51 protein-coding genes and 2 tRNA genes (1 of these 53 cut by a window edge) are annotated in these 56,116 nt (G+C 67.5%); 21 read left to right on the forward strand and 32 right to left on the reverse strand.

The window, feature by feature from the left end; translation table 11 throughout:
* The 3 genes from V7Q48_RS08480 to V7Q48_RS08490 all read left to right on the forward strand — a co-directional run.
* Positions 1-899: double zinc ribbon domain-containing protein (locus tag V7Q48_RS08480; protein ID WP_442947111.1), on the forward strand; the 899-nt coding region annotated here is incomplete at its 5' end.
* A 412-nt stretch (positions 900-1,311) separates the two neighbouring features.
* Positions 1,312-1,695, forward strand: a complete 384-nt coding sequence (hisI, locus tag V7Q48_RS08485; protein ID WP_333837518.1) for a phosphoribosyl-AMP cyclohydrolase — start codon at positions 1,312-1,314, stop codon at positions 1,693-1,695.
* Between the two features lie 33 nt (positions 1,696-1,728).
* Positions 1,729-2,178 carry a MerR family transcriptional regulator gene (locus tag V7Q48_RS08490; protein WP_333837519.1) on the forward strand — a complete coding sequence of 150 codons (450 nt, stop codon included), beginning with the start codon at positions 1,729-1,731 and terminating at the stop codon, positions 2,176-2,178.
* 56 nt (positions 2,179-2,234) lie between these two features.
* On the opposite strand, the gene V7Q48_RS08495 is transcribed toward V7Q48_RS08490, so the two are convergent.
* From V7Q48_RS08495 to tyrS, 5 genes are all read right to left on the reverse strand, one after another.
* Positions 2,235-2,876, reverse strand: coding sequence for a dienelactone hydrolase family protein (locus V7Q48_RS08495; protein WP_333837520.1), 642 nt, complete (start codon positions 2,874-2,876; stop codon positions 2,235-2,237).
* Positions 2,876-3,793, reverse strand: coding sequence for a cysteine synthase A (gene cysK / locus V7Q48_RS08500; protein WP_333837521.1), 918 nt, complete (start codon positions 3,791-3,793; stop codon positions 2,876-2,878). Before cysK ends, V7Q48_RS08495 begins: the two co-directional genes overlap by 1 nt.
* Positions 3,794-3,822: 29 nt before the next feature.
* A complete protein-coding gene (locus V7Q48_RS08505; RefSeq protein ID WP_333837522.1) occupies positions 3,823-5,118 on the reverse strand; it encodes an MFS transporter in 1,296 nt (431 codons plus the stop codon).
* Between the two features lie 110 nt (positions 5,119-5,228).
* Entirely contained in the window at positions 5,229-5,567 is a 339-nt protein-coding gene (locus V7Q48_RS08510; protein WP_333837523.1) for a PilZ domain-containing protein, read from the reverse strand.
* Positions 5,568-5,676: 109 nt separating this feature from the next.
* Positions 5,677-6,903 (reverse strand): tyrosine--tRNA ligase, encoded by a 1,227-nt coding sequence (gene tyrS / locus V7Q48_RS08515; protein WP_333837665.1) that lies wholly within the window; start codon positions 6,901-6,903, stop codon positions 5,677-5,679.
* 46 nt (positions 6,904-6,949) lie between these two features.
* Here tyrS and V7Q48_RS08520 point away from each other — a divergent pair, with 46 nt between their 5' ends.
* Together V7Q48_RS08520 and V7Q48_RS08525 are read left to right on the forward strand one after the other, a co-directional pair.
* Entirely contained in the window at positions 6,950-7,495 is a 546-nt protein-coding gene (locus V7Q48_RS08520) for a DOMON-like domain-containing protein (RefSeq protein ID WP_333837524.1), read from the forward strand.
* The gene (locus tag V7Q48_RS08525; protein ID WP_333837525.1) at positions 7,492-8,694 is read left to right on the forward strand and encodes an exo-beta-N-acetylmuramidase NamZ family protein; all 1,203 of its coding nucleotides are present in this window, start codon (positions 7,492-7,494) and stop codon (positions 8,692-8,694) included. Before V7Q48_RS08520 ends, V7Q48_RS08525 begins: the two co-directional genes overlap by 4 nt.
* A gap of 213 nt (positions 8,695-8,907) precedes the next feature.
* Here the strand turns inward: V7Q48_RS08525 and V7Q48_RS08530 are convergent, their stop codons facing one another.
* Positions 8,908-9,339 carry a GFA family protein gene (locus V7Q48_RS08530; RefSeq protein WP_333837526.1) on the reverse strand — a complete coding sequence of 144 codons (432 nt, stop codon included), beginning with the start codon at positions 9,337-9,339 and terminating at the stop codon, positions 8,908-8,910.
* Positions 9,340-9,419: 80 nt separating this feature from the next.
* Between V7Q48_RS08530 and V7Q48_RS08535 the strand changes: the two genes are divergently transcribed.
* Together V7Q48_RS08535 and V7Q48_RS08540 are read left to right on the forward strand one after the other, a co-directional pair.
* The gene (locus tag V7Q48_RS08535) at positions 9,420-10,160 is read left to right on the forward strand and encodes a glutathione S-transferase family protein (protein WP_333837527.1); all 741 of its coding nucleotides are present in this window, start codon (positions 9,420-9,422) and stop codon (positions 10,158-10,160) included.
* A 125-nt stretch (positions 10,161-10,285) separates the two neighbouring features.
* Positions 10,286-11,083 (forward strand): hypothetical protein, encoded by a 798-nt coding sequence (locus V7Q48_RS08540; RefSeq protein ID WP_333837528.1) that lies wholly within the window; start codon positions 10,286-10,288, stop codon positions 11,081-11,083.
* A 16-nt stretch (positions 11,084-11,099) separates the two neighbouring features.
* Here the strand turns inward: V7Q48_RS08540 and V7Q48_RS08545 are convergent, their stop codons facing one another.
* The 3 genes from V7Q48_RS08545 to V7Q48_RS08555 form a co-directional block, all read right to left on the reverse strand.
* Positions 11,100-12,092: a hypothetical protein gene (locus V7Q48_RS08545; RefSeq protein ID WP_333837529.1), complete on the reverse strand. Its 993-nt coding sequence runs from the start codon at positions 12,090-12,092 to the stop codon at positions 11,100-11,102.
* Between the two features lie 219 nt (positions 12,093-12,311).
* Positions 12,312-14,336, reverse strand: a complete 2,025-nt coding sequence (gene parE, locus V7Q48_RS08550) for a DNA topoisomerase IV subunit B (RefSeq protein WP_333837530.1) — start codon at positions 14,334-14,336, stop codon at positions 12,312-12,314.
* 97 nt (positions 14,337-14,433) lie between these two features.
* Positions 14,434-15,669 (reverse strand): penicillin-binding protein activator, encoded by a 1,236-nt coding sequence (locus V7Q48_RS08555; RefSeq protein ID WP_333837531.1) that lies wholly within the window; start codon positions 15,667-15,669, stop codon positions 14,434-14,436.
* A 9-nt stretch (positions 15,670-15,678) separates the two neighbouring features.
* Here V7Q48_RS08555 and rsmI point away from each other — a divergent pair, with 9 nt between their 5' ends.
* Positions 15,679-16,521 carry a 16S rRNA (cytidine(1402)-2'-O)-methyltransferase gene (rsmI, locus tag V7Q48_RS08560; RefSeq protein ID WP_333837532.1) on the forward strand — a complete coding sequence of 281 codons (843 nt, stop codon included), beginning with the start codon at positions 15,679-15,681 and terminating at the stop codon, positions 16,519-16,521.
* Positions 16,518-16,874 carry a YraN family protein gene (locus tag V7Q48_RS08565; RefSeq protein WP_333837533.1) on the forward strand — a complete coding sequence of 119 codons (357 nt, stop codon included), beginning with the start codon at positions 16,518-16,520 and terminating at the stop codon, positions 16,872-16,874. The genes rsmI and V7Q48_RS08565 overlap by 4 nt, the downstream gene beginning before the upstream one ends.
* A gap of 35 nt (positions 16,875-16,909) precedes the next feature.
* Here the strand turns inward: V7Q48_RS08565 and V7Q48_RS08570 are convergent, their stop codons facing one another.
* Positions 16,910-17,125 carry a hypothetical protein gene (locus tag V7Q48_RS08570; RefSeq protein ID WP_333837535.1) on the reverse strand — a complete coding sequence of 72 codons (216 nt, stop codon included), beginning with the start codon at positions 17,123-17,125 and terminating at the stop codon, positions 16,910-16,912.
* A 140-nt stretch (positions 17,126-17,265) separates the two neighbouring features.
* On the opposite strand from V7Q48_RS08570, the gene gshB reads away from it, so the two are divergent.
* Positions 17,266-18,216 carry a glutathione synthase gene (gene gshB / locus V7Q48_RS08575; protein ID WP_333837536.1) on the forward strand — a complete coding sequence of 317 codons (951 nt, stop codon included), beginning with the start codon at positions 17,266-17,268 and terminating at the stop codon, positions 18,214-18,216.
* A gap of 59 nt (positions 18,217-18,275) precedes the next feature.
* Positions 18,276-18,878 (forward strand): DedA family protein, encoded by a 603-nt coding sequence (locus tag V7Q48_RS08580; protein WP_333837537.1) that lies wholly within the window; start codon positions 18,276-18,278, stop codon positions 18,876-18,878.
* Positions 18,879-19,056: 178 nt separating this feature from the next.
* Here V7Q48_RS08580 and accC read toward each other — a convergent pair whose 3' ends face one another.
* The 6 genes from accC to V7Q48_RS08610 form a co-directional block, all read right to left on the reverse strand.
* Entirely contained in the window at positions 19,057-20,409 is a 1,353-nt protein-coding gene (gene accC, locus V7Q48_RS08585; RefSeq protein ID WP_333837539.1) for an acetyl-CoA carboxylase biotin carboxylase subunit, read from the reverse strand.
* Between the two features lie 13 nt (positions 20,410-20,422).
* Positions 20,423-20,911 carry an acetyl-CoA carboxylase biotin carboxyl carrier protein gene (gene accB, locus V7Q48_RS08590; RefSeq protein WP_333837540.1) on the reverse strand — a complete coding sequence of 163 codons (489 nt, stop codon included), beginning with the start codon at positions 20,909-20,911 and terminating at the stop codon, positions 20,423-20,425.
* 109 nt (positions 20,912-21,020) lie between these two features.
* A complete protein-coding gene (gene aroQ / locus V7Q48_RS08595; protein WP_333837542.1) occupies positions 21,021-21,509 on the reverse strand; it encodes a type II 3-dehydroquinate dehydratase in 489 nt (162 codons plus the stop codon).
* 129 nt (positions 21,510-21,638) lie between these two features.
* Positions 21,639-22,043, reverse strand: coding sequence for a hypothetical protein (locus tag V7Q48_RS08600; RefSeq protein WP_333837544.1), 405 nt, complete (start codon positions 22,041-22,043; stop codon positions 21,639-21,641).
* 64 nt (positions 22,044-22,107) lie between these two features.
* Positions 22,108-23,181, reverse strand: coding sequence for a catalase family protein (locus tag V7Q48_RS08605; protein WP_333837545.1), 1,074 nt, complete (start codon positions 23,179-23,181; stop codon positions 22,108-22,110).
* Positions 23,182-23,353: 172 nt separating this feature from the next.
* Positions 23,354-23,430, reverse strand: a tRNA-Pro gene (locus V7Q48_RS08610).
* A 278-nt stretch (positions 23,431-23,708) separates the two neighbouring features.
* On the opposite strand from V7Q48_RS08610, the gene yajC reads away from it, so the two are divergent.
* From yajC to secF, 3 genes are all read left to right on the forward strand, one after another.
* Positions 23,709-24,035, forward strand: coding sequence for a preprotein translocase subunit YajC (gene yajC, locus V7Q48_RS08615; RefSeq protein ID WP_333837546.1), 327 nt, complete (start codon positions 23,709-23,711; stop codon positions 24,033-24,035).
* Positions 24,036-24,106: 71 nt separating this feature from the next.
* A complete protein-coding gene (gene secD / locus V7Q48_RS08620) occupies positions 24,107-25,705 on the forward strand; it encodes a protein translocase subunit SecD (RefSeq protein ID WP_333837547.1) in 1,599 nt (532 codons plus the stop codon).
* 14 nt (positions 25,706-25,719) lie between these two features.
* Complete coding sequence (gene secF, locus V7Q48_RS08625; protein ID WP_333837549.1) at positions 25,720-26,697, forward strand: protein translocase subunit SecF; 978 nt, start codon at positions 25,720-25,722, stop codon at positions 26,695-26,697.
* A gap of 85 nt (positions 26,698-26,782) precedes the next feature.
* Here the strand turns inward: secF and V7Q48_RS08630 are convergent, their stop codons facing one another.
* Both V7Q48_RS08630 and V7Q48_RS08635 read right to left on the reverse strand, forming a co-directional pair.
* Complete coding sequence (locus V7Q48_RS08630; RefSeq protein WP_333837550.1) at positions 26,783-27,988, reverse strand: glycosyltransferase; 1,206 nt, start codon at positions 27,986-27,988, stop codon at positions 26,783-26,785.
* An 89-nt stretch (positions 27,989-28,077) separates the two neighbouring features.
* Positions 28,078-28,650, reverse strand: a complete 573-nt coding sequence (locus tag V7Q48_RS08635; protein WP_333837551.1) for a helix-turn-helix domain-containing protein — start codon at positions 28,648-28,650, stop codon at positions 28,078-28,080.
* 219 nt (positions 28,651-28,869) lie between these two features.
* Here V7Q48_RS08635 and V7Q48_RS08640 point away from each other — a divergent pair, with 219 nt between their 5' ends.
* Positions 28,870-30,696: a DUF885 domain-containing protein gene (locus V7Q48_RS08640; protein ID WP_442947112.1), complete on the forward strand. Its 1,827-nt coding sequence runs from the start codon at positions 28,870-28,872 to the stop codon at positions 30,694-30,696.
* A gap of 54 nt (positions 30,697-30,750) precedes the next feature.
* Here the strand turns inward: V7Q48_RS08640 and V7Q48_RS08645 are convergent, their stop codons facing one another.
* The 6 genes from V7Q48_RS08645 to cpdR all read right to left on the reverse strand — a co-directional run bounded on the left by V7Q48_RS08645 (position 30,751) and on the right by cpdR (position 36,957).
* A complete protein-coding gene (locus V7Q48_RS08645) occupies positions 30,751-32,529 on the reverse strand; it encodes a cation:proton antiporter domain-containing protein (RefSeq protein WP_333837553.1) in 1,779 nt (592 codons plus the stop codon).
* 99 nt (positions 32,530-32,628) lie between these two features.
* The gene (locus tag V7Q48_RS08650; protein ID WP_333837554.1) at positions 32,629-34,281 is read right to left on the reverse strand and encodes a DUF1963 domain-containing protein; all 1,653 of its coding nucleotides are present in this window, start codon (positions 34,279-34,281) and stop codon (positions 32,629-32,631) included.
* Positions 34,282-34,410: 129 nt separating this feature from the next.
* Positions 34,411-35,634 carry an NADP-dependent isocitrate dehydrogenase gene (locus V7Q48_RS08655; RefSeq protein WP_333837556.1) on the reverse strand — a complete coding sequence of 408 codons (1,224 nt, stop codon included), beginning with the start codon at positions 35,632-35,634 and terminating at the stop codon, positions 34,411-34,413.
* A gap of 103 nt (positions 35,635-35,737) precedes the next feature.
* Positions 35,738-36,298 (reverse strand): hypothetical protein, encoded by a 561-nt coding sequence (locus tag V7Q48_RS08660; RefSeq protein ID WP_333837557.1) that lies wholly within the window; start codon positions 36,296-36,298, stop codon positions 35,738-35,740.
* Positions 36,299-36,430: 132 nt separating this feature from the next.
* Positions 36,431-36,505 (reverse strand) — tRNA-Val (locus tag V7Q48_RS08665).
* An 89-nt stretch (positions 36,506-36,594) separates the two neighbouring features.
* Positions 36,595-36,957: a cell cycle two-component system response regulator CpdR gene (gene cpdR, locus V7Q48_RS08670; protein ID WP_333837558.1), complete on the reverse strand. Its 363-nt coding sequence runs from the start codon at positions 36,955-36,957 to the stop codon at positions 36,595-36,597.
* A 277-nt stretch (positions 36,958-37,234) separates the two neighbouring features.
* Between cpdR and V7Q48_RS08675 the strand changes: the two genes are divergently transcribed.
* Positions 37,235-38,164 (forward strand): N-formylglutamate amidohydrolase, encoded by a 930-nt coding sequence (locus tag V7Q48_RS08675; RefSeq protein WP_333837559.1) that lies wholly within the window; start codon positions 37,235-37,237, stop codon positions 38,162-38,164.
* Between the two features lie 423 nt (positions 38,165-38,587).
* On the opposite strand, the gene V7Q48_RS08680 is transcribed toward V7Q48_RS08675, so the two are convergent.
* Positions 38,588-39,364 carry a SapC family protein gene (locus V7Q48_RS08680; protein WP_333837560.1) on the reverse strand — a complete coding sequence of 259 codons (777 nt, stop codon included), beginning with the start codon at positions 39,362-39,364 and terminating at the stop codon, positions 38,588-38,590.
* Between the two features lie 192 nt (positions 39,365-39,556).
* Positions 39,557-40,999, reverse strand: a complete 1,443-nt coding sequence (locus tag V7Q48_RS08685; protein ID WP_333837562.1) for an FAD-binding oxidoreductase — start codon at positions 40,997-40,999, stop codon at positions 39,557-39,559.
* A 331-nt stretch (positions 41,000-41,330) separates the two neighbouring features.
* Here V7Q48_RS08685 and V7Q48_RS08690 point away from each other — a divergent pair, with 331 nt between their 5' ends.
* From V7Q48_RS08690 to V7Q48_RS08700, 3 genes are all read left to right on the forward strand, one after another.
* On the forward strand, positions 41,331-41,771 hold the full coding sequence (locus V7Q48_RS08690; RefSeq protein WP_333837563.1) for a hypothetical protein: 441 nt from the start codon (positions 41,331-41,333) through the stop codon (positions 41,769-41,771).
* Positions 41,772-41,946: 175 nt separating this feature from the next.
* Entirely contained in the window at positions 41,947-43,410 is a 1,464-nt protein-coding gene (locus tag V7Q48_RS08695; RefSeq protein WP_333837564.1) for a DEAD/DEAH box helicase, read from the forward strand.
* Between the two features lie 92 nt (positions 43,411-43,502).
* Complete coding sequence (locus tag V7Q48_RS08700) at positions 43,503-45,152, forward strand: alkaline phosphatase D family protein (protein ID WP_333837565.1); 1,650 nt, start codon at positions 43,503-43,505, stop codon at positions 45,150-45,152.
* Between the two features lie 127 nt (positions 45,153-45,279).
* On the opposite strand, the gene V7Q48_RS08705 is transcribed toward V7Q48_RS08700, so the two are convergent.
* From V7Q48_RS08705 to V7Q48_RS08715, 3 genes are read right to left on the reverse strand one after another with little or no spacing between them, the layout of a single operon-like run.
* On the reverse strand, positions 45,280-46,050 hold the full coding sequence (locus V7Q48_RS08705; RefSeq protein WP_333837566.1) for a DUF3142 domain-containing protein: 771 nt from the start codon (positions 46,048-46,050) through the stop codon (positions 45,280-45,282).
* Positions 46,047-48,191, reverse strand: coding sequence for a hypothetical protein (locus V7Q48_RS08710; protein WP_333837568.1), 2,145 nt, complete (start codon positions 48,189-48,191; stop codon positions 46,047-46,049). Before V7Q48_RS08710 ends, V7Q48_RS08705 begins: the two co-directional genes overlap by 4 nt.
* Positions 48,192-48,220: 29 nt before the next feature.
* Positions 48,221-50,596, reverse strand: a complete 2,376-nt coding sequence (locus V7Q48_RS08715; RefSeq protein ID WP_442947113.1) for an ATP-dependent helicase — start codon at positions 50,594-50,596, stop codon at positions 48,221-48,223.
* Positions 50,597-50,766: 170 nt separating this feature from the next.
* Here V7Q48_RS08715 and V7Q48_RS08720 point away from each other — a divergent pair, with 170 nt between their 5' ends.
* Together V7Q48_RS08720 and V7Q48_RS08725 are read left to right on the forward strand one after the other, a co-directional pair.
* Positions 50,767-51,387, forward strand: coding sequence for a hypothetical protein (locus tag V7Q48_RS08720; protein WP_333837569.1), 621 nt, complete (start codon positions 50,767-50,769; stop codon positions 51,385-51,387).
* A 146-nt stretch (positions 51,388-51,533) separates the two neighbouring features.
* The gene (locus tag V7Q48_RS08725) at positions 51,534-52,793 is read left to right on the forward strand and encodes an MFS transporter (RefSeq protein WP_333837570.1); all 1,260 of its coding nucleotides are present in this window, start codon (positions 51,534-51,536) and stop codon (positions 52,791-52,793) included.
* A 3-nt stretch (positions 52,794-52,796) separates the two neighbouring features.
* Here V7Q48_RS08725 and rsmD read toward each other — a convergent pair whose 3' ends face one another.
* The 3 genes from rsmD to rpoD form a co-directional block, all read right to left on the reverse strand.
* Positions 52,797-53,351 carry a 16S rRNA (guanine(966)-N(2))-methyltransferase RsmD gene (gene rsmD, locus V7Q48_RS08730; RefSeq protein ID WP_333837571.1) on the reverse strand — a complete coding sequence of 185 codons (555 nt, stop codon included), beginning with the start codon at positions 53,349-53,351 and terminating at the stop codon, positions 52,797-52,799.
* A gap of 5 nt (positions 53,352-53,356) precedes the next feature.
* The gene (locus V7Q48_RS08735; protein ID WP_333837572.1) at positions 53,357-54,244 is read right to left on the reverse strand and encodes a pseudouridine synthase; all 888 of its coding nucleotides are present in this window, start codon (positions 54,242-54,244) and stop codon (positions 53,357-53,359) included.
* Between the two features lie 630 nt (positions 54,245-54,874).
* Positions 54,875-56,116, reverse strand: partial view of an RNA polymerase sigma factor RpoD gene (gene rpoD / locus V7Q48_RS08740; protein WP_333837573.1) — the 3' portion only. Its footprint extends 759 nt past the window's final position; only the last 1,242 of its 2,001 coding nucleotides appear in the window; the start codon falls outside the window, past its right edge; it ends in the stop codon at positions 54,875-54,877.

Consider the following 56,116-nt stretch of genomic DNA (forward strand, 5'->3'; position numbering starts at 1 on the left):
GGGTGCGGGGTGCGTCGGGGGGAGTCGCCATGGCCCGCTGCCTGCCCGCTGCACGCGCGATTGCCAAGTCCTTCCGCTTTGGTGCGGCCACCTTGCGCGACAGCCTCCGGCCACGGCAGATTGCCCCCATGGACGTCTCCGGCCGGCTGGCCCCCGTGATCGACCTGCTGTTTCCACCGCGCTGTCCGGTCTGCCGCGACACGCTGGCCCGGCATGGCGGCCTTTGTGCTGTTTGCTGGTCCGCGCTCGACATTCCGGGGGATCCGGCTTGCAGCTTGTGCCAGCGCCCGCTGGGGGACGGCGTGGTAGCGACCGGCGATCTGCTCTGTGCGCCCTGCATGGCCGAGCCGCCGCGCCACGACGGGATCGCTGCGGCGACCCTCTATGGCGATGCGACGCGGGCACTGGTCCTGGGCTTCAAGCACGGGCGCAAGATCGGGCTTGGCGGGCTGATGGCGCGCCTCATGATCGCGCGCCTGCCACCACTCGAGGGCGATTGGCTGGTCGTTCCCGTACCTCTCCATCGCTGGCGCCTGTGGCAGCGGGGCTACAACCAGTCCGCACTGCTTGCCGCCCCGATCGCACGGGCGACGGGTCAGCGCCTGCTGGTCGATGGCCTCGTGCGGCACAAGCGGACGCCGTCGCTGGGCGGCCTTGGCCGCAAGGCGCGGGCGGACGTGCTGCGCGGTGCGATCGGCGTGAGGCCGCGGCATGCCGATAGGTTTCGCGGTGCGCAGGTGCTGCTCGTCGACGATGTCCTGACAAGCGGCGCAACCACGGATGCGTGCATTCGCGCGCTGCGCAAGGCCGGAGCGGTGCGGGTCAGGATCGTGTGCTTTGCGCGCGTCTTGCCCGAGGGCGAGGCAGGGGCGTCGGTGATGACCGCCGCGGCGGGGTAGGTCTGGATCGACAACACCCGGAATCGAAAACGCCCGGAGCGCGAAGCCCCGGGCGTCTCGTGACGAACGGATATGAAACCCGAAAAACCCCCAACTCGATACCTCGTGATGAACGGGGCTCCCTCTCGGCCCTGACCGTAGCCCCGCCATCAAAATCTCCGGATGCCCGCGCCCTTCTTGATGAAGGGTCAGCTGGGAACCGGTCCCTCGCGTATCCCTGAACTTTGGCGCTTTCCGCGCCGCCTTGCGGCGGTTCAGTATGCGGTTCCCTCAAACCGCAGGTTCTTTCTTGACGATTGCGTGCCGGGAAGGAAGGGAAACCCGCAAGGGCACCCGATTTTGCCGCGAACTTGTGGTTATCCTGCAACATTTGTCGCGAGGGTGCAGGAATTGGACGGAGGAATTACCAGCGATGTCTGCCGATAGCGATGCGACCCTGCGCGAACAGGGCACCGCCTTCATGCCGCGCTTCGATGCTGCGGGGCTGGTGACGGCGGTGGCCATCGACCATCGCAACGGCCAATTGCTGATGCTCGCGCACATGGATGCCGAGGCGATCGCCCGCACGCGCGAAACCGGGCTCGCGCACTTCTGGTCGCGCTCGCGGCAAAAGCAGTGGATGAAGGGGGAAACCTCGGGGCACGTGCTCAAGGTGATCGAGATCCGCGTCGATTGCGACCAGGACGCGCTGGAACTTCGCGTCGAACCCGCCGGGCCTGCGTGCCACACCCTGGCGCAAAGTTGCTTCTATCGTCGCATAGCCGAGGACGGCACGCTCGAGCAGATTGCCGTTTGACGTTTACGTAAGGTGCGCGTTATGCTCCGGCCCATGGAGCCAGAGCCTTCGCTTCCCGACCATTCCGCGCACATCGATCGCCCCGATGCGCTGGCGCGCGACCGGTTCACGATCAGCGACCTCTGTGCCGAATTCGCCGTCACCGCCAGGGCGCTGCGCTTCTACGAGGACGAGGGTCTGATCGCGCCGACGCGGCAGGGCACGTCGCGGATCTATTCACGGCGGGACCGGGCAAGGCTTGCGTGGATCATGCGCGCGAAGAACGTGGGCTTCAGCCTGGCCGACATCCGTGAGATGATCGACCTCTACGACCTGGGGGACGGACGCGTCCAGCAGCGCCGCGTGACCATCGCCAAGTGCCGCGAGCGCATCGAGGCGCTGCACCTGCAACAGCAGGACATCGCCTCGACCATCGCCGACCTCGAAAGTTTCGTCGCCCAGCTGGTGCAGATGGACGGCGAGGTCGATCCGCCTCAGGCGTAGAGTTCGTCGAGCAGGCCGGTCAGCCCCAGCCAGGACTGGCGATCGGCGCTGGCATCCTAGCCGATGGCGTCCATCCCCCGGCCATCGCTGCCGGGATCGGTGAACCCGTGCTTGACCCCGGAATAGGAATGGAAGTGCCAGTTCGCCCCGGCGGCGTCCATTTCTTCCCAGAATGCCATGACTAGCTCGCGTGGGACCATGGGGTCGGCATCGCCGTGCGCCACGTAGATCCGCGCCGCGATCGGCGTTTCGGCCGTGGCGGGGCGTCCGCTCGAAAGAATGCCGTGGAAACTGGCGGCCAGTGCCAGCGGTGCCCCGGCCCGCGCCAATTCGAGCGCAGCCTGCCCACCCATGCAATACCCAATGGCCGAGAGCGTCAGGCCGGGTGCCGCTAAGGCGAGCGCGTGGAGCCCGGCGAACAGCCGCGCGCGATAGTGGTCGACATCGGCGCGCAAATTATCGGCCAAGGGGCGCGAGGCGGCAAAGTCTGCGACCGGTTCCCCGTAGAAGTCCGCGACCATGGCGATGAAGCCGGCATCGGCCAGCATCTGCGCCCGGCGCGCCATGGCGGCGTTGTGATTGACGATGGTCGGCAGGATCAGGATGGCCCCGCGGGCCGCGCGTTCGGGGCGGGCGAGCCACCCCGTCAGCGCGACGCCGTCGTGCGAATAATCGATCTGTTCCAGCGCCATGGCCATCACTCGGGCAGGAAGTCCGGCACCGAGAGATAGCGCTCGCCGGTGTCGTAGTTGAAGCCGAGCACGCGGCTGCCGGTGGGCAATTCGCCCAGCTTCTGCGCGATCGCGGCCAGCGTGGCGCCCGAGGAAATGCCGACGAGGATGCCTTCCTCGCGGGCCGAGCGGCGTGCCCATTCCTTGGCCGCGGCGGGCTCGACCTGGATCACGCCGTCGATCGATTGCGTGTGCAGGTTGCCGGGGATGAAGCCGGCGCCAATGCCCTGGATCGGGTGGGGGGCCGGCTGGCCGCCCGAGATCACCGGCGACAGTGTCGGCTCGACGGCGTAGGCCTTGAGGCCGGACCAGTGCTTCTTCAGCTCTTCCGCGCAACCGGTCAGGTGGCCACCCGTGCCGACGCCGGTAATGATCGCATCGATCGGGCTGTCGGCAAAGTCGGCGAGGATTTCCTGCGCGGTCGTGCGCACGTGCACCGCGACATTGGCCGGGTTGTCGAACTGCTGCGGCATCCAGGCGCCAGGCGTCGAGGCGACGAGTTCCTGCGCGCGCGAGATCGCGCCCTTCATGCCCTTTTCGCGCGGGGTGAGGTCGAACGTCGCGCCATAGGCGAGCATCAGCCGGCGCCGTTCGATCGACATCGATTCGGGCATGACCAGCACGAGCTTGTAGCCCTTGACCGCAGCGACCATGGCAAGGCCGATGCCGGTGTTACCCGATGTGGGTTCGACGATGGTGCCACCGGGCTGCAGCGCGCCGCTGGCCTCGGCATCCTCGATCAGGGCGAGGGCGATCCGGTCCTTGATCGAGCCACCGGGATTGGTGCGCTCGCTCTTCACCCATACCTCGTGGTCGGGAAACAGGCGGGACAGGCGAACATGCGGCGTGTTGCCGATGGTGGCGAGAATGGAATCCGCTTTCATGTCGCGTGTGCTCCTTTGGTGGTGAGCGGTCAGGATTGATACTTTGCGGCAAAGGTCCGGGCGCGGCGCAGTTCCGGAAACCCGATGGCCCATGCCAGGGTAACGACTATCGCACCGACGCCGCCGAACACAACAGCCCCGGTTGCGCCGAGCAGCGCCGCTGCCACGCCCGACTGCATCTCGCCCAGCTCGTTCGAGCACGAAATGGCAAGGCCCGAGATCGCCGACACGCGCCCGCGCACCGCATCCGGTGTGTGCAACTGGACCAGCGTGCTGCGGATGAAGACCGAGACCATGTCCGCCGCGCCGATCAGCACCAGCATCGCCAGCGACAACCACAGGTTGCGCGACAGGCCGAAGGCAATCGTGCCGACACCGAACACGGCCACGGCCAGCAGCATCTTGGTGCCCACCTCGCGCTCGACCGGACGGCGCGATAGTGCGGTCGCCACCAGTGCAGCGCCGAGCCCGGGCATCGCGCGCATGATGCCAAGGCCATAGGAGCCGATCGGCTGCCCGTCGAAGGTCAGCACGTCGCGCGCATAGACCGGCAGCAGCGCGGTCGCGCCGCCGAGCAGCACGGCGAACAGGTCGAGCGTGATGCAGCCGAGCAGGAAGCGGTCCTTCCACACGAACCGGAACCCATCGGCGATCTGGCGCACCGGATGCGCCTTGCTGTTTTCCGCCGGCGGGGGAAGGCGGCGGATGCCGAAGGCGCCGATCGCGGCAATGGCGAGCAGCGCGCTCGACACTGCATAAGGCAGGGCGCCGTAGATCGCGAAAAGGACGCCGGCGAGCGCCGGTCCGGCCATCGAGCCGATCTGCCAGGCCATCGAGTTGATCGCGATCGCGCGCGGCATCAGCGGCGCCGGCACGATGTTGGGCGCGATCGACGACAGGGCGGGGCCGATGAACACGCGCGCCGTGCCGTGGGCGGCGGCAAGCGCGAAAAGCAGCGGCAATGACAGGGCATGAAACCCGGTTGCCACGGCCAGCACGAACGCGACGCTGCAGTCCAGCACCATCGTCAGACCCGTCACCAGCCGCCGGTCGAAGCGATCCGCGACGACGCCGGCCACCGGGGTGAGCAGGAATTGCGGAATGAACTGGACCAGCCCGACGAGGCCGAGCATGAACGCGGCCTGCTTGATGTCCATGCCGTACTGGCCGCGCGCGACGTCATAGAGCTGGTACCCGAGCACCACGACCATGCCCGAGGTCGCCACGACCGAGAACAGGCGGGCCACCCAGAAGCGGCGATAGTCAGGAATCTGGAACGGTGAGGTCGGCCCGGCAGCGGGCGGCAGGGGGGCGCTTTCGGTCACGCCCGCGTCTGTGGCAGTGCGTACGTGCTTTGCCAAGCGAACAATTACTTGCCTGCAGATTGGGAAAAATCATCGGTCGTAAGAAACGACCATGGCAGGACTTAGCCTGATCAGCCCTTGCCACGCAGCCGGGCATTGGGCTGCAACTGCTTGATCATCTTCGTGAAGTCGTCCTGCCGGATGATCCGCTCGAACTGGAAGCCGGCGCGTGTCTCGTCGGACCACACGAGGAAGGCCTCGATCCGGCCGATATGCGGCAGGCGCAGCGTCACCCGCTCGCCCCGGCCGAGGTCGAGCGTATCGCGTACCATGAAGCCGGTGGTCGAGACGTTGACGATGTTCAGCATGACATCGCCCAGCCGCCGATGCTCCCCGATGACGGGAAGGTGCACGGGGTGTCGGGTGGACCGGCGCAGGTCGGTCACTGATAGCTGCGCGCCGCCGGACATGTGGTCTCCTGCCGGATGAGATACTCAGGTCCGGCAGGCATACCCTGGAATGGCTGACATTTCGTAAAGACGCGGCACCGGCATGCCGCGCCGCGGCAACGGCCTGCCTTCAGGCCGGCTTGAGGATGCCGTGCTTCTTCTTGCCCGACGACAGGCGGCGCTCGGCCCCGACCTCGATGGTCGCGGTTTCGTCGGCAAGCGGCTCGCCATCGAGACGCGCACCGCCACCGGCGATGAGGCGCTTGGCCTCGCCGCGGCTGGCCGCGAAGCCCAGTTGCAGCAGCGCGTCGATTACGCCGATGCGACCTTCGCCGACGATCACGGTCGGCAGGTCCTGCCCGAGCCCGCCGCCGGCGAACGTCGCCTTGGCAGTCGCTTCCGCAGCGTCCGCTGCCTCGCGGCCGCGCACCAGCGCGGTGACCTCATTGGCCAGCACGGTCTTGGCGGCGTTGATCTCGCTGCCCTGCAGCGCCTCGAGCCGGGCGATCTCGTCGAGCGGCACGTCGGTGAAGATGCGCAGGAAACGGCCCACGTCGCGGTCGTCGGTGTTGCGCCAGAACTGCCAGAAATCGTAGTTCGGCAGCTGCGCCTCGTTGAGCCAGACCGCGCCGTTGACCGACTTGCCCATCTTGGCGCCGTCGGCCGTGGTCAGCAGCGGCGTGGTCGCGCCGAACAGCTCGATCCCGTTCATGCGCCGGGTCAGCTCGATGCCGTTGACGATGTTGCCCCACTGGTCCGATCCGCCGAACTGCACGCGGCAGCCATGGCGCAGCGCCAGCTCGCGAAAGTCGTAAGCCTGGAGGATCATGTAGTTGAATTCGAGGAAGGTCAGCGGCTGTTCGCGATCGAGCCGCAGCTTGACCGAGTCGAACGTCAGCATGCGGTTGACCGTGAAGTGCGGGCCGACCATGCGCAGCAGCTCGATATAGCCCAGCTCCGACAGCCATTCGTCGTTGTTGACCATGACCGCGCCGGTCGCGCTGTCGTCGAAGGTCAGCAGGCGATCGAATACCGTGCGGATCCCGGCGATGTTGCCGGCGATCAGCTCGTCGGTCAGCATCTGGCGGCTGGCATCCTTGCCGGACGGATCGCCGATCTTGGTGGTGCCGCCGCCCATCAGCGCGATCGGCTTGTGTCCGGCCTGTTGCAGGCGCCGCAGCAGCATGACCGAGGCGAGGTTGCCGACATGGAGCGATGGCGCGGTGGCGTCATAGCCATTATAGCCTACCACGATTTCCTTGGCCGCGAGGGCATCGAGACCCTCGGCATCGGTCAACTGGTGGATATGGCCCCGCTCGGACAGCAGGCGCAGCAGGTCGGACTTGTATTCGGTCATGGGTGCCTCGAAGTGGAGCGGGGCGCCTAGCATGAAAGGACGTGCCTTGGAACCGGCGCCGCTCGCCCCGCATCCCGACCATCCTCCGGTCGCCATCCGCAGCGCGACTGCGCGCATCACGACCATGGATGAGCACTGGCTGTGCCTGCGCTGGCGGGTCGAGGGCACCACCGCGCTCGTCATCCCCGCGTTTGCCGGCCGGGCACGGCAGGACGGCCTGTGGCAATCGACCTGCTTCGAGATGTTCCTGGCCGAGGAGGCGGGGGAGGGCGGCTATGCCGAATTCAACTTCGCCCCTTCGGAAAGCTGGGCGGCGTACGATTTCGACGGCTATCGCGACGGCATGGCGCCGCGCCCGCTGCCGCGCCAGCCGGTCCTCACCCCCCGCCGCGGGCAGGACGTGCTGATCTTCGACGTTGCCATCCCGCGCGCCGGACTGCCGCCGCTCCCATGGCGCATCGGCCTATCGGCGGTGCTGGAAGAGGCGGGCGGGGTCAAATCGTACTGGGCGCTGGCGCATCCGCCGGGCCGGGCCGATTTCCACCACGCGGCTTGCTTCGCTGCGCGGGTTGAGGCACCGCAGCAGCCATGAAGACCGGACTGGATCGCCTGCTGGCCGAACCCGAACTGCGCGCGCCGCTCGCCGGCCGTCGCACCGCGCTCGTCGCGCACCCCGCCTCGCTGACGCACGACCTCGTCCACGCGCTCGACGCGCTGGCCGCCTGTCCCGGCGTGACGCTGACCGCCGCCTTCGGGCCGCAGCATGGGCTGAAGGGCGACAAGCAGGACAACATGGTCGAATCGCCCGATTACCGCGATCCGGTCCATGGCATCCCGATCTTCAGCCTCTACGGCGAAGTGCGCCGCCCGACCGCCGCGATGACCGACAGCGCCGACGTATTCCTGTTCGACCTGCAGGACCTCGGCTGCCGGATCTACACCTTCGTCACCACGCTGCTCTACCTGCTCGAGGCGTGCCACGGCACCGGGAAGGCGGTGTGGGTGCTCGATCGTCCCAATCCCGCCGGCCGCCCAGTCGAGGGCACTCGGCTGGTGCCGGGCTGGGAAAGCTTCGTCGGTGCGGGGCCGATGCCGATGCGCCATGGCATGACGCTGGGCGAAATGGGCCACTGGTTCATCGCGCACTACGGCCTCGACGTCGATTACCGGGTCGTCACCATGGAAGGTTGGCAGCCCGACGGCGCGCCCGGGTTCGGCTGGCCGCAGGACCGCATCTGGATCAACCCCAGCCCCAATGCCGCCAGCCTGGCCATGGCGCGCGCCTATGCCGGCACCGTCATGCTCGAGGGCACGACCCTGTCCGAAGGCCGCGGCACGACCCGCCCTCTGGAGGTGCTGTTCGGCGCGCCCGATATCGATGCCCTTTCCGTTCGCGCCGAGATGGAGCGCCTGGCCCCCTCATGGCTGGCCGGAACGGCCATCCGCGAATGCTGGTTCGAGCCGACCTTCCACAAGCATGTCGGCACGCTGTGCCACGGCCTGATGCTGCACCCCGAGGGCGCCTTCTACGACCACGCCGCGTTCCGGCCCTGGCGCCTGCAGGCCCTCGCGTTCAAGGCGATCCGCAACCTCTATCCCGACTACCCGCTGTGGCGCGATTTTCCCTACGAATACGTGCTCGACAAGCTGGCGATCGACGTCATCAACGGCGGCCCGGCCCTGCGCGCCTGGGTCGACGATCGCGCCGCCACGCCCGAGGTGTTCGAAGCGCTGGCCGCGATCGACGAAGCCAGCTGGATCGACGAACGCGCGCCCTTTTTGCTTTATTGAGCGGCGCTTCCGGCCTGCGGGGGTGGGGCAGGGCAGGTTGCTCGAGGCCACCCCTCCGTCAGCGCGTGCCGCGCTGCCACCTCCTCGCCTTTCGGCAGGGAGGACCTTCGCTCGATCCTCCCCACTTGGTGGGGAGGGGGGCCGCCGCGAAGCGGTGGTGGAGGGGAATATCGTCCGACCCTCCGCCAGCGATCCCAGCACGATAAACCCCGCCTACTGCCCAACCGGCGCCGCAGGCGGCGGTCCCTGATCTGCATAGGCATTACCCCGGTCGTCGACCTGTGCCCATTCGGGTGCCTCCGCCGTCCAGATCACCGTATCGGGGACAAGCCCGTGGCCGGGATCGAGGAAGCCGAGGCGAAACGTGCGCAAGTGCATGCGGCCCGAGGACTGGGCCATGACCGCGGTCCCGCATTGCGGGCAGAAATACTGCGTGAGCGAGTTGCCCGACGGTGCGGTGTAACCGTGTTGTCCCAGCGCGCCGGAAACCGTCACGCTTTCTGCCGGGAAAATGGCGTTGTTGGTCGAGCCTCCGGACGCGACCTTCTGGCACTGGTGGCACCAGCACTGGCGCACCGCGACTGGCGCTTCGGCGGTGATCGTTGCAGTGACCGCTCCGCAGGCGCAGCGTCCGGTAAAGCTCATGGCATGTCCTTCCGATCGGGTATTGTTAGTCAGCCAAACAAATTGTACGCTCGGCCCAGCCCGAGAGGATAACGACAAACATGCTCAAGCTCTACAGTTTCGGCCCTGCCGCCAATTCGATGAAGCCCCTGCTCACGCTGTTCGAGAAAGGCGTGCCGTTCGAGGCGAACCGTCTCGATCCGGCGAAGATGGAGCACCATTCGGACTGGTTCAAGGCGATCAACCCGCGCGGCCAGGTACCGGCCCTGGTGGATGGCGACAAGGTCGTGACCGAGAGCACCGTCATCTGCGAGTATCTCGAGGACGAATACCCGACGGAGGTCGTCCTGCGCCCGGCAGACAGCTTCGGCCGCGCACAAATGCGGGTGTGGACCAAGTGGGTCGACGAATACTTCTGCTGGTGCGTCTCGACGATCGGCTGGCACCGCTATGTCGGCAAGATGGTGCAGAACCTGTCCGACGCGGAGTTCGAGGAGAAGGTCAAGGCGATCCCGGTCGTCGAGCAGCAGATCAAGTGGCGCCGCGCGCGCGAGGGCTTCCCGCAGGACATGCTCGACGAGGAAATGCGCAAGATCGCCTATTCGGTCCGTCGCCTCGACGATCACCTCGCCGATCACGAGTGGCTGGTCGAAGGCCAGTATACACTGGCCGACATCTGCAATTTTGCCATCGCCAACGGCATGCAGATCGGCTTTGCGGACCTGGTCAACAAGGAAGAGACCCCGCATCTCGTGCGCTGGATCGACCAGATCGCGGCGCGCCCGGCGGTCAAGACCATGTACGAGCGGGTGGAGCTGGAAAATCTCGGCGCGCGGCGCTGATTTTTTCGAGCGTCCATCGAAGGAAATTGCACGCATCGAGGGTTTTGCCAGAGGTGGCCTTGCTATAGGGCCGCCCACGGGCGGTGGCGCTGGCCTCGCCCGCTGACGGAGCCTCGATGCAAGACGTGCTGCTTGCGGACGACGGCGGGCGCTATGGCGCGCCCGATCCTCGCCGCCGTTCCCTGTCGTTCGTGCTGGCTCTGGCCATGTCGCTGGCGTTGCTGGCGGCGCTGGTATCGGTGGGTCTCTACGACCCGGTGATGAAACACGAGGGGGGCACGCTGACGGCGGTGACCCTCTCCGCCGCGCCGGGCGAGAAATCGCCCGAACCGCCCGCACAGCAGAAGGCGGCGCAACAGGCCCAGGCCTCGAGCGCCACGCCGCCCCCCGCCACGCGCGCGCCGCAGGTCGTGGTGCCGACCCAGCAGGCGGTGCAATGGCCCGAAGGCTTCATCCCCATGAGCCGCTCGGACTTTGCCGCGACCGACATCGGCAAGATCAAGGGGACCGGCGGTGCCGCGGCCGGGGCACAGGCCTCCGCGGGCGGCGGGGGCGGCGGCAAGAGCGGCTCGGCACCCGACGGCTCCAAGCTCTACAACGCGCAGTGGTATCGCGAGCCGCGCGATGCAGAGATCAACGGCTACCTGCGCCCCGGCCAGTCCACCGGCAAATGGGCCGAAATTTCGTGCCGGACCGTCGCGGCCTATCATGTCGAGGATTGCGAGGAACTCGACGAAAGCCCCCGCGGCTCGGGCATGGCCCGCGTGCTGCGTCAGGCCGCCTGGCAATTCCTGGTCCGCCCGCCGCGCGAGAACGGCAAGGTGCTGGTGGGCGCCTGGGTCCGCATCCACTTCGATTTCATCCGCAGCAAGCGCACCGACGATGCAGGCGGTGGCGCCGGAGACGACGGCGCGCCGAACTGAGGCAGGGGGGAGCTACCTAGGGGACGATCTCGATATTCTGCCCATCGGTGACCACGGCCTCGGGCCGATCGTGCTGGACCGCCTGCAATACCTGATCCACCGTTGGCGTGGACTTGAATGGCGTAAACACCATTTTGCGCTCGAACATCGTCAGTGTCAGGTCGATCGCGGGGCGCTTCAGTTCCCCAGAGACAGGGTTGGGGGCAACCTCGGCGGTCACGCCCGCATCGCCGATCCCGATGACATAGCGATCGGCTTCCCCGGGAATGCGATAAATGCCGCGTGTCCGGTCGGATGAGGGATCCCGACAAAGCGCAGGCGCCGTGGCCGGTTGCGCATCGGCCTTGGTCGGCTCCTCCTCTGCCGTCACGATAAACGTCGCGGCCAGGATCGCATGCTGCATGTCGCGCTTGCCGCGTTGCGCCGGCTTGAACACCAGCGCATCCGGGCAGGCCGCGAGCACCACCGCCGCCGGTAGCGGCGTTTTCGGCGCGGGCACCGTCAACGCGGTTGCCGCCTTGAGTAGTGCGGCGTCGAGCTCGCCGGGCGACAGCGTATTCGAGCTCATCCGCATGGTCACGAGCCATGGATCGGCAGGGATCACGACGGCCCCGGTGGAGCGGATGCTGCCGCCCTCGGTCGCCTGTACGACCCGAAGCGCGCTGGCACTGGCATGGCCACTGGGGGTGAACGCGGCAAACCGCGGCTCACCCGCTAGCTTTCCGCCCAGTCGTTCGACCGTACCAGCCATCGCCTGGCTCAAGCGGTCCGCCCACAAGGACGCCTGCGGCCAGCCTGCGCGGAACACATAGACCGTGAGAGTGGTCTGGCTGGCGTTATCGTTATACCCGATCGACACGTCGACGAGATTGGCGCTGCTTTGCGATAGTGTCGTGCGCATGAACGGGCCGAGCGAAGGCGGCAGTACTACGCCCGTCGGCGTGTGCGTCCACGGCGCGGCGGTGTCGACGACGATCATGCCCGATGGTGTGGCGGTGTCGTCGGCCAAGGCGGGACCGGCGATGGCAAAGGCCATGCCCAAGGCTAAAATCCCGGTCGTCGCACGAAATCCGAATGGTCGCCGCATAGCCTTGCCCCTTTTGGCAAGAGCTATCGCACCCGTTCGGTTTGGCAAGGGCTCGATCGCTCGGCTTTGGGGTCAGCCCATTTGCTGATCCCGCGCCCCTTGGGCGAGGATGCCGATTGAACCATCACCGCCAAAATCTGCTCAGGCGTCGATAAGGTCGCGGTCCACGTCGCCGGCGCGGTTCTGGATGAACTGGAAGCGGTGTTCGGGGTTGCGGCCCATCAGGCGGTCGACAAGGTCCTTCACCGCGGCGCGGCCTTCGTATTCGGGCGGGAGCGTCACGCGCAGGAGGCTGCGGCTCGATGGGGCCATCGTCGTTTCGCGCAGCTGTTGCGGGTTCATTTCGCCCAGGCCCTTGAAGCGGCCGACCTCGACCTTCTTGCCCTTGAACTTGGTCTTTTCCAGCTCGGCACGGTGCGCGTCGTCACGAGCATAGGCGGAGACGGTGCCTGCGGTCAGGCGGTAGAGCGGCGGCTGCGCGAGATAGACGTGTCCGCGCTTCACGATCTCGGGCATTTCCTGGAAGAAATAGGTCATCAGCAGCGTCGCGATGTGCGCACCATCGACGTCGGCGTCGGTCATGATGATGACGCGGTCATAGCGCAGCGCGTCGGGGTTGCAGTCCTTGCGCGTGCCACAGCCCAGCGCGAGGTTGAGATCGGCGATTTCCTGGTTGGCTCGGATCTTGTCGAGCGTGGCACTGGCGACGTTGAGGATCTTGCCGCGGATCGGCAGGATAGCCTGCGTCTTGCGATCGCGTGCTTGCTTGGCGCTGCCGCCGGCCGAATCGCCCTCGACGATGAAGAGTTCGGTCTCGCCCTGACCTTCGCCCGAGCAGTCGGTCAGCTTGCCGGGCAGGCGCAGCTTGCGCGCGTTGGTGGCGGTCTTGCGCTTGACCTCGCGCTCGGCCTTGCGGCGAAGGCGCTCGTCCATTCGCTCCATCACCGCACCCAGTAGCGCGCGGCCGCGCTCCATGTTGTCGGTCAGGAAGTGGTCGAAGTGGTCGCGTACCGCGTTCTCGACCAGCCGCGCGGCCTCGGGCGAGGTGAGACGGTCCTTGGTCTGGCTCTGGAATTGCGGGTCGCGGATGAACACCGACAGCATGATCTCGCTGCCGGTGATCATGTCCTCGGGCGTGATGTCCTTGGCCTTCTTCTGGCCGACGAGATCACCGAAGGCGCGGATGCCGCGGGTGAGCGCGGCGCGCAGGCCCTGTTCGTGCGTGCCGCCATCCGGGGTGGGGATGGTGTTGCAATACCAGGAATAGGCGCCGTCGGACCACAGGGGCCAGGCGATCGCCCATTCGACGCGGCCCATTTCCTCGCCCTCGGGCCCGGCCGGAAAGTCCTGCCGGCCGGTGAACGGCGCGGTGGTGACGCATTCGCGGCCCTTGACCTGTTCGGCGAGGTGATCGGCGAGGCCGCCGGGGAACTGGAACGTCGCCTCCGCCGGGGTGTCGTCGGAAATCAGCGCGGGATCGCACTTCCACCGGATGTCGACGCCGGCGAAGAGGTAGGCCTTCGAGCGCACGAGGCGGAACAGGCGTGCGGGTTTGAACTTCGCCTCCGCCCCGAAGATCTCGGCGTCGGGCACGAACGTGACGGTGGTGCCACGGCGATTGGGGGCGTTCCCGATCCGCTGCAGCGGCCCCTTGGGCAGACCGCACGAGAACTCCTGCGCGTAGAGTTCCTTGTTGCGCGCGACCTCGATGCGGGTCAGCGTCGACAGCGCGTTGACGACCGAGATGCCGACGCCGTGCAGGCCGCCCGACGTGGCATAGGCCTTGCCCGAGAACTTGCCGCCCGAGTGCAGCATGGTGAGGATCACCTCGAGCGCGGACTTGCCCGGATACTTGGGGTGTTCGTCCACCGGCATGCCGCGGCCGTTATCGGCGATGGTGATGCGCCCGGCCGCGCCTTCGGCGGCCTCCAGCGTGACCTCGATCCGGTTGGCGTGGCCGGCGACGGCCTCGTCCATCGCGTTGTCTAGCACTTCGGCGACGAGGTGATGCAGCGCGCGCTCGTCCGTGCCGCCGATGTACATGCCGGGACGGCGACGGACCGGCTCCAGTCCTTCGAGGACCTCGATGGCCGAACCGTCATAGGTTTCCTGCGGACTGGCCGCGGGCAGCTTGTCGAACAGGGAGCTGGAATCGTCTGTCGCCATGAGAACGGCTATAGAACACGCACCGATTCCGGCGCAAGCGGCGCGCGCCGGTTTATCCCATCCGATTTCGCACGGTCGGCGGGCGGCTTTGCCCGAGTCAGTTGGCGAACTTGGCCGGCGCCCGCGCCACAGTCACGACGCTGCCGCCGCCGACCTGCCGCACTTCGAGCGCACGTTCGGCAACGCCGTTGGCGTTGAAGCGGAACACGCCGTCCATGCCGATGAACCCGTCGCGGTCATAGAGCTTAGCCGTCGGGAACAGGGTGCCCGGCTTCCAGCTACGCGCGATGTTGAGCGTGAGCAGCACCGAATCGTAGCCCAGCGTGGCGATGCGCGCTGGTGCGGCGCCAAAGCGGGTGCGATACGACTGTTCGAAGCGGCCGAAGCGCTCGTCGGACACGGCCGCGAACCAGGCCCCCTTCATCGCGGGGCTGCGGGCGATGGCGCCGTCGCCGCTCCACAGTTCGGTGCCGATCAGGCGCATGCCCTTGGCGAAGGGGGCTGCCTGCAGCGCGATCCTGGCGCCATCGGCAATCACCAGCGCATCGACCGCGCCCTTGGCCCGGACGCGTCGGACCGCGCTGGCGGCCGAAGTGTTGCCGCGGTCATAGGCCTCGATCGCTGTGAGAGTCAGGCCGTTGGCGCGCGCCGCGTCGGTGAGCGCGGCGCCGACGCGCTGGCCATAGACGCCGCCGGGCACGATCGCCCCGACCGTCCTGATCCCCTGCGACTTGGCATAGCCGATGACGCGGGCGATCGACTGGCCGGGGACCTGGCCGAGGAGGAAGACGTCGCGATCGGCCGCCGCGATGTCGTTGGAATAGGTGATCATCGGCAGCTTGGCCGGACGGGCCACCGCAGCCACGGCCTGGACGTCGTCGGAGGTCAGCGGGCCGAGGATCAGGCGATTGCCATCAAGCACGGCCTTGCTTGCGGCGGCACCCGCACCCGTGCCGGTGTCATAGGTGGTGATGCGCAGCGACTGCGCATTGGTGTCGAGCAGCGCCATGGTCGTCGCATTGGCGATGGCCTGGCCGACCGCGGCGTTGGGGCCGCTCAGCGGCACCAGCAGCGCTACGCGATGGCGGCCGGAATCGCTGGGCAGCACGTTGTCCTGCGGGCCGGTCTCGCGCGGAGGCGGCGGGGTTGCCTGGCCGCCGGGCTTGGGAATGACCGCGCAGCCGGCCAGCAGCGCCGCGGGCAGCGAGAGCGCGACAAGCCGGCCGAGGCCCCGCCGCGTCCACATCGGTGAACCGCCGTTGCCTGCCATGGCGTCGTCGCTGCTGTGGTTGCCCGTCATCATCTGCTTGCCGCTCCCGTAAGCCCGGTCCATGGAACACGGATGGACACGCCACCCCTTGCATCCGGGCTCTATATCGTTGCCACGCCGATCGGCAATCTCGGTGACATCACCCGCCGCGCGGCGGACATCCTCGCCCGGTGCGACGTCATAGCCTGCGAAGACACACGCGTCACGGGCAAGTTGCTCAATCATCTGGCAATTCGCAAGCCGATGCGCCGCTATGACGACCATGCCTCAGCCGACCAGCGCGAGCGGCTGCTGGCCGAGATGGCGGAAAAGTCCGTCGTGCTGGTCTCGGATGCCGGCACGCCGCTGATCTCGGATCCCGGCTATCGCCTGGTGCGCGAGGCGCGCGAGAGGGGCCTGCCCGTCACCAGCCTGCCGGGGCCCAGCGCGATGGTCGTGGCGCTAACGCTGGCCGGCCTGCCGACCGACCGCTTCCTGTTCGCCGGTTTCCTGCCCTCGAAGGACAAGGCGCGCGGCGATACGCTTGGGGCGCTGGCGGCCGTGCCCGCGACGCTGGTGTTCTATGAAACCGGCCCGCGCCTCGTCGCCTCGCTGGAGGCGATGGCCCAGCATCTGCCGGGGCGCGAACTGGCCGTCGCGCGCGAGTTGACCAAGTTGCACGAGGAATGCCGCACGGGGAGCGCGGCCGAGTTGGCGGCGCACTATGCCGCCCACCCGCCAAAGGGCGAGATCGTCCTGCTGGCGGGGCCACCGCCCGAACCTGACGCGCCGGAGGGGGACGACGTCGATGCATTGCTCCGGGTTGCGCTGGCCGAGGCTTCGCCGTCGCAAGCGGCCGCGAAAGTCGCCAAGGCCCACGGTCTAGATCGCAAGGCGCTTTACGCGCGCGCCATGGAACTGAAAGAGGCGCCGTGAACCGCGCGCGGGCCGAGGCACAAGGCCGGCGTGGGGAGTGGCTGGCGGGCCTGTACCTCCAGCTCACCGGCTGGCGCATCCTGGCCCGGCGCGTCAGGATCAGCGTCGGCGAGGTCGACCTGGTCGCGCGGCGCGGACGCACCGTCGCGTTCGTCGAGGTCAAATGGCGGGCCTCCGCCGCCGCGCTCGATAACGCGATCGACGCAAGACGCCTGCAACGCGTGGCGCGGGCAGCGCAGGCCTTGCAGGCGCGCTATGCCGGGCCGAGGGACGACGTGCGGATCGACGTCATCCTTCTCGCCCCGCGGACATGGCCGCGCCGGATCACCAATGCCTGGCAATCCGGCGGATAGGGCCGGCGGATAAGTCCGGCGGGTAGGGCCGTGCGTCAGGCGTGGCCGGGGTGATGCTCGTCCTTCTTGTCGTGGTGGCCGTCGTCATGGCCCTCGTGATGGCCTTCCTTGTGTTCATCCTTCTTGTCGTGATGCTCTTCGGACGGGTGATCGACTGGCGGATTGGCCAGCGCCATGGCGGGAGCAGCAACGGCAAGGGCCGTTCCGGCCAGCATGGCAAGGAGCGGGGCGGCGAACGAGGTCTTGAGCATGGGGTCGCTATCCTGATGCAAAAGGACAATGGTTGGCGAAGTGCGCCTTGTCGGGCGCGGTTTCCTTTTTGATCGCGCTTCCCGCAAATCGGCTTTAAACCGCCCCCCGCACGACTACCAATTGACCCGGAGCACTTGCCTTGACCCTGCGCGTTGCGGTCCAGATGGACCCCCTTCATTCGATCAAGATCGGCGGCGATTCGACCTTCGCGCTGATGCTGTCGGCGCAGGCGCGCGGGCACGAGCTGTGGTACTACCACGTGACGACGCTGGCCTGGGAGGCCGGCCGCGTCACCGCCGATGCGGCGCCGGTCACGGTGCAGCCGGTCGAGGGCAATCACTACACGCTGGGCGAGACCCGCAAGATCGACCTCGGGCGCGACGTTGACGTGGTGTTGATGCGCCAGGACCCGCCTTTCGACCTCGGTTACATCACCGCCACGCACCTGCTCGAGCGGCTGGAGGGCGAGACGCTGGTCGTCAACGATCCACGCTCGGTGCGCAATGCGCCCGAGAAGGTCTATGTTCTCGACTATGCGCGCTTCATGCCGCCGACGCTAATCACCCGTTCGGCGTCCGACGTGCGCGCCTTCCAGCATCGCCATGGCGACCGCGCCGTGGTGGTCAAGCCGCTGCATGGCAACGGTGGCAAGGCGGTGTTCAAGATCGACGCCGACGGCGGCAACCTTTCGGCACTGGCCGAGCTGTTCGGCCAGGTGTGGCCCGAACCCTTCATGGTCCAGCCGTTCCTTCCCGAAGTGGCCGAGGGCGACAAGCGCATCGTGCTGGTCGACGGCGAAGTGGCCGGTGCGATCAACCGCAAGCCGGGCGAGGGCGAGTTCCGCTCCAACCTCGCGGTCGGCGGCTATGCCGAGGCGGCGACCCTGACCGATCGCGAGCAGGAAATCTGCGCCGCGATGGCGCCCGAACTCAAGGCGCGCGGTCTGGTCTTCGTCGGTATCGACGTGATCGGCGGCAAGTGGCTGACCGAGATCAACGTGACGTCGCCCACCGGCATCGTCGCGATCGACAAGTTCAACGGCACCGACACCGGCGGTATGATCTGGGACGCGATCGCCCGCCGGCTTTGATCGCCGCCTTTGACAGACAGCACGGGGGGCGAATTCGCCCCTCGTGCGTTGGGCCTGCCATGAACGACTGGATTCTGCAGTTTATTGCCGATGGCGGCTATTGGGGCATCGCGTTCCTGATGGCGCTCGAAAACGTGTTTCCGCCGATCCCGTCCGAGGTGATCATGGGCATGGGCGGCATCGCCGTGGCCCAGGGCAAGATGGCCGTGGCGCCGCTCATGGTGTTCGGCACGATCGGCTCCACGCTCGGCAACTACGCCTGGTTCCTGCTTGGCCGCTGGTTGGGTTACGAGCGCCTGCGCCCGTTCGTCGCCCGCCACGGCCGCTGGCTGACGCTGGACTGGCCGGCGATGGAGCGGCTGGTGCGCTTCTTCCGCAAGCATGGGCAATGGGTGGTCTTCGTGATGCGCTTCTCGCCCGCCATGCGCACGATGATCTCGCTCCCCGCCGGGCTGGCGGAAATGGGGCACGCGCGGTTCCTGGTCTTCACCTTCGCCGGCGCCGCGATCTGGAACGCACTGCTGGTCTGGGCGGGATGGCATCTGGGTCAGCATTACGAGAAGGTCGCCAAGTACACCGGGCCGGCGTCGCTTGCGCTGATGGCGGTGCTGGTGCTGGCTTACCTGTGGCGCGTGCTGACGTGGAAGCCGCGCCAGGCTTGAGCCTGGTCGAGGCCCCACCCCTCCGTCAGCGCTGACGCGCTGCCACCTCCCCATCGGGGATGGGGAGGATCGAGGAGCATATAGATTTAAGATCCTCCCTACCGACAGGCGGGGAGGGGGACCGCCCGCGCAGCGGGTGGTGGAGGGGCCGGCACCTGGCCGCACCCCTCCAGCAAAATCAGGCGGCGCCGTCCTTGGCGAGCCATTCCTCGAGATACTTGATCGAGTACCCGCCATCGAGCACCGTCGGGTCTTCAAGCAGGCGCTGGTGCAGCGGGATCGAGGTCTTGACGCCGTCGATCACCATTTCTGCCAGGGCGCGGCGCAGGCGCATGATGCAGCCTTCGCGGGTGCGGCCATAGACGATCAGCTTGGCGATCATCGAGTCGTAGTACGGCGGGATCTTGTAGCCGGCATAGAGCCCTGAATCGACGCGCACGTGCATGCCGCCCGCGGCGTGATAGCTCTTCACCAAGCCCGGCGAGGGCGCGAAGGTGAACGGGTCTTCCGCGTTAATGCGGCACTCGATCGCGTGGCCCTTGAACTCGATCTCATCCTGCGTGACCGACAGCGGCTTGCCGTCGGCGATGCGGATCTGCTCGCGCACGAGGTCGACGCCGGTGATAGCCTCGGTCACCGGATGCTCCACCTGCAGGCGGGTGTTCATCTCGATGAAGTAGAACTCGCCGTTTTCCCACAGGAACTCGATCGTGCCCGCACCGCGATAGCCCATGTCGGCCATGGCCTTGGCGACGATGCCGCCCATGCGATCACGCTCGGCCGAGGAAATGACCGGCGAGGGCGCTTCTTCCAGCACCTTCTGGTGGCGGCGCTGCAGCGAGCAGTCGCGCTCGCCCAGGTGGATTGCCTGGCCGTTGCCGTCGCCGAAGATCTGGAATTCGATGTGCCGCGGGTTGCCGAGGTACTTCTCGAGATACACCGTGGCGTCGCCGAACGCCGCCTTGGCTTCCGACCCGGCCTGCTGCATCAGCGTCTCGAGGTCGTCGGGGCTGTTGCACACCTTCATGCCGCGGCCACCACCGCCCGATGCGGCCTTGATGATCACCGGATAGCCGATCTCCTCGGCGATCTTGCGCGCTTCCTCGACATCGGAAATTGCGCCGTCCGAGCCCGGCACCAGCGGCAGGCCGAGCGCGCCGGCGGTGCGCTTGGCCTCGACCTTGTCGCCCATCGTGCGGATGTGCTCGGGTTTGGGGCCGACCCAGGTGATGTCGTGCGCTTCGACGATCTCGGCAAAGCGGGCGTTTTCGGACAGGAAGCCGTAGCCGGGATGGATCGCGTCGGCCTGGGTGATCTCTGCCGCCGAGATGATCGCGGCGATGTTGAGATAGCTGTCCTTGGCCGCCGGCGGCCCGATGCAGACCGCGTGGTCGGCGAGGCGCACGTGCATCGCGTCGGCGTCGGCGGTGGAGTGTACCGCCACCGTCTCGATGCCCATTTCATGCGCGGCGCGGTGAATGCGCAGCGCGATCTCGCCGCGGTTGGCGATCAACAGGCGCTTGATGGCCATGTGCCCGGCAGCCTTACGCGATCACCACGAGCGGCTGGTCGTATTCGACCGGCTGCGCGTTTTCGACGAGGATCGCCTTGACCGTGCCCGAAGCCGGCGCGGTGATCGGGTTCATGACCTTCATCGCCTCGACGATGAGCAGCGTGTCCCCGGCCTTGACCTGCTGGCCGACGCTCACGAACGCCGCGGCGCTCGGATCGGGCGAGAGATAGGCGGTGCCGACCATCGGCGACTTGATGGCACCTGCCACGTCGGCGGCGGCCTCGGCGACCGGCGCAGCAGCGGCTGCCGGTGCGGCGGCGGGCGCGGCCATCGGCGCGGCGACCATCTGCGTGACGGGCGCGGCGGTCAGCGTGCGTGCGACGCGGATCTTGCGCTTGCCGTCTTCGACCTCGATTTCCGACAAGCCGGTATCGGCGAGCAGCTCAGCCAGCTCGCGCACCAGGGCGCTGTCGATTGCCATGTTTTCGGCGGCGTTCTTGTCGCCGTTGTCGTGGCCCATTGTAAACCTCACACGTGGGAACTTGCAGCGCAGCGCCATGCCCGCATGGGGCAGGGCTGGCAAGGGGGAAGGCGTCCCGCGATCCGGCCGATAACGGGAAAATTCCCGTTCAAAGGGTCAGGACGGCGTCCAGTGCGATGCTGTAGCTCGCCGGCCCGAAGCCCGCCACGGTGGCCTTGGCGGCCATGCCGACATAGCTGCGATGGCGGAATTCCTCGCGGCGATGCGGGTTGGACAAGTGCACCTCGATCACCGGGGTGCGGATCGACTTGATCGCATCATGCAGCGCCACGCTGGTGTGGGTATAGGCCCCTGCATTGAGCAGGACCGCCACGGCCCCGACAGCCTGCGCCTCGTGCAGCCAGTCGATCAGGTGCCCTTCGTGATTCGATTGGCGCAAGTCGATCGCCAGGCCCAGCTCCTGCGCGCGATCCTCGAGCCGGCCGGCGATGTCGTCGAGCGTGTCATGGCCATAGATTTCCGGCTCGCGCATCCCCAGCAGATTGAGATTGGGGCCGTTGAGCACGTAGACCACCGGCGTTTCGGTCGCGAAGTCGCGCCCATCGTGCTGGGCTGCGTCGTTGGCGGCGTCGGTCATGGTGGTCAGGCTTCCTGCGGTTGGCGATGCGCGCGGGTGTCGCAGCCCGGCACGGCGCTGGCAAGCCTCGGTTGCATGCCGGGGCTAGCCGGCAGCGCAACGCCTCCTCAGAGTATCAGGGCCACGGTATCAGCTGGCGACGGGAGGGCTGCCCATTTCGACAGGGCCGGCAAATCCGCCGTCGGGGGGCTGGACGACCACCTGCTGTTCGGGCGCTTCGCCATCCGGCGCGGGATCGGCGAAGGACTGCACGTCCGCGTTGTCTTCCGGCTGCGTGTCGGCACCGTCGCCATCGAGATTGGTATCGGCGGCATCATCGGCAGACCCCACCCTGACCGGCGAGACCGACCCCGCCGCGGATTCGGCCGCAGCCGCCCGCTTCTCCGCTGCGGCCGCCTTGGCTTCGGCGGCCGCGATGCGTTCCTCGAGCTTGCGGTCGCGATCGCTCTCGCTACTGCACCCCGCCAGCACAAGCGCGCCGCCAAAAACGGCAGCGCGCAACAGGATACGGGAAGGGCTCGCAGTCGTTCGCATGGGCAGGCCATACCTGCAAAAAGTTACCCGAAGCTAACCACGAGCGCCCCGATCCGCTGGTCGGTCAGGCGTCGTGCCCGGCAACGGGGCAACCGTTGGCCGCGACGCGGAAGTTCGACGAATGCTTGTAGGCCCGGTGGCGGGCACGGTTGATCCCGCCCAGCGGCCGGTGCGCCTCCAGCCCGTTCCAGGGCGAGAAGTGCAGGGTCTCGTCGATCCGAGCGACCTTTTCCGCGCTCCAGCTGTCCTGGGCGTCCACGGTCAGCGTCGCCACCTGCTGGAACGGCGTGTCCTCTTCCTTCCACTCGACGCTCGCATCCTCGACCGGCTGCGCTTCGGTGTCGCGCGCCAGCTGGACCTCGAAGGCCCATTCGCCGGTAAGCCCGGCCGAAGCCTCGCGGATCGCGGCGCGCAAGCCATCGGGCTGGCCCTTGGTGTCGACGACCGTGCCGGTGAGGGCCGTGAGGTCCGGCGAGATCGGGCGCAGCCGGAACTTGGCGACATGATCGCCGAAGCGGAACGGAACGGTGGAGTAATAGGTCTCGCCGAGCGGATGGACCTGCTTTGCGCCGCCCATTCCTTCGAGCGCGCCGGATTCGAGCCCTACCTTGCCCAGCGCGGTGTTGATGAAGCCGAGCACCGTCGAGAGCGCGACCTTGGCGCCCGGGGCGCGGTCGGTCGTCGCGGCCAGCAGCTTGAGCTTGCCCGCGAATTGGTCTGCCCGCGCGGTCGCGAACACGGGCGCGTTGACGAACAGGAAGTCCTGCACAGCACCTTCGGTACCGGCCAGCAGCGGGCCGTCGACGCCATCCACCTTGAGCGCGAGGCCACGCGGCAGAACGACGTTGTCGTCGAGGATGTCACCGGGATTGGTCGAGATGCGAACCGATGCGGCGTAGCTGCCCGCGTGGGCGAAAAGGCCCTGTGCCAGCTCGGGTGCCAGGCCGTCGTGCACGCGGAACGTGCCTTCGAACAGGCCATGCGCCTTGGCATGCACCGCCCGGACCGCGTGTCCGTAGTCTTCCGCCGTGGTTTCGAGAATGTGATCGAACGACTTTTCGAGCGAGGCGTCGGTATCGGCTTCGTCGTCGCGCAGTTGCTCGAGGTCGGCGGTGTAGCGGATCGGGGGAGGCAGCATCGGTGACGTCCTTGGGCTAACCTGGATCAGGATTGCCCGGGAACGTGCGAAGCGCGGGAATGATCCTGCGCCAGGAAAAAGTGGCCGAAAACCGCCCGCCAAGCCGATCAAAGCAAAAGGGCCGCGGCGGAAATTTTCCGCGGCGGCCCTTTGGCGTTTTGCCTGAAATCGTTGGTCGGGACGAGAGGATTCGAACCTCCGACCCCCACACCCCCAGTGTGATGCGCTACCAGGCTGCGCTACGTCCCGACCGGAGGCGCCGCATTAGGCGGGTGTTTTTGCGATGGCAACCCCCTTGCGGAACGCGACGGCATGCCGGAGCAATTTTGCCTGTGGATTGCTGACCCATCCATGCGGCCGGTGCCGGCTAAGTGCAGGCAATGCCTGCGCGATGGGCCTCTTGATTGCCTTGGCCGGCCCGAAATGCTAGCAGCCCGGCCCAATTGCAACAATCGGCAGAAGGCCCGGCATTCGCGTCGGGCCGGGGGTTGCAAACCCTGTCTGCCGCACCCACGAACGGTCTTGTCATGCTCAGCCTGCTTTCCGCCGCCGCCGCCAACGCTGCCTCGCCGCCCGCCTACCTGCAGTTCCTGCCGCTCGTGGCCATGGCCGTGATCTTCTATTTCCTCATCCTGCGCCCGCAGATGAAGCGCCAGAAGGAACACCAGCAGCGCCTCGCCGGCCTGCAGAAGGGCGACCAGGTCGTGACCGCCGGCGGCCTCATCGGCAAGATCGTGCGCATCGACGACGCCTATGTCGATCTGGAACTTGCGCCCAACGTCCGCGTCAAGGCCGTGCGCTCGACGCTGGGTGAAGTCGTGCCGCCGGGCGGCACCCCCGCCGCCAACGACTGATCCGCCACGCCAACCCGGGCGGCAGACCTCGCGTCCCGGTCCGCCCGTACCTTTTTTCCGAAAGCCCGATCATGCTCGATTTCCCGCGCTGGAAGGTGCTGATGTTGTGGGCGGTGACCATCGCGGTCTCGCTTGCCTCGCTCCCCTCGCTGTTCTCGGTCGCCGGCCTCGACTGGCCCGCCGCCCTGCCTTCGCCGAAGATCAATCTCGGCCTCGACCTTGCCGGCGGCAGCCACATCCTGCTCGAGGCGGACCCTTCGCAGGTGCGCCAGCAGCGGCTTGAAGGCATGGACGAATCGGTCCGCAACAAGCTCAAGCAGACCGATGCCACGATCCGCATCAGCGACATCAGCAACAACAACGGCAGCCTGACCTTCCTCGTCGACGATGTCAGCAAGGTCGATGCCGTGCGCGAGGCGATCCTGCCGCTGACGAGTGGCGCAGGCCTGACCGGACAGCGCGACTGGAACATCCAGGTCGTCGACGGCAACCGCTTCGTGCTGACGCCGACCCAGGAAGGCATCGACCAGGCGGTGAGCCAGGCGATGGACACTGCGGTCGAGGTGGTGCGCAAGCGTATCGACGGCCTTGGCACCAAGGAGCCGACGATCATCCGCCAGGGTGCGCAGCGCATCGTGGTGCAGGTGCCGGGCCTCCAGGATCCGCAGCAGCTCAAGGCCCTGCTGGGCCAGACCGCCAAGCTCGAGTTCAAGCTGGTCGACCAGTCGGCACTGCCGTCGGACATCGCCCGCGGCGTCGCGCCGGTGGGCAGCCAGATCGTGCCCTTCGCCGATCCCAAGATGGGCGGCGCGCTGGCCGTACGCCGGCTCGGCGGCATCCGCGGCGACGAGCTGACCAATGCGCAGGCGACCAACAACCCGCAGACCAACGAGCCGGTCGTCTCGATCACCTTCAACACCGACGGCGGCGCCAAGTTCGCCAAGCTGACCACGCAGAACGTCGGCAAGCCCTTCGCCATCATCCTCGACGGCAAGGTGCTGTCGGCGCCCAACATCAACGAACCGATCCTGGGCGGCAGCGCGCAGATTTCGGGCCGCTTCACTGCCGAGACCGCTGGCCAGCTGGCGATCTCGCTGCGGTCGGGCGCGCTGCCGGTCGACCTCAAGGTCGTGGAAGAGCGCACCGTCGGTCCCGACCTCGGCGCGGATTCGATCCACAAGGGCGTCATCGCGATGCTCGTGGGGACGCTCGCGCTGGTGGTCTTCATCGTCGTCACATACGGCCGGTTCGGGGTTTATGCCTGCGCCGCGCTGGTCGTGAACATGCTGATGATCCTCGGCGTCATGGCGGTGATGGGCGCGACGCTGACGCTGCCGGGCATCGCCGGCTTCGTGCTGACGATCGGCGCCGCGGTCGATGCCAACGTGCTGATCAACGAGCGCATCCGCGAGGAACGGCATCGTGGCCGGCGCGTCGTGGCGGCCGTGGAAACCGGCTACAAGGAAGCCAGCCGCGCGATCTTCGACGCCAACGTCACCAACGTCATCGCTGCCGTGCTGATGGCGAGCTTCGGCACCGGCCCGGTCAAGGGCTTCGCCGTCGTGCTGATGATCGGCATCGCCACCTCGGTCTATACCGCCGTGTGGCTCACCCGCATGTGGGTGGCGTTATGGCTCCGCCGCGCCCGCCCCGCTGACCTCAATCTGTAAAGGGAGCGCAGACGATGAAACTCCTCAAGCTCGTTCCCGACAACACCAACATCCACTTCCTCAAGTGGCGCATCCCGTTCTACGTCGTCAGCGTGCTGCTGATGGCGGCGTCGATCGCGCTCGTCGCCACGCGCGGGCTCAACCTTGGCGTCGACTTCGTCGGCGGGCAGATGATCCGCGTGACCTTCGAGCGCAGCGCCGAGGCGCCGGTCGGTGCGCTGCGCGACGAGGTCGCCAAGCTCGGCTATGGCGAGCCGATCATCCAGCGCTACGGCAAGCCCAACGAGATCTCGATCCGCATGAAACTGCCCGAGGGCAGCGAACACGATCCGGCACAGTCGGACAAGATGGCGCGTACCATCACCGCCGACATCAAGGCCAACCACGCCGATGCACGCATCGACGGCATCGATTCGGTTTCGGGCAAGGTGTCGAAGGAGCTTGGCTGGGACGCTTTCAAGGCGCTGGGCCTCGCCGCGCTGGCGGTCGCCGCCTACATCTGGCTGCGCTTCGAATGGCAGTTCGGTGTTGGCGCGCTGTTCAGCCTCGTTCACGACGTGACCATCACGATGGGCATGTTCGCGCTGACGCAGATGGAGTTCGACCTCAATATCGTGGCCGCGCTGCTGACGCTGATCGGGTATTCGCTCAACGATACGATCGTGGTCTATGACCGCATCCGCGAGAACCTGAAGAAGTATCGCAAGATGCCGTTGCCCGAGCTGCTCGACCTCTCGGTCAACGAGACGCTGGCGCGTACCATCGTGACCTCGCTGTCGATGCTGATCACGCTGTTCGCGCTGCTCGCCTTCGGGCCGGAAGTGATCTTCGGCTTCACCGCGGCGATCACGCTGGGCATCTTCATCGGGACGTACAGCTCGATCTACATGGCCGCGCCGATCCTGATCTGGCTCAAGGTCAATCCCAAGAGCTTCGTGCCGACCGAAAGCGCGCTCGAGAAGCAGGAGCGTCTCGCGCGCGAAGGCGCCTGATACGGCAATCCGACTTGTCCACGGTCCTCCCCGTCTCGGGGCGGGGAGGATTTTTTTGTGCCCTGCGAACGCTGGGGGAGCGCGGTCAGCCCTTGGCGACGCGGGTGTAGATCTCTGCCATGGCCGCCGCATTGGCTTCCCAGCTGAAGCGCGCGGCACAGGCCGCGACGGCCTCGGGCGCGCTGGGCTGCGCGATCAGGCCGGCCAGGGCACGGGCAATGGCCGCAGGTTCGCGCGCCGCGATGCGCCCGGCTGCGGGCGAGGCGATCACCTCGCGCGCGCCGCCGATGTCTGGGATGACCACCGGCGTTCCGCAGGCCAGTGCCTCGATCCATACATTCGCCAGTCCCTCGCGCTCCGAGGGCAGGACCATCGCACTGGCCCCGGCCATCAGCACCGGCACGAAATCGTGGCCCAGGGAACCGAGAAAATGGACGCGGTGCGCCACGTCCAGTTCACTGGCCAAGGCCTGCAGTGCCTTGCGATCGGGGCCTTCGCCGGCCAGCGCCAGACGGACGCGTTCGAGTCCGGGCTCGGCCAGTGCGCGGATCGCCAACTCCTGCCCCTTGATGCCGATCAGCGCGCCGACGCACGCCACCAGCGGGCCATCGGTCGGCAGGTTGAGCCGCTCGGCCAGGATCGCGCGAGAGGCCGCGCGTGGGCGGGGATGAAAGCGTCCGTGATCGAGCCCGGTGTAATGGACCGTGATGCGCTCCGCCGGCAGTCCCAGCAATGCCATGTCGTGCGCCAGTGCGTCCGACACGCTGAGCAGCGCACCGGCTCCTTGTGCGGCTTGGCGGATCTGCCGCAGCGCGGACGGCCGTGTGCCCCACAAATGGATGTCGGACCCGCGGGCCTTGATCGCATAGGGCACGCCCAGGGCCGCAGCGATCCGCGCGGCGGCGGGGCCATCGGGATAGAAGAACTGCGCGTCGACTAGGTCGAACGGCTGCTCGGCATGGAGCCGGCGGGCCAGTGGCAGGACGGCATGGACGATGGCAGCCGGGTTCAGCCTGCCCGACAAGCCTGGCACGAGAGGAAAGCGCGGGTGGTGGACCGTGACCCCGCTGCGGCGTTCCATCGTCGGGATCGCCCGCAGCGGTCCGTAGGTGCGGCGCAGCGGCGGCAGCAGCGACAAGGGAAACGGCGGCAGCCCGATCGGATTGATCACCGTCACATCCCAATCACCCCGCACCGCCAGGGCTTCCATCTGCCGGGCAACGAAGCGCCCGAACCCCGGACGAACCGATGCGGGATAGAGGGTCGACAGCGAAAGCAGGCGCAGCGTCATGCCACAGCGATAGTCGCGATCGGCCGAATGCGCGAGAGGGCTTGGCGATACCGGGCGCAGATCGGACCAAACGGGTCAGGGCGCGCCGGTCAGAGTTGGCGTACCAGGACCTCGGCCACCGCGATCCATGCTGGCCGGTCGATCACCAGCTGGCGTTGGCCCGGGCCCGGCGGCAGGAGTGCGAGCCGGCCGTCCCGCTGGTCGATCATTCGCCCGAAGGCAAACCGTCCGCCGGGGCGCGGCGCCAGAACATCGCGGTTGAGCGCCCGGCCAAGATCCGGCGGATCGATCCGCCGCAGCCAGACCTGATCGCCTGCGCGCCAATCGCCCGCGCTTGCCTCGACCGTGAGTGCGATCAGGTTTTCATGCCCGAGCAGCGTATCCGGCAATTGCGCCGCCACCGGTGCGGCCATAGGCTCGGTCCCGTTCGTGGTCAGCCGAGCAACGACCTCAGCCTGGCTGTCGTCGCCGGCGCGCACGAGAAGTTCCGGGTCGATGCCGAGCGCTGCACCAATCCGGTTCATCCATTTGAGCGAGAGCGACCGCGTGCCCGTTTCGAGGCGACCGATCGTCTGTGCGGTGGTTGCCGGTTGGCACCGTTCGGCGACGTCGGCGAGCGTGAGGCCCTTCTGCCGACGGATTTCACGAATCCGATTGATCATCTGGTTCGGTCCCATCCAGCAGGTTCAAGTATTTCCGAAGCTTACATATATTGCACTGCAAAGAGCAAGCCTTGATCCAGGCATAATGGTCCCGTCGTTCGTCGATCATGGTGCGTCGTTCGTCGAGCGGCCTGTGGCATGCGTTGCTCACCGAAGCGGTGCGTGGCAGGTCGTATCCCCTGAAACGAAGCCACAATTCGATCGGGGAGTGTCACCATAATGGCAGTAGCGGTAGAACGCAGGGATTTCCTTGGCTTGGCTGGAGGTGCCTTGGCAGGAGCATGGGCCGCCGGCGTGCCTTCGCTCGCATTTGCACAAGGCAGCGGCGATGCGTCCTTCAGCGCATTGCTCGACAAGCTGTTCGCGCAGAGCCTGCTGCTCGAGCCCGAACGCGCCACCGCGCTCGGCCTCGACACCGGCGCGCGCGCCGTTCTGCGCAGCCGCCTCGATGGCTCCAGCCGCGCAAGCCATCAGGCGACGCTGGCTTTCTATCGCGACGCCCGCGCCGCCGTCTCCGCGGTCGACCCCGCATCGCTGAGCCAGGCCAATCGCCGCAACCGTGCCATCGTGCTGCACCGCTTCGATGAGGAACTGGCGGGCGCCAAGTTCGACGTCGACAATCCGCAGACGCCGTTCGTGATCGACCAGCAGCGCGGCGCCTACTTCGGCGTCCCTGATTTCCTCGATAGCCAGCACCCGATCGAGACGACGGCCGATGCCGAGGCCTATCTCGCGCGCCTCGCGCGTTTCCCCGTGGTGCTCGACGACCAGACCGCCGAATTCGTCCGCCAGGCCGGCATGGGCCGCATCCCGCCGGTCTGGGCGATCGATCTCGCGCTTGGCCAGATGGGCAAGCTGCGCGGTGTGTCAGCAGGCAGCACGGGCATGGTCACCTCGCTGGTCCAGCGTGCGGCGGCCAAGGGTCTTGCAGGTAGCTGGCAAACCCGCGCCACCGCGATCGTCTCGGGCAAGGTCTTCCCGGCGCTCGATCGCCAGATGGCGGCATTGCGTCGCCTGCGTGCCAAGTCGCCCGCCGGCGACGGCATCTGGCGGCTCAAGGACGGTGCGGCGATCTATGCCGCCGCGCTGGAAGCCGCGACCACCACCAAGCTGACGCCCGAGCAGGTGCACCAGATGGGTCTGGACCAGGTCGCCGAAATCAGCGCGCAGCTCGACGACGTGCTCAAGGCCGCGGGCCACACCGGCGGTACGCTGGGCGAGCGCCTCTCCGCGCTCAACCGCGCGCCCGATCAGCTTTACGCCGACACCGCCGAGGGTCGCCAGCAGCTCATCGCCAGCCTCAACCGCGGCGTGGAGAAGATGCGGCTCGCGCTCCCCAAGGCCTTCGCCGACATTCCCAACGATCCGCTGTCGATCCGTGCGGTGCCGACCGACATCCAGGACGGTGCGCCGAACGGCTATTACAACAGCGCACCGCTGGATAAGTCGCGGCCGGCGATCTACTGGATCAACCTTAAGTCGGTGAACGACTGGCCTAAGTACACGCTGCCGTCTCTGACCTATCACGAGGGGATCCCGGGCCATCACCTCCAGGGCGGCTATGCGGCCGGCGGCGGCGAGCTGCCGATGATCCTGCGCGATTACTTCATCTCGTCCTATGGCGAGGGCTGGGCGCTTTATGCCGAGCAGCTGGCCGACGAACTCGGCGGCTACGAGGGGATCGAGCGCGCGGGCTATCTGCAGTCGTTCCTGTTCCGGGCGGTGCGCCTGGTCGTCGACACCGGCATCCACCACTATCGCTGGAGCCGCGAGAAGGCGACGGCCTACATGGTCGAGAAGACCGGCTTCACCCAGGCCCGCAGCCAGCGCGAGATCGAGCGTTACTGCACGATGATCGGTCAGGCATGCAGCTACAAGATCGGCCACACCGCGTGGGTCGCCAACCGTCGCAAGGCGGAGAAGGCGCTGGGCGACAAGTTCAGCCTCGCGTGGTTCCATGCCGTGCTCAAGGAAGGTGCGATGCCGCTGTCGATGCTCGAGGCGCGCATCGACGAGCGCATCGCCGAACGCCTGCGCGCCGGCTGACGCTGTATTGAGAAAAAGCCCGGCCTGCTTCATCGCAGGCCGGGCTTTTTCGCGTCAGGCGGTCCGGTCGCGCATCCGCCGCGTCTTGAGCCGGGGCGGTTCGGACAAGTCGCCATCCTCCATGATCTGCTGGCGGAACTGGTCGCGCTTCTCGTGGATCGAAGCGATTACCGGGCCCATCGGCACGCCGAGATCGACCAGCACCGCCTCGGACAGCTGCAGCGAGCTCTCCAGCGTTTCGGGCACGGCATGGCTGGCACCGGCCCGATAGAGCTGTGCCGCATGGGCCGTATCGCGCGCGCGCACGATGATCGGCACGTCGGGGGCCAGCCCGCGCAGTTTGCGCACGATGCGCAGCGCCAGAACCGGCTCGTCCATGGTGACAATCACGGCATTGGCATTTTCGAGATCGAGCCGGTCGATGACCGAGGCGCTGTCGATATTGCCGAACAGCACGGGCAGGCCCGCCGCGCGGGCCGACCGGACGACGCCGGGCTCCGCGTCGATCGCCACGAAGGGGCGGCCATGCTCGGCCATCATCTCGCCGATCAGGCGGCCGACGCGGCCATAGCCGAGGATCACGGCGCGCTGCCCCTCGACTGTCTCAATCGCGGCCATGCCATCGTCGCCGTGCTTGCGCACCTGCCCGGCGAACTTCTGGCCCAGCTTGGCCAGCAGCGGGGTGATGGTCAGCCCGATCGCGGTAACGATCTGCCAGAACTGCGCGGTGGCCGGCTGGATCAGCTGCGCCGTCGCCGCCGTGCCCAGCACGATCAGCGTCGTCTCCGAGGGGCTGGACATGAGGATGCCGGTCTCGACTGCGGTGGCCCGCTCCTGGCCCCAGACGCGCAGCAGAATGGCCGTCACCAGCGCCTTGATCACGACGACCCCGAGCACGCCAAGCGCGAGCGGTCCGAAGTTGGCGGCCACGACTCGCAAGTCGATGCCCATGCCCACCGTGATCAGGAACACGCCTAGCGCCAGGCCCTTGAACGGCTTGGTGATCGCCTCGACTTCGGTGTGGTATTCGGTCTCGGCAATCAGCAAGCCCGCGAGCAGCGCGCCCATGATCGGCGACAGCCCCGCGCCTCCGGTCGCCAGGGCGGCGACGATCACCACGAGCAGGCTGGCGGCGAGGAACAGCTCGGGGCTCTTGGTCTTGGCCGCCTGCGCGAAGAGCCGGGGGAGGCCGAAGCGGCCGAACAGCAGCAGCGCGGCAATGACCAAGCCGCCCTTCCACAAGGTCTCGACGAGGCTCGGCGCGCCGGCTGCGGCGACCGGGCCCAGCGCACCGAGCAGGAAGATGATCGGCACGAGGGCGATATCCTCGAACAGCAGCATCGACAGCGCGGCGCGCCCGACCGGGCCACTGGTGCCCGAAATGGGCAGGACGAGGGCGGTCGACGAGAGGGCGAGGGCAAGGCCCAGACCCATCGCGCCCGCGATAGGCTGGCCCATGGCCAACAGTCCGAGGCCGACAAGCAGGGCCGATCCAAACAGTTCCATGGCGCCGAGCCCGAATACCAGCCGACGCATCGACCACAGGCGGTTGAACGACAGCTCGAGCCCGATTTCGAACAGCAGCAGGATGATGCCGAACTCGGCAAAGGGCTCTATCGCATGGGGGTTCGATATCGTGACGTAATGCAGCCAGGGCACGGATTTGGCCATGGCGCCAAGGCCATAGGGGCCGACCAGCAGTCCGACGAGAATGAAGCCGATGATCGGCGTGATGCGGAACCGGGCGAACGCCGGGATGACGATGCCGGCGGCACCAAGGATGACGAGCGCATCGGACAGGGCGGAGGTCGAAGCAAGGGAGGAGGCGGCCATGCGGTCAGGCTAGGGGGCGAAGACCGGTTTGGCTAGGACCGCGCCACCCTTTTGTGTGACGTTATGTTACCGGCTGGCTCGTGCCGGCACTGGATCGGCTCAGACGGCGGCAACGATCAACTCCGCCTTGGCGAAGTGCCGCTGCGCGAGATCGTCGGGGGTGATCCAGAATTGCAGCACGTGGTCACCGAAGGGGTGGCCGATCGCATCGTCGCTGACCAATTCGAGCAGCAGGGAGTGGCTCTGGCGGCGTGCGGACTGGTCCTCTTCGGTCGCCGAGGCTGCGGCGAGCAGCCGATCCGGGGTGCGTGCATGGACCCGTGTGGCGGTGCGCACGGCAAGGGCATGCCGATAGGCGAGGCGCGCGATCAGTTCGGGCGGGAATTGCGGCGCGGATGCCGGAACGGCATGAAGCGTCGTCTCGACCGCAGCGACGCAGGCGGCTGGCGCGACCAGCCGGGCCAGCGGGGCGTAGCCCGATAGCCAGTCCCAGAACGCGGCGCGGACCGGCTCGGTGACGTCGGCGAAGGGCTGCTTGGTGCGGGCAAGGGCGTGCCACTCGCCGCTCTCCGAGGCGATCTGCGCAAACTTGTCCATGCGCGCTTCGCCGGCCAGCTCGGGCCACAGCACGCGGTCGTGGAGGTTGGCCGGCCGCTGCGCCTCGCGCAGGAGTTGCGCGGCGAGGATCTGGATCGCCAGCCAGTCGTGCGGATAGCCAAGCCAGGGCCGCGCCATCACGCCGTCCTCGCCGATGGCGAAGTCGTTGGGCGAGATCGCGAAGACCGCGGCCGGCGCGCCCTGCACCGCGAGCAGGGCGTCCGCACTGGCGGTGCTGTCCGACCACGTCGCGCCATCGATGTCGGGCGTCGGCCTTGCCGGGGCGAGGCCAATGGCCGTCGGCGTGACCGGCCAGCGCGGCAGGACATGCGGTGCATCGTCGGCGTCGGTCGCCCATGGCCAGGCTGACGCGGCGTTGTCGGCGAGCGCGGGAAGGAGGTCGTCTGGCGGGGTGCATTCACCCCAGCCGGACTCCTCGCCGGCACTGCCGTCGTCGATCCAGATGACCCGCCCTTCGGCCCCGCGAGCCGCGTCGAGCGCGTAGGAAAGATCGGCAAAGAACAGCAGCGCGCCGCTGGTCGGAAGAAGGTCGAGCCGCGCGGCCGCCGGAATGGCGGCGCAATCGACCTGCAGCAGGAAATGCAGCGCGCGATCGCCGGCGCGGGTGCGAGGCCAGTCGAACAGCGCATCGACACGCGGCACGCCGCCATAGAACGAGCGCGACGGTTCTTCGCCCGGCGGGAAAGCCTGGCGCAGCACGATCGCCTGGCCATGACTGGCCGCGATGGCGGGGTGGGGGGCGTTGCCCGAAAAGGTCGCGGCATGCGACGGCGGGTCGAACGGCGCGGGGCCAGCGGAAGGCCGGGTCCCGCGATCGAGATCGATCACGGCCGTGGGCAGGTCGCTTTCACCGCGCTCGGCCTCGTGCGCCACGGGCGCGGCGGCCTGGACGAAGGCTGGCAGCGACGGGGCATCCGGCTCCGCGTCGTCATCAGTCTGCTGCGCCGCGGGGCCAAAGCGGCGGCGGCGCTGAGGTGCGGCCTCGGCCACGGGGGCGGGCGGCACTTCTTCCAGCACTGGGTCGTCCGCTACAGCCTTGCCGGCCGAGCGGCGGCGGACGATGAGGACGAGCAGGCTACCCAGCGCCACGAGGATGGCCAGCCCGATCGCCGCTTCAACCGCTACTGCCGTCATGCCGTCCCCATCACTGCGCTGCGCGGGCTCGCGGGAGCCCGTCACATTCCCTGCTAGCGCGTCCTGGCCCCAAAAGAAAAGGCCCCGGCAAGCGCCGGAGCCTTTCTTTGCGGAGTAAACCGAGGGCGATCAGGCCCAGGCGGTCATTTCCTTCTCGAGGTTCTCGACGATCGCCTCGAAGAACTTCTCGGTGGTCATCCACGGCTGCTCGGGGCCGATGAGGATCGCGAGATCCTTGGTCATCTTGCCGCTTTCCACCGTCTCGATGCACACGCGCTCGAGCGTCTCGGCGAAACGCACCACATCGGGGGTCTCGTCGAACTTGCCGCGGTACATGAGGCCACGAGTCCAGGCGAAGATCGAGGCGATCGGGTTGGTGCTGGTCGCCTTGCCCTGCTGGTGCTGGCGATAGTGACGCGTCACCGTGCCGTGCGCCGCTTCGGCCTCGACGGTCTTGCCGTCCGGGGTCATCAGGACCGAGGTCATCAGGCCCAGCGAGCCGAAGCCCTGCGCAACGGTGTCCGACTGCACGTCGCCATCGTAGTTCTTGCAGGCCCAGACGAACTTGCCCGACCACTTGAGCGCCGAGGCGACCATGTCGTCGATCAGGCGGTGCTGGTATTCGATGCCGGCGGCCGCGAACTTTTCCTTGAAGCCTTCGCTGTCGAACACTTCCTGGAACAGGTCCTTGAAGCGGCCGTCATAGGCCTTGAGGATGGTGTTCTTGGTCGACAGGTAGACCGGCCAGCCGAGGTTCAAGCCATAGTTGAAGCTGGCGCGCGCGAAATCGCGGATCGAATCGTCGAGGTTGTACATCGCCATGGCGACGCCGGCCGACGGGAAGTCGAACACTTCGAGGTCGATCGACTCGCCGTTGACGCCGTCGAACACCAGGCGCAGCTTGCCGGGCCCGGGGATCAGCGTGTCGGTGGCCTTGTACTGGTCGCCGAACGCGTGACGGCCCACGACGATGGGGTCGGTCCAGCCCGGCACCAGGCGGGGCACGTTCTTGATCACGATCGGTTCGCGGAAGACCACGCCGCCCAGGATGTTGCGGATCGTGCCGTTGGGCGACTTCCACATCTTCTTGAGGCCGAATTCCTCGACGCGCTGTTCGTCGGGGGTGATCGTGGCGCACTTCACGCCCACGCCGTACTGCTTGATGGCGTTGGCGGAATCGATGGTGATCTGGTCACCGGTCTCGTCGCGCTTCTCGACCGAGAGGTCGTAATACTTGAGGTCCACGTCCAGATAGGGAAGGATCAGGCGCTCGCGGATCCATTCCCAGATGATGCGGGTCATCTCGTCGCCGTCGATCTCGACGATCGGGTTCTTCACCTTGATCTTCGCCATAGCGCTTGTTGCCTTGCCTGGGGAGTTGAACTGACCGCCCCATTAGCAGGTGCGGAAAGGGGCGCAAGCATACCGCGGGTTGAATCTTTGCAACTGCTTCGCATCAACAGGTTCTGCGCAAATCGTAGATCGCCTCACCGATGCGGACGCGGTGGCGGCAGGTGATTTGCCACCCCGCCCGCCCGACCATCGCCGCAAAGCGCATCGCGCCATGGCGGTGGAGCCACAGCACGCGCTTGTCCCGCAAGCCCAGTCGCCATAGCAGGTCCTGCACCGAGGCGTGGTTGTAGGACAGCACCACGCGGTCGAACTGGCGCAGCGACGTCAGCAGGCGGGGGACGTCCTCGACATATTCCACGACGCCCAGCAATGCGGCGGCAGGTTCGCCGAACACGGGAAGGGGGCCAGGACCGTTAAGGTCGTGCAGCACCGTACCCGGCCCGCGATCGACGATGTCGACGGGGACGTAGCGGGTCGTCGGCGCGAGGTGTTCCCGCAGGCCCATGTGACCGCAGCCGATGTCGACCACGGCAGGCTCGTTCGCCAGCCACGCGGCCGCCTGGCGCATGCGTCTATCCCAGCGATCCTGCAGGATGTCCCAGGCCCCGCCGCCATCCACGCACGGGGCAGGGCAGTGGCGCGGTGGCGGCACGGTCTCGATCATCGGCGCAGGTGGCCGTCCGCGGCCCCGTCCGGCAAGTCGAACTGCCTCGCAACTGGCGCTATCTCGAAGGAAAAACTCGCAGCCTGCCGGATTAAGGCAACAAAAAACCCCGCCGAAGCGGGGTTTTGCCGATGGTGGGCGTAGCAAGGATTGAACTTGCGACCCCTACGATGTCAACATAGTGCTCTACCACTGAGCTATACGCCCGCACCATCGATTTTCCGTCAGCCTCTCGGCGTCGGGAGCGCCCCACTAGCCGTGCCTCGTCGGGCTGGCAAGGGGGCAAATTCACTTTTTTACGCAGCGTCCGCAAAGATGCGGTCCACCTCCATCACCAGGTCGCGAAGATGGAAGGGCTTGGACAGCACGCGCGCCTGCGGCGCCTCGCGATTGGCCTTGAGCGAGACTGCGGCAAAGCCGGTGATGAACATGACTTTCGTGGCCGGGCTGATCTCGCTGCAACGCTGCGCCAGTTCGATCCCGTCCATTTCGGGCATGACGATGTCCGACAGCAGCAGGTCGAATTGCTCACGCTGCAGAAGCGGAATGGCGGCCGTGCCGCGGTCGACCGCGACCACGCTGTACCCGGCATTCTCGAGGGCGCGTGCGAGGTAGGTGCGCATGGCCTCTTCGTCTTCGGCGAGCAGAATTCGGATCATAGTACCCTTCTGGTCCTGTCAGTCTCGACGTGCCGTCAGGTCGGCACGGGTATTTGGGGCACAGCATCGGCCGGCTGTGATCGGGTCGTCTCCGCTGTGCGGTCCAGCGGCCTAGCAGGGGGCGGGTTAACAATCCCGACCGCTTCGTCCGCAACCAATAGCGCAGTGCCGCCCGCCGGCAAACATGTGTATCGAAACGTAGCGCCAATGTGGCCGCCAAACCGCGACGAAATGCACAGGTTTTGACACGCGCTGCAAAGCGATGCAGCCAGCCACGATGGATGCATGGGGCAGTTGCGATTCGGCAGGCGAAGCGGCGCCCTTCGTGGTGCGCAACCAAGGGCAGTCAGCGACGCCGGTGGTTCTGGCCGTGCCGCATGCCGGGCGCGCTTACGGGTCCACCTTGGTGTCGGCCTTGCGCGATCCGGCCGAGGCTGCGCGCCGACTCGAGGATCGGCTGGTCGACGGTATTGCCGAGGAACTGGCGCGGCGAACCGGCGCGACCCTGATCGTCGCGCGTGCGCCGCGTGCGCTGATCGACCTGAACCGGGCGCCCGACGACCTCGATCGCGACATGATCGAGCCGGACCCCGCACTTCCCGCCTTTCCGCCCCGCGCGCGCCCGGGCGGCGTTTCGCGCCGCGTGCAGGGAGGCCTGGGCCTCGTCCCCCGGCGGCTGCCCGGCATGGGCGAGTTGTGGCGCAGCCGTCTACCTGCCGCTGATGTCCTGGCGCGAATCGAGGAGGTGCATGCGCCCTATCACGCCGCCATCGAGGCGGCGCTTGACGCGGTCGCCGGGCAATGGGGCGTCGCGCTGCTGATCGACCTCCATTCGATGCCGCCGCTGCTCCCGCGCGAGCCTGGGCAGACGACCGCGCGCTACGTCCTCGGCGACCGTTTCGGCAGCGCCTGTCGCGCACGGCTTGCAGCGCTCGCCTTCGCGCATTTCGCCGCGACCGGGGCACCAGCGGCGCACAACCGGCCTTACGCGGGCGGCTATACGCTGGAGCGCCATGCCCGCCGCGCACAGGGGATCGAGGCGATGCAGATCGAGATCGATCGCGCAGCCTACCTCGACACCGCGCTGGCAGAGCCTGGCCCGGGTTGGGAAGAGGTGGTGGACACGCTGACCGGCCTTGTCGGCATTCTGGGGCGCGATATGGCCGACGTGGCGGCTGCCGGGCGCATGACGCGCGCCGCCGAATAGGCGACCGCCACCGGCCAATAAAAAACCACCTGGAGACAAGCTCCAGGTGGCCAAGGTTCAGGGAGGAGGTGCACCAAGTGCACCAATCAGACCGGGCCATGAGGGGAGCGCCGGCCTGATGTGATGAAGATAGGCAACACTCCGGCGCCTTGCAATAGCCTTGCGACAGAAAAATATTGCATTTGAACGCAAATTTTGTTTGCTCGGCGGCCGCCCGTCGAACGCGTGGTTCACGGCGGGCGTAGCCTCTTGAAACTAATCGTTATTTCGTGGCCAGCCATGCTCGGTCCGGCCCGCACGGGTGCGTCTGCCTATCTCCGGCGCCGATGTGCCATGACACGAAAAAGCCCCCGCCGTCGCCGGCGAGGGCCTTCGTTCGTACCGGCGGGGCGCAGTGCGGCGCACCCCGGGGCCGGCGTCCGATCAGATCGCGGGTGCGAGCGTCGGGGCCGGCGCCTTGCCCTGCTGGGCCTGGATGCCGAAGATCGTGCTCATCAGGTCGAGCGAGAAGATGTGCGCATAGATCAGCGGCAGCAGGCCGCTCTGCGCCCAGCCGCGCAGCACGTCGCCACGGATGTCGCGCAGCTTGTCCTGGTTGACCATCTGGAAGCCGCGATAGATGAACGGCTGGTCGACGCCGGTCTGCTGGATGGCGACTTCGCCTTCCATCAGCAGGTTGTGCTTGTTCAGCTCGTCGATGAACGCCTGGGTGCGCAGGCCGGCCTGCTCGAACTGCTCGCAGAACTGCAGCGCCTGCTTGGTCGCTTCGCTCGGCTGGTCGCCGTCGAACAGCGCCTCACCTTCGTCGAATTCACCGACGAGGCCGCTCGACGGGTCGAAGCACAGCGAGAGTTCGTCGCTGTCGGGCGTCAGCTTGGCGAGCATGAAGGGATAGCGGCGCGCATAGGCCGGCAGGTACACCGGCTGGTCGATCGTGCCTTCCTCGTTCACGAAGACGTTGACGCCTTCGTTGAGACCCATGAGCGCGAGCGGCACCGGGTTGTCGCCCGAGGCGAAGATGATCGGGAAGTGACGGGCGGCCTGCGGGAATTCTTCCACGGTCAGCGGAATGGCGTGCTGGCCGATCAGCCACGGGGCCGACTGGGCGCCGCGCGCCTTCCACGTGGCGTGGTCGCGCGTGTTGAGCGGCATGAGGTCCTGGTAGAACAGGGGCAGATTGGCTTGCGGCGCGCTGGCCATGTACTCTCTCCGAAACACAGAATTGGGCCGACATGGCGCACGAACGACGGCGGGACGCCGCCGGCGCGCGGGACACGGGCGTGGCAGGGCCATACGGCCTGCGCGATACACTGACAAGCGGCCGACGCAGCGCCGGGGCAGGAATGTGTTGCCCCGGCGCCTGTCAGCCGTGCAGCGTTGCTAAGACCGGTGTCAGACCAGCTTGCCGGGGTTCATCAGTCCCTGGGGATCGAGCGCCTGCTTCACCGAGCGAAGGATCGACAAGGCCACGGGATCGCCGAGGCGCGCCAATTCGTCGCGCTTCAATTGGCCGATGCCGTGCTCGGCGGATATCGAGCCGCCCCACGCCGTGACCATGTCATGAACCTGGCGGCTGATCGCCTTGCCGTCGCCGGCTTCCCATTCGGCGCGGTCGACGCCTGCCGGCGCGATCACGTGGAAGTGGATATTGCCGTCGCCCAGGTGACCGAAGCCGACCGCGCGCGTGCCGGGCCACTGACCCTCGAGCAGCGGCACCGCTTCTTCCACGAAGGCGGGCATGCGCTCGACCGGCACGCTGATGTCGTGCTGCACGGCGGGGCCGAGCGCGCGCTCGGCCGGTGCGATCGTTTCGCGCAGGTTCCAGAAGGCCTCAGCCTGGGTGTCGTTGGCCGCGATCGTCGCATCCTGGATCAAGCCGGCCTCGAACGCCTCCTCGAGCACGCGTTGCGCGAGATCAGGCAGGCGCGCGGCGCCATCGGCATCGCCGACCAGTTCGATCAGGATGTGCCAGGTATGGTCCTCGGCAAGCGGCTGGCGCGCACCGGGCAGGTAGTCGCGCACGGCATCGAGACTGTGCTGCGGCATGACCTCGAACCCTTCGAGGAAGGGGCCGGCGATACGCTCGGCCATGAGCAGCACTTCGCGCGCCGCGGTGAGGCTTTCCGCACCCGCCCACAGCACTTCGCGCGCGGCGATCGCGGGCTCGAGCCTCAGCGTCGCGGCAGTGACGATGCCCAAGACGCCCTCTGACCCGATCAGCAGCTGCTTGAGATCGAAGCCGCGGTTGTCCTTCTTGAGGGGGACCAGCTGGTTGAACACAGTACCGTCGGGCATCACCGCCTCGAGCCCGAGGACCAGCGCGCGCATCGAGCCGTGGCGCAGCACCTGCGTGCCGCCGGCATTGGTCGAGATCAGCCCGCCGATCGTTGCCGAGCCCTTTCCGCCCAGCGACAGCGGGAAGCGCAGGCCCTTGGACTCGGCGGCTTCGTGCAGCACCTGTAGGATCACACCGGCTTCGCACGTCGCGGTGCGGGCCGCGGGATCGACCGCGCGGATGGCGTTCATGCGGCGCAGCGACAAGACGACGGCGCGGCCGGTCTCGTCGGGCGTGGCGCCGCCCGACATGCCGCTGTTCCCGCCCTGCGGCACGATCGGCACGCCGTGCTTCGCGCAAAGCTGCACCAGCGCGGCGACTTGCGCGGTATCGGCAGGCGAGGCCATGCCGAGCGCGCGGCCGGTAAAGCGCTGGCGCCAGTCGGTCAGCCAGGGTGCGATGGTTTCGGCATCGGTGGTGAAGCCCTTGGTGCCCAGCAGGGCAGCGGCTTCTTCGAGGAACACGGCGCCATCGGCGCGCGGAGCGAGCGTTTCGACCATCGGCACCGGCTAGACCCCTGTTCGCCGTGCATCAACGGCTTTTTACATTTCCTTTTGCGCGGCGGGGCGGCCGCGGGTTAAGCGGATGTTCAAGCGCCCGATTGCAAAGGTGGCCGAACACAACAACCGGCCGTTGCCGACAGGGGGCAGCGCTGCCGGACAGGGCCACCGTCGGGCCGGATTGAGGATCGCGTTCGTTGTCGATGTGCTGATGCCAGGTCTTGCCCATGCCTTTGTGGCCACGGCGGCGCTGATAAGCGTCGCTTCCGGGCCGGATGTTGCGTTTCCCCGGCACGGATCGGCGCATCTGTCGACCTCGCTTCCTTCGGCGATGCCAACCGTACCGCAGCCTGGCGGTGCCGATCGTGCCATCAGCGATGCGATCGACGACGATGGTTGGTCGCAGGTGCGTATCGAGCAGCGCCTGATCATCCGCATCGCCCCCGGCATGGGGCGCGAGATGCCGCTGCCGGGGCCGCCGCCGATGCCGTACAACGGCGCCCCGCGCCTGCGCCGCGGCCCCAACTGCGTGCCGATGAATCTCATCGGCGCAACCGCTGCGACATCCTCGGATCGCCAGATCGTGCTGCTGTTGCGCGATCGCCGGCAGCTCGTCGCAAATCTCGAGAAATCGTGCAGCGCGCGCGATTTCTACGTCGGCTTCTATGCCGAGCGCAGCAGCGACGGGATGCTCTGTGCGCGGCGTGACATGATCCACTCGCGGGCCGGTGCCACTTGCGGTATCACCCGGCTGCAGGAAATAGGGCGCTGACAGCGCGATCCGGGCGGCTTTCCTTGACTTTCCCTGCATATTCGGCTTAGCGACGCGCTGTGAGCGCCGGGCCACGCATGGGCCGGCCCGGGTGGTCGGCCATTGGCCGCGTGGCGCTGGTCAGGCGCGACGCCGGCAGGAGGCGGTCTCCCTCGATTTTCGGAACATTACCCGCATGAAGTTTGCCGATCTCGGCCTATCAGACGAATTGCTCAAGTCGGTCACGGATGCCGGCTATGACGAGCCGACGCCGATCCAGGCGCAGGCGATCCCCTCCGTATTGATGATGCGCGACATCATCGGCATCGCCCAGACGGGCACCGGCAAGACCGCCGGTTTCGTGCTGCCGATGATCGACATTCTCGCGCACGGCCGCCGTCGCGCGCTGATGCCGCGCTCGCTGATCCTCGAGCCGACGCGCGAACTCGCCGCGCAGGTCGCCGAGAATTTCGAGAAGTACGGCAAGAACCACGATCTCAAGATGGCGCTGCTGATCGGCGGTGTGCAGATGGGCGACCAGGTCAAGGCGCTGCAGGAAGGCGTGGACGTCCTGATCGCGACGCCGGGCCGCCTGATGGACCTGTTCGAGCGGGGCAAGATCCTGCTCACGGGCTGCGAACTGCTGGTCATCGACGAGGCTGACCGCATGCTCGACATGGGCTTCATCCCCGACATCGAGTCGATCTGTTCCAAGCTGCCCGCGCAGCGCCAGACGCTGCTGTTCTCGGCGACGATGCCGCCGCCGATCAAGAAGCTGGCCGACAAGTTCCTGTCGAACCCCAAGTCCATCGAAGTGGCGCGGCCTGCCAGCCTCAACGTCAACATCGCCCAGTTCAAGGTCAAGACCACCAGCCGGGGCAAGCGCGACACGCTGCGCCAACTGCTCAAGACCGACAACGTCAGCACCGCGATCATCTTCTGCAACCGCAAGACGACGGTGCGCGAGCTGGCCAAGAGCCTGAAAAGCCATGGTTTTTCCGCAGGCGAGATTCATGGAGACATGGACCAGCCGGCGCGCCTTGCCGAACTGCAGAAGTTCAAGGACGGCGTGATCAACATTCTGGTCGCCTCCGACGTCGCCGCACGCGGTCTCGACGTGAAGGGCGTGAGCCATGTCTTCAACTTTGACACGCCGTGGCACCCGGACGACTATGTCCACCGCATCGGCCGCACTGGTCGCGGCGGCGCCACCGGCCGCGCCTTCACACTGGTGAGCCCCGAGGATGCCGAAGCGATCGACAACGTCGAGAAGCTGACCGGCAACAAGATCCCGGTTCTGGCGCTCGATACCACCGCCGAAGAGGCGCCGGTCGAGGACAAGCCCGCGCGCAAGTCGCGCCGTGGCGAGGACGAGGATCGCAAGCCCCGCGAAGCGCGCTCCGGTCGCCGGCGCAAGTCCGAGCGTAGCGAAGAGACTGCCGAGGTCGAAGCCCAGGCGCCTGCCCGCGAGCGGTCAGAGCGCCCCGAACGCCAGGCCCCGGCCGAGCGCGTGGCCCGTACCGCGCCTGAAAGGCCCGAGCGTTCATCGCGCTATGGCGACGTGGCGTCCCAGCATCCGCACCAACGCCGCGAGCCGCAATCGCCGCCGGGTGAATGGAACGGCCCGATTCCGGAGTTCCTGCACGTTTCCGCCCTTTGAGGCGGCCTGACGGTCATCACACTGTCACCTGAAGGTGGCGGGGGGAACGCGGTGCCATGTGGTGGCACCGCGCCAGCAGGAAGTCCCCCGCCATGTCCTTCGCCACCAATTCCGCCGCGTCGCCTGCTTCCACCCGCCGCCAGATCCTCAAGACCGCGGCATTCGGCGCATCCGCGCTACTCCTGCCCGACTGGGCGCGCGCGGCCGGCCTGCTGACGGCGAGCGGTTTCACGCATTCGGTGGCGAGCGGTGAGCCCGCGGCGCATGAGGTCCTGCTGTGGACCCGTTACGTGCCGACGAATCGCGGGCCTGCCGACGTGCGGGTCGAGCTCTCCGAAACCGAGGACTTTGCCCGCATCGTGTCTGGCGGCGCCACGCAGACGGGGCCATGGCGCGACCACACCGTCAAGATCGTCGCAACCGGCCTCATGCCGGCCCGCCGCTACTTCTTCCGCTTCATCGCGCCGGACGGCAGCATGTCCCCGATCGGGCGCACGCGCACGCTGCCCGCCGATGGGCGCCAGCCGTGGCGCGCCGCGGTGTTCTCGTGTTCCAACCTGCCGTTCGGCTGGTTCAACGCCTATGCCCATGCCGCGGCGAGCGACGCGTTCGACTGCACTATTCACCTCGGCGATTACTTTTACGAATACCAGCGCGGCACTTATCCGACACTGCAGGAAGCGCTGCCCGGCCGGGTGATCCTGCCCGACGGCACCACCGTCCACACAGCCGATTATCGCCTGCGCTTCGCCAGCTATCGCGCCGATCCGGATCTGCAGGAGCTGCACCGCCGGTTCCCCATGATCGCGCAGTGGGACGACCACGAGAGCGCCAACGACAGCTGGGAAGGGGGCGCGGAGCATCACGACCCGGCCACCGACGGCGACTGGGGCGCGCGCAAGGATGCCGCGATGCAGGTCTATCGCGAATGGATGCCGGTGAGCGAGGCACCCTGGGCCGCGTACGACATCGGCGGGCTTGCCACGCTGTTCCGCACCGAGACGCGCGTGCTGGGCCGCACGCAGCAGCCCGACATTGCCCCGCTGTTCAAGGATGCCGACCCCGTCGCGGCGCTCAAGTCGTTCCGCGATGGCGCCTGGCAGGACCCTGCGGCGAGCATGATGGGCAGCGAGCAGGAAGCGTGGCTGGCCGGTGCGATGCAGCGGTCGGTGCGCAGCGGGCGTCCGTGGCAGATCGTCGGCTTCGGCACGATCATGGGCAACACCGTGATGCCCAAGGCGGCGCAAAGCTGGCTGTCCAACGAGGCGCCCGGCACCGCGCGCTATATCGGCGCCGGCCTGACCGCGGCCAGCGTCGGCCTGCCGTTCAATTTCGACAGCTGGGGCGGCTACCCCGCCGCGCGTGCGCGGTTCCTGCGCCAAGTGCGGGGCATGGGCGGCAACACCGTCGTCCTGTCAGGCGACAGCCACAATGCCTGGGCCTATAACCTGATGCACGAGGGCAAACCGGCGGCAGTCGAGTTCGCCGGGCATTCGGTGACGTCGCCCGGCTTCGAGCACGATGTGCGCACCGCGCCGGCGACGGTGGCGCGGGCTCTGGTCGAGGACAATCCGGAACTGGCGTGGTGCGACACCGCGCGGCGCGGCTACATGGCCCTGACCGTTACCGCCGATGCCGTGACCAACGAATGGATCATGCTCGACACCATTCGCGAGCGCAGCATCGCCGCAACCGTGGGGCATCGCGCGACAGTGCGGGCGGGCGCGCACCGCATGGGGTGACGTGGTTTTAGGCAGCTACCGCCCCCCGATTCCTCCGCTGTAGAGGAGGGGGAGAGCGCCATATAGCCCCCTCCTCTTCAGAGGAGGGGGTTGGGGGTGGTGGATACCTCAAACGACACCTCCAAACTCACCCCTTCACCCGCTTCGACATCAAGAACACCACATAGCCGCGAAACTGCGGCTCGTGGGCCAGCATCGCCGGTGGCGTCCACGCGCCGCCCTCCGCCAAAGCGACGCGGAACGGCAGGGGAAAGTGCGTCATCTTCGCAAACCACGCCTCGTAGCCGGGGATGGTCGATCGCCCCTGGTAGGTTTGCACCACGACCTCGTCGACCACTGGCTTGAGCGCGGCGAGGGCCTGCGGGTCGCCGTTCGCCGCCCAGTCCATCAATCCGGTGATCGACAGCTTCCAGGGGCGAGGCAGCTGCCGGCGGGCCTCGGCCAGGAAGGCGGCATAGCGATCCAGCCCCAAGGTTGCGGCATCGAAGTCGATCTGCAGGCCGGCCACGGTATTGCCCGCGTCCTGCCAGCGCTGCATGTCGGCGATGATCGCCGCCCAGTTGCGTTCGCCGAGGTCGAGCCGGTCGACCCGCACCACCAGCCACAGCGGTGTTCCGGGCAGATGTGGCGTGCCGGGGCGCAGGCGGGTGAAGCGCGCAGGCCCAGGCCGGCGGCGCACTTCCCCGTCGAGCAGGTACAGCAGGTGCGGTGTGAGTGCCGGCGAGGGGCGCACGCCGGGCCAGACGTAGAACGCGTCATAGCGCCGCGCGTCGATCGACGGAGCCGCGGCCGGGCTGGCGGTCTTGCTGGAGGCCGGTGCCTTCCCGCTGTCGCAGCCGCCGAGCATCGCGCAAACCAACGCCGCCGCGAGCGATCCCGATATGCGAAGCCTGATCACCAGTAATACCGCAGCGCCTTGGCCCAGCGGCTGGTGGGGTAGCGGGCCTTCAACTCGTCGTACCAGGCCTTGCGCTGTGCCTTGGGGGCATCGGCGGCGAGCCACGTTTCGTAATTGGCGGAAGGCCAGGCGCAAGTGTTGTGGCCTGACGGCGCGTAGCACTGGATCATGCGATAAAGCGCATAGGCGCGTAGATCGGCCGATGCAGCCTTGTCTGCAATGATCGCGGCATAGAACGTATCACGCGACGCCGGCTTGCCCGGATACAGGTCGGGGGCGGAGCCCAGCTGATTGGCCGCGCCGCCCATGTCGGGATCGGTCTGCGGGCGATAGAGCGTGAAGCCATCGAACCCGTTGAGGCGATAGAAATCACCGAGGCACAACCGCGCCGCCTGATCCATCGGCGCGCGCGCCAGCGTGGCGACCGTCTGGGCGAGCGGCGGGCAGGCAAAGCCGTCCGACCATTTGCCGGCAGCGAAACGCGCCGGGGGCGGGGTCGCAAGCCCAGCACCATACCACGCATCGGTGTCGGCCTTGCCCGGAGGCACCAGGGCCAAGTCGCGCGCGACGTCGGCATAGGCGCCGCGGGTCAGCCCCTTGTAGAGCAGCGTGAAGCGCGCGACGTTACGCTCGTCGGCCGGTCGCGTGGCGTCCGCGGCACTCGCGCGCAGGATCGCAGGGCTGGTCATGGTCTGGAGCATGAGCTGGCGCAGCGTGGTGTCCCCGATCGGCGAACCCGGCGCAAAGACCTGCGCAAGCTGGCCATCGCGTTGCCAGCGCAAGGCAAGGCCTAGCTCGACCAGCGGCCGCTGCCAGGCCCCTCGCGCGCCACTGGCCAATTCGCGCCAGAACCCGGCCTCGTTGGCGTCGTGCGCGCGGCCCAGTGCCATACCGCGCAATACCTGCCGGCTGAACGCGAGCGGCGAATAGGCGGGCTGCCGGGCGGCGTCGGGCAGCAGCGGCAAGATCGTGCGTGGCGCTTCGCCGGCATAATAGGCGCGGCTGGCGGCCACGAGGCCGTAGAGCTCGGGCATCGCGGAGAATTTCGCGGCCTGTGCCTCGACCATCGCAGCGGTGAGGGGCAGGGGCTTGCCCGCCTCGACCGGCCGCATCTGCTTGAGATCGGCGACCGCACTGAGCAGGGGCAAGTCCTGCCCGGCGGCGAGAACCTTGCCCGCGCCACCCTCGACCTCGAACAGACGCACATCGATCTCTTCGGCGAGATCGGCGGCGGCGGCGCTGGTGGCCGGGGTCGCACGCAGCATCGCCTCGTAACGCGCGGCCAAAGGGCCGGTCTGCTGCGTCAGCCACCATACCCGCCGCCTGAGCCCCTCGGCCGAGGCGGCATAGCGTCCCTTCGGATAGGCGGTCAGATACGCATCGATCGCGGTGCCGGCTGCACGGGCAGCGGCGGTGTCGACTTTGTCCAGCCCCGCAAAGTCGCCGTACTGGTCCATCGACCCGGAGACCGCCGCGCGCAAGCCGATCCGCACCGGCATGTAGCTGGCCGTCTCGGCGATCCAGGGCGACGCGCTGCGGGTCAGCGCGGCAAAGCCCGTGCGCGCCTTGTCCCATTGGCTGCGGTGAAACGCGTCGGCCGCCTGCAGATAGGCCAGGTAGTCGCGCGCAGGGGCACCGACGCTCGGCGACGCATCGCCGCCGTCGCACCCGGACTTCGCGCGAAGGCTGGTCAGCGCGGTGCGATCGTCAGCCGATACGCGCTTGTCGGCGGCGAGGGCCGCGGCAAAGGCATCTTGCGCCTCTTGTGGCACGCTGCAGGCGGGGGCCGCTGCACTGCCCGTATCCGCTTCGGCCGGCTCGGGCCACAAGGTCGTGCGAAGGCCCTTCCAGCTGACGAAGACGTGCCCCAGCTTGTCGTCGTCCCAGTCGGGCTTGCCATAGGCGACCTTGCTGTCGTCGATGGTTACGAGGCTGCGCATCAGCAGCAGCAGGTTGATGCGCGTGTCGTTCCCCGGCGCAAGCATCGCCCGCCCGTCGCAGGCATAAGTCGGAGCATCGAGCCGCCAGGTCGGATCGCACGAACTGTCCGCGCAGGCCCAGGCGAGCGTCGCGCCGATGCCGATCGACGCCGTGGCTGCCAGGGCCAAGGTGATGCGTGTGCGGCGTAGTGATGCTGCCATGGCCGTCCCCCCTGTCGCGGCCTGTCCGATCAGGCCGGCTTGATGAAGCTGTCGAGCACGTGTTTGACCCCGCCGCTCTCGAACTCGATTTCCAGCTTGTTGCCTTCCTGGCCCTGGACCGTGCCATAGCCGAACTTGTCATGGAACACCCGTGCGCCGACGCCAAGGTCGGCGCGCGGCTTGCTGGCAAAGCTCGCGGCGCTGCGCGTGTTCTCGGGCACGCGGCGGGGCTTGGGATCATAGGCCTGCGCCGCCGCGCGCTGCCAGCCCGGCCCGCGCGTGACGATCTTGGAGGGATGATTGCGCGCCACGTCGGCAAAGGGATCGCTCGCCTCCGACCAGTTGGCCCGCCACAGCGACGCCCCGCCCGACATCGTGGTTTCCTGCTCGATGTGGTCCTCGGGCAGTTCCTCGATGAAGCGCGAGGGGATCGCGCTGGTCCACTGCCCATAGATGCGCCGATTGGCAGCATGGAGGATCGTGCAGCGCTTGCGCGCGCGGGTGATCGCCACGTAGGCGAGGCGGCGTTCTTCCTCGAGGCTGGCGAGACCGCCCTCGTCGAGCGCACGTTGCGAGGGAAACACGCCTTCCTCCCAGCCGGGCAGGAACACCTGGTCGAATTCGAGGCCCTTGGCGGCGTGGATGGTCATGATCGTGACCTTGTCCTCGTTGCTCTGCGCCTCGTTGTCCATGACCAGGCTGACGTGCTCGAGGAAATCGCCGAGCGTCTCGTACTCTTCCATCGCGCGGACGAGTTCCGAGAGGTTCTCCAGCCGCCCATTGGCCTCGGCGCTCTTTTCGGCCTGCAGCGCCCCGGTGTAGCCGCTTTCGTCGAGGATCGTGCGTGCCAGTTCCGCCGGGCTCAGCGTCGCGACCTGCTCGCGCCAGCGCATGAAGTCGCGCACCAGTGCAAGGATCGTGTTGCGCGTACGCGTCGGGAGCTCGTCGGTGTCGGCGATGTCGTAGGCAGCGCGCAGCAGCGGGATCTGCTGCGCACGGGCAAAGCGGAACAGCTTTTCCAGCGTCTTGTCGCCCAGCCCGCGCTTGGGGGTGTTGTAGATCCGCTCGAAGGCAAGGTCGTCGGACGGCTGCGCGACGAGACGCAGGTAGGCCAGCGCATCGCGGATTTCGGCGCGTTCGTAGAAGCGGAAGCCGCCGACGATGCGATAGCCGAGGCCGATCTGGATGAAGCGGTCTTCGAACTCGCGCGTCTGGAACTGCGCGCGCACGAGGATCGCTACGCGGTCGAGCGGGCAGCCCTCGCGCTCGAGGCGCTCGATGTCCTCGCCCACGCGGCGTGCTTCCTCGGGGGCGTCCCACACGCCGATGACGCGCACCTGGTCGCCGCCATCGCGCTCGGTCCACAGCTGCTTGCCCAGTCGCTCGGCGTTCTCGGCGATTAGGCCCGAAGCCGCGCCGAGGATATGCGGGGTGGAGCGGTAGTTCTGCTCCAGCTTGATGACCTTGGCGCCCGGGAAATCCTTCTCGAAGCGCAGGATGTTGGCGACCTCGGCCCCACGCCACGAATAGATCGACTGGTCGTCGTCACCTACCACGCAAATGTTCTTACGGGTCTGTGCCAGGAGCCGCAGCCAGAGGTACTGCACCGCGTTGGTGTCCTGGTACTCGTCCACCATGATGTAGCGGAAGCGGTCCTGCCAGGCCTGCAGCACGTCGCGGTGCGTCTTGAAGATGGCCAGCATGTGCAGCAGCAGATCGCCGAAATCGCAGGCATTGAGCGTGCGCAGGCGATCCTGGTAAAGCTGGTAGAAATGCTGCCCGCGCCCGTTGGCATAGGCTTCGGCCTCGCCGGCATCGATGTCGGCCGGCAGCAGGCCGCGGTTCTTCCAGCGGTCGATCAGGCCCGCCAGCTGCTTCGCCGGCCAGCGCTTGTCGTCCACGCCTTCGGCCTGGATCAGCTGCTTGAGCAGGCGCAACTGGTCGTCGGTGTCGATGATTGTGAAGGCGCTGGTCAACCCGACCAGTTCGGCGTGACGGCGCAGCATCTTGGCGGCGATCGAGTGGAACGTACCGAGCCAGGGCATGCCCTCCACCGCCGGGCCGATGAGATGCCCTACGCGCTCGCGCATCTCGCGCGCGGCCTTGTTGGTGAAGGTGACGCACAGGATCTGCGAGGGGTAGGCCAGGCGCAGGTGGAGCAGGTTGGCGAGGCGCGCGGTCAGCGCGGCGGTCTTGCCGGTGCCGGCACCGGCAAGCATCAGCACCGGCCCATCGGTTGTCAGCACGGCCTCGCGCTGGGGAGGGTTGAGGCCTTCGAGCCAGCCGGGTTCGGGGGAGGGGGACAGCGAGTTCACGCGGAACAGGTAGGGAACCGATGCCGCGCGCGCAAGCGACTTCGGCGACGGGATGATCGGCCAAACACCGTCGATGAACCGCTCATTCATCCCTCATACAGCAAGAAAACAACGGTTTGTCGCAGCTGAGGGGCAGGTCGAACACTTGGCCGGGCCTGGTTCACGACTGGTCGTGTAGGCGGAAACGATCGGACATCGTCGAGCGTAGCTTGTGCAACTTCGGATCTTTCAGACAGGAGACGATCCCCATGCGTAAGTTCATGTCCATCAGCGCTTTTGCGCTTGCCGCCGCAACGCTGCCCGCCGCTCTGCACGCCCAGTCGGCCACCACGATGGCAACGCCACCCGCCGCAGATGCGGCCGCAACCCCTGCCGCTCCCGCCGGTCCATTCACCATGACGACCGAGCAGAAGGGCATGTACGACGGCTGGCCTGCCGATCTGAAGACCAAGTATGACGCCTGGCCCTCGGCCCAGCAGGAATACTTCTGGACCCTCAATGCCGACCAGCAGAAGGGCTGGTGGGCGCTGACCGACCAGCAGCGCGGCCAGGTCTATGCCATGACGCCCGACCAGCGCTCGCAGATCTGGCCGACGATCGTGGCCCAGGTGAAGGGCCAGGCCTCGGCCTCAGCCACCGGCGCGCAGCCCCCGGCGGCAGCCTCGGGTGCCCCGGCCGCAAGCTCGGGCGGCATGGCCTCCAACGCGGATGACGCTGCGGCTCCCATGAGCTCGGACAACAGCGCGATGGCCAGCAACGCGCCGGCGACTTCGTCGAACACGGCTTATGCCAGCAACGACGCCGGCACGGGTGCGGCCAAGAAGTACCCGCTGTGCTCGAAGACCGTGACCGACAGCTGCCGTAACCGCGGCGGCGTGTAAGTCGCGATAGCCCGCAAGGGTCGCAAGGGAAGGGCGCCGGTCATGCCGGCGCCCTTTTTCGTGCGCTCACAGCGGGAGAGCGGAAGGACGCCGGGCCAACATCTTGCCCTTGACAGCAGGGCCCCGACAGGGAACCCCGCAGCGTCATGAACCCGATCCGCCAGCACGCCCGCGTCCTCACCGCCAGCCTCGTCGGCACGGCGGTGGAGTTCTACGATTTCTACATCTTTGCGACGGCGGCGGCTCTCGTGATCGGCCCGCTGTTCTTCCCGGCGCAGTCGTCGTCCGCACAGATCCTGCTTGCCTTCATGACCTTCGGGCTCGCTTTCGTGGCCCGACCGGTCGGTGCCATCGCGTTCGGCCATTTCGGCGACCGGATCGGGCGCAAGTCGACGCTGGTCGCCTCGCTCATGCTGATGGGCGGCTCGACATTGCTGATCGCGTTCCTGCCGACTTACGCCATGGCGGGGCCGCTGGCACCGGCGCTGCTCTGCCTGTTGCGGTTCGGCCAGGGCTTCGGCCTCGGCGGCGAATGGGGCGGGGCCTCGCTGCTTGCCGTCGAAAACGCGCCCAAGGGCTGGGAGGCGCGCTTCGGGGCCGCCCCGCAGCTCGGCGCGCCGGTCGGGTTCTTCTTTGCCAACGGCCTGTTCCTGCTGCTCGGCATGGTTCTGCCCGAAGCTGAATTCGTGCGCTGGGGCTGGCGCGTGCCGTTCCTTGCCAGCGCGCTGCTCGTCGGCGTCGGCCTGTGGGTGCGCCTGCGCATCGGCGAGACCGCCGCGTTCCGCGAGGCGCTCGATGCCGAGGCACCGGCCAAGGTGCCGGTCGGGCGGCTCTTTGCCCGTCATCCCGGCGCCGTGCTGGCCGGCATCGCCGGCGTCGTCGCATGCTTCGCGATCTTCTACCTCGCCACCACGTTCGCGCTTTCGTTCGGCACGAAGACGCTCGGCTTCTCGCGGCAGTCGTTCCTGGGGGTGCAGCTCGGTGCCAACCTGTTCCTGGCGCTCGGGATCATCGTGGCCGGCTGGTGGGCCGACAAGCGCAGCCCCGCCGCCGTGCTGCGCGTCGGCGCGGCCCTGACGGCCCTCGTCGGCCTCGTCTTCGGTCTGGGCCTTGGATCGGGCCAGCTGCCGCTGGTCTTTGCGACGCTCGCGCTGTCGCTGTTCGTCATGGGGCTGGTCTACGGCCCGCTCGGCGCCTGGCTGCCGACGCTTTATGCCGTGCCGGTGCGCTACACCGGCATCTCGATCGCGTTCAACGTCGGTGGCGTGATCGGCGGCGCTTTGACGCCATTCGCTGCCCAGCTTCTTGCGGCGCAGGGCGGCACGGCCAGCGTCGGACTGTTCCTGACGCTGGCCGGTGCGGTGACGCTCGCCGGCGTGGTCCTTGCCCCCAAGCCGGCGAACTAAACGTCAGGCGGCCGCCGCCTTCAGCCGCAGCAGCGTCAGGCGCGCCTTGCCGACCTTGCGCTCGGCATCGACCACGCAGGTTTTTAGCTGCGGCACTTCGTCGGCATGGGTCTCGAGGCTGATCCACGTCGCCTCGCCGATCCAGCCAAGCCGGATCAGCTTGTCGAGCGCCACCGATCCCGCGCCGGTGCCGTAAGGCGGATCGAGCATGACGAGGTCGAGCGGCTCCTTGACCGGGCCGAGCGACAGCACTGACGACGCGCGGACATCGCTGCGGTCCTGCACGCGTAGCGCGGCGAGGTTGGCGCGAATCGCACGGATCGCCGCCGCATCCTGTTCGACGAACAGGCAATGCGCCGCTCCGCGCGACAGCGCCTCGAGCCCGAGCGCACCCGAGCCGGCAAACAGGTCTGCGACCTTCAGGCCCTCGAAGTTGCCCAAGCGGCTGGTCAGCATCGAGAACAGCGTCTCGCGCGTGCGGTCGGCGGTGGGCCGGGTGGTGTCCCCAGCCGGGGCGACGAGCTTGCGCCCGCGCCATTCCCCGGAAATGATACGCATGCGCCTCAGCTTTCCTGTGACGGGGTCTTGGGCATCGGAGCCGCAGCCGATGGGGCCTGACCCTTGGCCGGTTCGCTCTTCAGCGTCTTGCGGAATCGCTCGACCAGCACCTGCGGCACTTCCTCGGCACCGCCGCGCGGAAGGTCGGCCAGCTCGAACGGCCCGTACGCGGTGCGCAGCAGGCGCGAGACTTGCAGGCCGAGATGTTCGAGCACGCGGCGCACTTCGCGGTTCTTGCCTTCGGTCAGGGTCATTTCGATCCACTGGTTGCGCCCGGTGCGGCGCTCCATGTTGGCGTCGATCTGGCCGTAGTGGATGCCGTCGATCTCGATGCCCTCGATCAGTTCCTCGAGCCGGCTCTGCGTGATGTCGCCGAAGGTGCGCGCGCGATAGGTGCGCGGAATGCCGGTGGCAGGCAGTTCCAGCGCGCGCTTGAGCTCGCCGTCATTGGTCAGCAGCAGCAGGCCCTCGGTGTTGAGGTCGAGCCGGCCCACGGGAATGACGCGCGGCGTCTCGGGCGGTAGGGCATTGCGCAGCGCGTTATAGATCGTCGGCCGCCCGGAAGGGTCGCGTTCGGCAGTGATCAGGCCGGCCGGCTTGTGGAAGCGGAACACGCGCGTCGGCGCGGCCGCGGCGATCAGGCGCCCATCGACGCTGACGCCCCTGAGGTTCTTGAGCACCGTGGCCGGCGTCGTCACCAGTTCGTTGTCGAGCCGCACGCGGCCCTCGGCGATCAGGCGTTCGACCTCGCGACGCGAGGCGACGCCGGCGCGGGCCAGCAGCTTGGCGATGCGCTCGCCTTCGCGTGGAGCCTCGTCAGCGCCCGCTGCGGGTCGCACCGTCGCCGGCTTGGAATGAGCGGCGCTATAGGGCTTGGCATAAGGCTTGGCCACCGGCCGGCTGAGTGCACGGGCTTGCGCGGCGCCACTGGGCGTCGCGTCGGAGCGGGTAGCCGGGCGAGGCGACAGCTTGCCTTCGACCGGTGCGGCAGCCCCGCGACCCGCAGGCCGTGCCGTATCGCGCGCCTTGCCGCGCACGGCGTCACGCGGAGCAGCCTTGCCCCCGTCCCGCGGTGCCGGTCGGGCACCATCACGCGGCGCAGAGCGCGGGCCATCGCGAAAGCCCGACTTCGCACCGGGCCTTGCCCCGTCGCGCGCCGACAGCTTGGCGCCATCGCGTGGGCCAGCGCGGTCGCCATCTCGGGCCCGGTCGCCGTCGCGGGTCCGCTCGGCACGAGGCCCCCGGGCGGTGGTGTCGCGGGAATGCGCGTCCCGCGACCGATCGTCGCGGCTACGGTCATCGCGCCCGCGTGCGTCACGCGGCGCGGATTTGTCGCCAGGACGGCGTGAACTTGCGGCTCTGTCGGATGCGGCGGGCCGTCCCGGGCGGCCGCTCCTGCCTTTGGGGGGGAGTGTCATCGCCGGCCCTTATCGCAAAGGCGGCTTCCCGTCAAAGCGACGGCGCCAGAGCGGGGATTTCCCGCTACCGACGCCGTGCAGTGTCCATGGATGGTGGACCAGGGTTTACTGGTCGAGAAACGAGCGCATCTTGCGGCTGCGGCTCGGATGCTTGAGCTTGCGCAGCGCCTTGGCCTCGATCTGGCGGATGCGTTCGCGCGTCACCGAGAACTGCTGGCCGACTTCCTCGAGCGTGTGATCGGTGTTCATGCCGATGCCGAAGCGCATGCGCAGCACGCGTTCCTCACGCGGGGTGAGGCTGGCGAGCACGCGCGTCACGGTTTCCTTGAGGTTAGCCTGGATCGCGGCATCCACCGGGATGATCGCGTTCTTGTCCTCGATGAAATCGCCCAGGTGCGAATCTTCCTCGTCGCCGATCGGCGTCTCCAGGCTGATCGGCTCCTTGGCGATCTTCATCACCTTGCGAACCTTCTCGAGCGGCATCGACAGGCGCTCGGCCATTTCCTCGGGCGTGGGCTCGCGGCCCTGTTCGTGAAGGAACTGGCGGCTGGTGCGCACGAGCTTGTTGATCGTCTCGATCATGTGCACCGGGATGCGGATCGTGCGCGCCTGGTCGGCGATCGAGCGGGTGATCGCCTGCCGGATCCACCACGTGGCGTACGTGCTGAACTTGTAGCCGCGACGATACTCGAACTTGTCGACCGCCTTCATCAGGCCGATGTTCCCTTCCTGGATCAGGTCGAGGAACTGCAGGCCGCGGTTGGTATACTTCTTGGCGATCGAGATCACGAGGCGCAGGTTGGCCTCGACCATTTCCTTCTTGGCGATGCGCGCCTCGCGCTCACCCTTCTGGACCATGTTCACGATGCGGCGGAATTCGGCCAGCTGCATGCCGGTGGCGCTGGCGATGTCGGACACTTCGCTGCGGATGCGCTCGACACCGGCGGCCTCGTTGGCAGCAAAGGCCGCCCACTTCTTGTCGCGGGTGGCGTGCGACTGCAGCCAGTTCTCGTCCAGCTCGCGCCCGACGTAGTGATCGAGGAAGTCCTTGCGGTTGACCTTGTGACGCTCCGCCAGGCGCAACATCTGGCCACCCAGCGTGGTCAGCCGGCGGTTGAAGGCATAGAGGTTGTCAACCAGGTACTCGATCTTCGAGGCGTGGAACTGCACGCTCTCGACCTGCGCGGTGAGTTCTTCGCGCAGCTTGTGGTACTCGGTTTCCTTGGCTGCGGGGAAGGGCAGGCCCAGGCCTACCGCATCCAGGCGCTCGCCCTGCAGCTTCTCGAACTGGCGGAACAGGCTGGTGATCTCGGCAAAGCGCTCGAGGGCGGCGGGCTTGAGCGTCGC

Origin of the sequence: Novosphingobium sp. (genome assembly GCF_036803765.1) — a bacterium.
Taxonomy (GTDB): Bacteria; Pseudomonadota; Alphaproteobacteria; order Sphingomonadales; family Sphingomonadaceae; genus Novosphingobium.

What these genes read in the sequence shown, in the direction of transcription:
- V7Q48_RS08580 (WP_333837537.1), top strand. Translation starts at nt 18,276, where the DNA reads ATGAACGACTGGATTCTGCAGTTTATTGCCGATGGCGGCTATTGGGGC.
- V7Q48_RS08685 (WP_333837562.1), bottom strand. Translation starts at nt 40,999, where the DNA reads ATGGTCGAAACGCTCGCTCCGCGCGCCGATGGCGCCGTGTTCCTCGAA.
- V7Q48_RS08710 (WP_333837568.1), bottom strand. Translation starts at nt 48,191, where the DNA reads ATGGCAGCATCACTACGCCGCACACGCATCACCTTGGCCCTGGCAGCC.
- V7Q48_RS08645 (WP_333837553.1), bottom strand. Translation starts at nt 32,529, where the DNA reads ATGGCCGCCTCCTCCCTTGCTTCGACCTCCGCCCTGTCCGATGCGCTC.
- V7Q48_RS08640 (WP_442947112.1), top strand. Translation starts at nt 28,870, where the DNA reads ATGGCAGTAGCGGTAGAACGCAGGGATTTCCTTGGCTTGGCTGGAGGT.
- accB (WP_333837540.1), bottom strand. Translation starts at nt 20,911, where the DNA reads ATGGGCCACGACAACGGCGACAAGAACGCCGCCGAAAACATGGCAATC.
- tyrS (WP_333837665.1), bottom strand. Translation starts at nt 6,903, where the DNA reads ATGACCGAATACAAGTCCGACCTGCTGCGCCTGCTGTCCGAGCGGGGC.
- accC (WP_333837539.1), bottom strand. Translation starts at nt 20,409, where the DNA reads ATGGCCATCAAGCGCCTGTTGATCGCCAACCGCGGCGAGATCGCGCTG.
- V7Q48_RS08680 (WP_333837560.1), bottom strand. Translation starts at nt 39,364, where the DNA reads ATGGCCAGCGCGCCGCAAGCCAATCTGCCCCTGTTCTACCAGGACCTC.
- V7Q48_RS08530 (WP_333837526.1), bottom strand. Translation starts at nt 9,339, where the DNA reads ATGAGCTTTACCGGACGCTGCGCCTGCGGAGCGGTCACTGCAACGATC.
- parE (WP_333837530.1), bottom strand. Translation starts at nt 14,336, where the DNA reads ATGGCGACAGACGATTCCAGCTCCCTGTTCGACAAGCTGCCCGCGGCC.
- hisI (WP_333837518.1), top strand. Translation starts at nt 1,312, where the DNA reads ATGTCTGCCGATAGCGATGCGACCCTGCGCGAACAGGGCACCGCCTTC.
- V7Q48_RS08675 (WP_333837559.1), top strand. Translation starts at nt 37,235, where the DNA reads ATGGATGCATGGGGCAGTTGCGATTCGGCAGGCGAAGCGGCGCCCTTC.
- V7Q48_RS08555 (WP_333837531.1), bottom strand. Translation starts at nt 15,669, where the DNA reads ATGGACCGGGCTTACGGGAGCGGCAAGCAGATGATGACGGGCAACCAC.
- V7Q48_RS08715 (WP_442947113.1), bottom strand. Translation starts at nt 50,596, where the DNA reads ATGAATGAGCGGTTCATCGACGGTGTTTGGCCGATCATCCCGTCGCCG.
- V7Q48_RS08720 (WP_333837569.1), top strand. Translation starts at nt 50,767, where the DNA reads ATGTCCATCAGCGCTTTTGCGCTTGCCGCCGCAACGCTGCCCGCCGCT.
- V7Q48_RS08695 (WP_333837564.1), top strand. Translation starts at nt 41,947, where the DNA reads ATGAAGTTTGCCGATCTCGGCCTATCAGACGAATTGCTCAAGTCGGTC.
- V7Q48_RS08510 (WP_333837523.1), bottom strand. Translation starts at nt 5,567, where the DNA reads ATGTCCGGCGGCGCGCAGCTATCAGTGACCGACCTGCGCCGGTCCACC.
- V7Q48_RS08570 (WP_333837535.1), bottom strand. Translation starts at nt 17,125, where the DNA reads ATGCTCAAGACCTCGTTCGCCGCCCCGCTCCTTGCCATGCTGGCCGGA.
- V7Q48_RS08605 (WP_333837545.1), bottom strand. Translation starts at nt 23,181, where the DNA reads ATGCTGCCTCCCCCGATCCGCTACACCGCCGACCTCGAGCAACTGCGC.
- V7Q48_RS08535 (WP_333837527.1), top strand. Translation starts at nt 9,420, where the DNA reads ATGCTCAAGCTCTACAGTTTCGGCCCTGCCGCCAATTCGATGAAGCCC.
- V7Q48_RS08650 (WP_333837554.1), bottom strand. Translation starts at nt 34,281, where the DNA reads ATGACGGCAGTAGCGGTTGAAGCGGCGATCGGGCTGGCCATCCTCGTG.
- cpdR (WP_333837558.1), bottom strand. Translation starts at nt 36,957, where the DNA reads ATGATCCGAATTCTGCTCGCCGAAGACGAAGAGGCCATGCGCACCTAC.
- V7Q48_RS08635 (WP_333837551.1), bottom strand. Translation starts at nt 28,650, where the DNA reads ATGATCAATCGGATTCGTGAAATCCGTCGGCAGAAGGGCCTCACGCTC.
- V7Q48_RS08725 (WP_333837570.1), top strand. Translation starts at nt 51,534, where the DNA reads ATGAACCCGATCCGCCAGCACGCCCGCGTCCTCACCGCCAGCCTCGTC.
- V7Q48_RS08700 (WP_333837565.1), top strand. Translation starts at nt 43,503, where the DNA reads ATGTCCTTCGCCACCAATTCCGCCGCGTCGCCTGCTTCCACCCGCCGC.
- cysK (WP_333837521.1), bottom strand. Translation starts at nt 3,793, where the DNA reads ATGAAAGCGGATTCCATTCTCGCCACCATCGGCAACACGCCGCATGTT.
- V7Q48_RS08525 (WP_333837525.1), top strand. Translation starts at nt 7,492, where the DNA reads ATGAAGACCGGACTGGATCGCCTGCTGGCCGAACCCGAACTGCGCGCG.
- rsmD (WP_333837571.1), bottom strand. Translation starts at nt 53,351, where the DNA reads ATGCGTATCATTTCCGGGGAATGGCGCGGGCGCAAGCTCGTCGCCCCG.
- V7Q48_RS08495 (WP_333837520.1), bottom strand. Translation starts at nt 2,876, where the DNA reads ATGGCCATGGCGCTGGAACAGATCGATTATTCGCACGACGGCGTCGCG.
- secD (WP_333837547.1), top strand. Translation starts at nt 24,107, where the DNA reads ATGCTCGATTTCCCGCGCTGGAAGGTGCTGATGTTGTGGGCGGTGACC.
- V7Q48_RS08630 (WP_333837550.1), bottom strand. Translation starts at nt 27,988, where the DNA reads ATGACGCTGCGCCTGCTTTCGCTGTCGACCCTCTATCCCGCATCGGTT.
- V7Q48_RS08600 (WP_333837544.1), bottom strand. Translation starts at nt 22,043, where the DNA reads ATGCGAACGACTGCGAGCCCTTCCCGTATCCTGTTGCGCGCTGCCGTT.
- yajC (WP_333837546.1), top strand. Translation starts at nt 23,709, where the DNA reads ATGCTCAGCCTGCTTTCCGCCGCCGCCGCCAACGCTGCCTCGCCGCCC.
- V7Q48_RS08655 (WP_333837556.1), bottom strand. Translation starts at nt 35,634, where the DNA reads ATGGCGAAGATCAAGGTGAAGAACCCGATCGTCGAGATCGACGGCGAC.
- rsmI (WP_333837532.1), top strand. Translation starts at nt 15,679, where the DNA reads ATGGACACGCCACCCCTTGCATCCGGGCTCTATATCGTTGCCACGCCG.
- V7Q48_RS08660 (WP_333837557.1), bottom strand. Translation starts at nt 36,298, where the DNA reads ATGATCGAGACCGTGCCGCCACCGCGCCACTGCCCTGCCCCGTGCGTG.
- V7Q48_RS08490 (WP_333837519.1), top strand. Translation starts at nt 1,729, where the DNA reads ATGGAGCCAGAGCCTTCGCTTCCCGACCATTCCGCGCACATCGATCGC.
- aroQ (WP_333837542.1), bottom strand. Translation starts at nt 21,509, where the DNA reads ATGACCGACGCCGCCAACGACGCAGCCCAGCACGATGGGCGCGACTTC.
- V7Q48_RS08690 (WP_333837563.1), top strand. Translation starts at nt 41,331, where the DNA reads ATGCCAACCGTACCGCAGCCTGGCGGTGCCGATCGTGCCATCAGCGAT.
- secF (WP_333837549.1), top strand. Translation starts at nt 25,720, where the DNA reads ATGAAACTCCTCAAGCTCGTTCCCGACAACACCAACATCCACTTCCTC.